Source organism: Caulobacter sp. FV2ps19, assembly GCF_058681035.1.
Map to the genome: position 1 here is coordinate 1,342,708 of NZ_CM178729.1, position 54,178 is coordinate 1,396,885.

General features: G+C 67.4%; 57 protein-coding genes (2 of these 57 running past the window's edge). 23 read left to right on the top strand and 34 right to left on the bottom strand.

The annotated features are described in order from the left end of the window. Positions 1-381: the 5' portion of a DUF3617 domain-containing protein gene (locus ACW18B_RS06515; RefSeq protein ID WP_492050534.1), read on the bottom strand. Its footprint begins 51 nt before the window's first position; 381 of the gene's 432 nt are visible here — the first part of the coding sequence; it begins with the start codon at positions 379-381; its stop codon lies off the left edge, out of view. Between the two features lie 228 nt (positions 382-609). Between ACW18B_RS06515 and rpmB the strand changes: the two genes are divergently transcribed. After that, positions 610-915 carry a 50S ribosomal protein L28 gene (gene rpmB / locus ACW18B_RS06520; protein ID WP_492050535.1) on the top strand — a complete coding sequence of 102 codons (306 nt, stop codon included), beginning with the start codon at positions 610-612 and terminating at the stop codon, positions 913-915. Positions 916-1,242: 327 nt separating this feature from the next. On the opposite strand, the gene ACW18B_RS06525 is transcribed toward rpmB, so the two are convergent. The 4 genes from ACW18B_RS06525 to cobT form a co-directional block, all read right to left on the bottom strand. Next, entirely contained in the window at positions 1,243-1,545 is a 303-nt protein-coding gene (locus tag ACW18B_RS06525) for a hypothetical protein (RefSeq protein ID WP_492050537.1), read from the bottom strand. Positions 1,546-1,786: 241 nt separating this feature from the next. Beyond that, positions 1,787-2,092 carry a hypothetical protein gene (locus tag ACW18B_RS06530; RefSeq protein ID WP_492050538.1) on the bottom strand — a complete coding sequence of 102 codons (306 nt, stop codon included), beginning with the start codon at positions 2,090-2,092 and terminating at the stop codon, positions 1,787-1,789. A 179-nt stretch (positions 2,093-2,271) separates the two neighbouring features. Beyond that, positions 2,272-3,339: an esterase-like activity of phytase family protein gene (locus ACW18B_RS06535; protein WP_492050540.1), complete on the bottom strand. Its 1,068-nt coding sequence runs from the start codon at positions 3,337-3,339 to the stop codon at positions 2,272-2,274. Further along, positions 3,336-5,264, bottom strand: a complete 1,929-nt coding sequence (gene cobT, locus ACW18B_RS06540; protein ID WP_492050542.1) for a cobaltochelatase subunit CobT — start codon at positions 5,262-5,264, stop codon at positions 3,336-3,338. The genes ACW18B_RS06535 and cobT overlap by 4 nt, the downstream gene beginning before the upstream one ends. Positions 5,265-5,371: 107 nt before the next feature. Here cobT and ACW18B_RS06545 point away from each other — a divergent pair, with 107 nt between their 5' ends. Next, entirely contained in the window at positions 5,372-5,548 is a 177-nt protein-coding gene (locus ACW18B_RS06545) for a DUF1328 domain-containing protein (RefSeq protein ID WP_492050543.1), read from the top strand. A gap of 42 nt (positions 5,549-5,590) precedes the next feature. Here the strand turns inward: ACW18B_RS06545 and ACW18B_RS06550 are convergent, their stop codons facing one another. The 6 genes from ACW18B_RS06550 to groES form a co-directional block, all read right to left on the bottom strand. Then, the gene (locus tag ACW18B_RS06550; protein ID WP_492050545.1) at positions 5,591-6,760 is read right to left on the bottom strand and encodes a DUF3089 domain-containing protein; all 1,170 of its coding nucleotides are present in this window, start codon (positions 6,758-6,760) and stop codon (positions 5,591-5,593) included. A 120-nt stretch (positions 6,761-6,880) separates the two neighbouring features. After that, a complete protein-coding gene (locus ACW18B_RS06555) occupies positions 6,881-7,210 on the bottom strand; it encodes a hypothetical protein (RefSeq protein WP_492050547.1) in 330 nt (109 codons plus the stop codon). 37 nt (positions 7,211-7,247) lie between these two features. Continuing rightward, entirely contained in the window at positions 7,248-7,754 is a 507-nt protein-coding gene (locus ACW18B_RS06560) for a GyrI-like domain-containing protein (protein ID WP_492050549.1), read from the bottom strand. A 64-nt stretch (positions 7,755-7,818) separates the two neighbouring features. Continuing rightward, on the bottom strand, positions 7,819-7,947 hold the full coding sequence (locus ACW18B_RS06565) for a hypothetical protein (RefSeq protein ID WP_492050550.1): 129 nt from the start codon (positions 7,945-7,947) through the stop codon (positions 7,819-7,821). A gap of 157 nt (positions 7,948-8,104) precedes the next feature. Beyond that, positions 8,105-9,751: a chaperonin GroEL gene (groL, locus tag ACW18B_RS06570; protein WP_492050551.1), complete on the bottom strand. Its 1,647-nt coding sequence runs from the start codon at positions 9,749-9,751 to the stop codon at positions 8,105-8,107. A gap of 59 nt (positions 9,752-9,810) precedes the next feature. Further along, on the bottom strand, positions 9,811-10,101 hold the full coding sequence (gene groES, locus ACW18B_RS06575) for a co-chaperone GroES (RefSeq protein ID WP_010918572.1): 291 nt from the start codon (positions 10,099-10,101) through the stop codon (positions 9,811-9,813). A 177-nt stretch (positions 10,102-10,278) separates the two neighbouring features. Between groES and ACW18B_RS06580 the strand changes: the two genes are divergently transcribed. Genes ACW18B_RS06580 through ACW18B_RS06590 form a run of 3 tightly spaced genes read left to right on the top strand, consistent with a single transcriptional unit; the run spans position 10,279 to position 11,514 of the window. Then, positions 10,279-10,674, top strand: a complete 396-nt coding sequence (locus ACW18B_RS06580; protein ID WP_492050553.1) for a protease inhibitor I42 family protein — start codon at positions 10,279-10,281, stop codon at positions 10,672-10,674. Next, positions 10,671-11,069, top strand: a complete 399-nt coding sequence (locus ACW18B_RS06585) for a VOC family protein (protein ID WP_492050554.1) — start codon at positions 10,671-10,673, stop codon at positions 11,067-11,069. The genes ACW18B_RS06580 and ACW18B_RS06585 overlap by 4 nt, the downstream gene beginning before the upstream one ends. 19 nt (positions 11,070-11,088) lie before the next feature. After that, positions 11,089-11,514 carry a DUF4345 family protein gene (locus ACW18B_RS06590; RefSeq protein WP_492050555.1) on the top strand — a complete coding sequence of 142 codons (426 nt, stop codon included), beginning with the start codon at positions 11,089-11,091 and terminating at the stop codon, positions 11,512-11,514. A 108-nt stretch (positions 11,515-11,622) separates the two neighbouring features. Here the strand turns inward: ACW18B_RS06590 and ACW18B_RS06595 are convergent, their stop codons facing one another. Beyond that, positions 11,623-12,135 (bottom strand): methylated-DNA--[protein]-cysteine S-methyltransferase, encoded by a 513-nt coding sequence (locus ACW18B_RS06595; RefSeq protein WP_492050556.1) that lies wholly within the window; start codon positions 12,133-12,135, stop codon positions 11,623-11,625. A gap of 131 nt (positions 12,136-12,266) precedes the next feature. On the opposite strand from ACW18B_RS06595, the gene ACW18B_RS06600 reads away from it, so the two are divergent. Next, complete coding sequence (locus tag ACW18B_RS06600) at positions 12,267-12,674, top strand: endonuclease domain-containing protein (protein WP_492050557.1); 408 nt, start codon at positions 12,267-12,269, stop codon at positions 12,672-12,674. Here the strand turns inward: ACW18B_RS06600 and ACW18B_RS06605 are convergent, their stop codons facing one another. After that, on the bottom strand, positions 12,675-13,982 hold the full coding sequence (locus ACW18B_RS06605; protein ID WP_492050558.1) for an acyl-CoA dehydrogenase family protein: 1,308 nt from the start codon (positions 13,980-13,982) through the stop codon (positions 12,675-12,677). 114 nt (positions 13,983-14,096) lie between these two features. On the opposite strand from ACW18B_RS06605, the gene ACW18B_RS06610 reads away from it, so the two are divergent. The 3 genes from ACW18B_RS06610 to ACW18B_RS06620 all read left to right on the top strand — a co-directional run bounded on the left by ACW18B_RS06610 (position 14,097) and on the right by ACW18B_RS06620 (position 17,313). Beyond that, positions 14,097-14,687 carry a GNAT family N-acetyltransferase gene (locus ACW18B_RS06610; protein WP_492050559.1) on the top strand — a complete coding sequence of 197 codons (591 nt, stop codon included), beginning with the start codon at positions 14,097-14,099 and terminating at the stop codon, positions 14,685-14,687. Positions 14,688-14,870: 183 nt separating this feature from the next. Next, on the top strand, positions 14,871-16,043 hold the full coding sequence (locus ACW18B_RS06615) for a hypothetical protein (RefSeq protein WP_492050560.1): 1,173 nt from the start codon (positions 14,871-14,873) through the stop codon (positions 16,041-16,043). A gap of 76 nt (positions 16,044-16,119) precedes the next feature. Then, positions 16,120-17,313 (top strand): hypothetical protein, encoded by a 1,194-nt coding sequence (locus ACW18B_RS06620; protein WP_492050561.1) that lies wholly within the window; start codon positions 16,120-16,122, stop codon positions 17,311-17,313. A 19-nt stretch (positions 17,314-17,332) separates the two neighbouring features. Here the strand turns inward: ACW18B_RS06620 and mutL are convergent, their stop codons facing one another. Further along, the gene (gene mutL, locus ACW18B_RS06625) at positions 17,333-19,243 is read right to left on the bottom strand and encodes a DNA mismatch repair endonuclease MutL (protein WP_492050562.1); all 1,911 of its coding nucleotides are present in this window, start codon (positions 19,241-19,243) and stop codon (positions 17,333-17,335) included. 130 nt (positions 19,244-19,373) lie between these two features. Between mutL and ACW18B_RS06630 the strand changes: the two genes are divergently transcribed. Both ACW18B_RS06630 and ACW18B_RS06635 read left to right on the top strand, forming a co-directional pair. Beyond that, entirely contained in the window at positions 19,374-20,381 is a 1,008-nt protein-coding gene (locus ACW18B_RS06630) for a TraB/GumN family protein (protein WP_492050563.1), read from the top strand. 59 nt (positions 20,382-20,440) lie between these two features. Next, on the top strand, positions 20,441-21,535 hold the full coding sequence (locus tag ACW18B_RS06635; RefSeq protein ID WP_492050564.1) for a TraB/GumN family protein: 1,095 nt from the start codon (positions 20,441-20,443) through the stop codon (positions 21,533-21,535). A 22-nt stretch (positions 21,536-21,557) separates the two neighbouring features. On the opposite strand, the gene ACW18B_RS06640 is transcribed toward ACW18B_RS06635, so the two are convergent. The 7 genes from ACW18B_RS06640 to ACW18B_RS06670 form a co-directional block, all read right to left on the bottom strand. Next, positions 21,558-22,127 (bottom strand): DUF3035 domain-containing protein, encoded by a 570-nt coding sequence (locus ACW18B_RS06640; RefSeq protein WP_492050565.1) that lies wholly within the window; start codon positions 22,125-22,127, stop codon positions 21,558-21,560. A gap of 96 nt (positions 22,128-22,223) precedes the next feature. Further along, positions 22,224-22,736 carry a signal peptidase II gene (lspA, locus tag ACW18B_RS06645; protein WP_492050567.1) on the bottom strand — a complete coding sequence of 171 codons (513 nt, stop codon included), beginning with the start codon at positions 22,734-22,736 and terminating at the stop codon, positions 22,224-22,226. Positions 22,737-22,937: 201 nt separating this feature from the next. Beyond that, on the bottom strand, positions 22,938-25,913 hold the full coding sequence (gene ileS / locus ACW18B_RS06650) for an isoleucine--tRNA ligase (protein WP_492050569.1): 2,976 nt from the start codon (positions 25,911-25,913) through the stop codon (positions 22,938-22,940). 300 nt (positions 25,914-26,213) lie between these two features. Next, on the bottom strand, positions 26,214-27,302 hold the full coding sequence (locus ACW18B_RS06655; protein WP_492050571.1) for a S1C family serine protease: 1,089 nt from the start codon (positions 27,300-27,302) through the stop codon (positions 26,214-26,216). A gap of 199 nt (positions 27,303-27,501) precedes the next feature. Further along, positions 27,502-28,443, bottom strand: coding sequence for a bifunctional riboflavin kinase/FAD synthetase (locus tag ACW18B_RS06660; RefSeq protein WP_492050572.1), 942 nt, complete (start codon positions 28,441-28,443; stop codon positions 27,502-27,504). Next, positions 28,443-28,865 (bottom strand): MaoC family dehydratase, encoded by a 423-nt coding sequence (locus tag ACW18B_RS06665; protein ID WP_492050574.1) that lies wholly within the window; start codon positions 28,863-28,865, stop codon positions 28,443-28,445. Before ACW18B_RS06665 ends, ACW18B_RS06660 begins: the two co-directional genes overlap by 1 nt. A 65-nt stretch (positions 28,866-28,930) precedes the next feature. Continuing rightward, positions 28,931-29,794, bottom strand: coding sequence for a TIGR01459 family HAD-type hydrolase (locus ACW18B_RS06670; protein ID WP_492050576.1), 864 nt, complete (start codon positions 29,792-29,794; stop codon positions 28,931-28,933). A 128-nt stretch (positions 29,795-29,922) separates the two neighbouring features. Between ACW18B_RS06670 and ACW18B_RS06675 the strand changes: the two genes are divergently transcribed. After that, positions 29,923-30,489 carry an NnrU family protein gene (locus ACW18B_RS06675; protein WP_492050578.1) on the top strand — a complete coding sequence of 189 codons (567 nt, stop codon included), beginning with the start codon at positions 29,923-29,925 and terminating at the stop codon, positions 30,487-30,489. A gap of 25 nt (positions 30,490-30,514) precedes the next feature. Here ACW18B_RS06675 and ACW18B_RS06680 read toward each other — a convergent pair whose 3' ends face one another. From ACW18B_RS06680 to tipF, 3 genes are all read right to left on the bottom strand, one after another. Then, positions 30,515-31,201 carry a 2OG-Fe(II) oxygenase gene (locus ACW18B_RS06680; RefSeq protein WP_492050579.1) on the bottom strand — a complete coding sequence of 229 codons (687 nt, stop codon included), beginning with the start codon at positions 31,199-31,201 and terminating at the stop codon, positions 30,515-30,517. Then, positions 31,198-31,431, bottom strand: coding sequence for an Ada metal-binding domain-containing protein (locus ACW18B_RS06685; protein WP_492050581.1), 234 nt, complete (start codon positions 31,429-31,431; stop codon positions 31,198-31,200). Before ACW18B_RS06685 ends, ACW18B_RS06680 begins: the two co-directional genes overlap by 4 nt. 156 nt (positions 31,432-31,587) lie before the next feature. Further along, the gene (gene tipF / locus ACW18B_RS06690) at positions 31,588-32,850 is read right to left on the bottom strand and encodes a flagella assembly cyclic-di-GMP phosphodiesterase TipF (protein ID WP_492050583.1); all 1,263 of its coding nucleotides are present in this window, start codon (positions 32,848-32,850) and stop codon (positions 31,588-31,590) included. A 282-nt stretch (positions 32,851-33,132) separates the two neighbouring features. Between tipF and ACW18B_RS06695 the strand changes: the two genes are divergently transcribed. The 4 genes from ACW18B_RS06695 to ACW18B_RS06710 all read left to right on the top strand — a co-directional run bounded on the left by ACW18B_RS06695 (position 33,133) and on the right by ACW18B_RS06710 (position 36,111). Next, positions 33,133-33,444 (top strand): FeoA family protein, encoded by a 312-nt coding sequence (locus ACW18B_RS06695; RefSeq protein ID WP_492051634.1) that lies wholly within the window; start codon positions 33,133-33,135, stop codon positions 33,442-33,444. Between the two features lie 2 nt (positions 33,445-33,446). Then, the gene (feoB, locus tag ACW18B_RS06700; protein WP_492051635.1) at positions 33,447-35,336 is read left to right on the top strand and encodes a ferrous iron transport protein B; all 1,890 of its coding nucleotides are present in this window, start codon (positions 33,447-33,449) and stop codon (positions 35,334-35,336) included. 44 nt (positions 35,337-35,380) lie between these two features. Then, positions 35,381-35,659 carry a type II toxin-antitoxin system Phd/YefM family antitoxin gene (locus tag ACW18B_RS06705; protein WP_492050585.1) on the top strand — a complete coding sequence of 93 codons (279 nt, stop codon included), beginning with the start codon at positions 35,381-35,383 and terminating at the stop codon, positions 35,657-35,659. Positions 35,660-35,730: 71 nt separating this feature from the next. Then, on the top strand, positions 35,731-36,111 hold the full coding sequence (locus ACW18B_RS06710; RefSeq protein WP_492050587.1) for a type II toxin-antitoxin system VapC family toxin: 381 nt from the start codon (positions 35,731-35,733) through the stop codon (positions 36,109-36,111). Between the two features lie 7 nt (positions 36,112-36,118). Here the strand turns inward: ACW18B_RS06710 and ACW18B_RS06715 are convergent, their stop codons facing one another. From ACW18B_RS06715 to epmA, 4 genes are all read right to left on the bottom strand, one after another. Further along, positions 36,119-36,997, bottom strand: coding sequence for a 3-hydroxybutyryl-CoA dehydrogenase (locus tag ACW18B_RS06715; protein ID WP_492050589.1), 879 nt, complete (start codon positions 36,995-36,997; stop codon positions 36,119-36,121). 128 nt (positions 36,998-37,125) lie between these two features. Beyond that, on the bottom strand, positions 37,126-38,163 hold the full coding sequence (locus tag ACW18B_RS06720) for a lysine-2,3-aminomutase-like protein (RefSeq protein WP_492050591.1): 1,038 nt from the start codon (positions 38,161-38,163) through the stop codon (positions 37,126-37,128). Between the two features lie 386 nt (positions 38,164-38,549). Continuing rightward, the gene (locus ACW18B_RS06725; RefSeq protein WP_492047290.1) at positions 38,550-39,626 is read right to left on the bottom strand and encodes an ISAs1 family transposase; all 1,077 of its coding nucleotides are present in this window, start codon (positions 39,624-39,626) and stop codon (positions 38,550-38,552) included. Between the two features lie 138 nt (positions 39,627-39,764). Next, positions 39,765-40,814, bottom strand: a complete 1,050-nt coding sequence (epmA, locus tag ACW18B_RS06730) for an EF-P lysine aminoacylase EpmA (protein WP_492050593.1) — start codon at positions 40,812-40,814, stop codon at positions 39,765-39,767. A gap of 125 nt (positions 40,815-40,939) precedes the next feature. Here epmA and efp point away from each other — a divergent pair, with 125 nt between their 5' ends. After that, positions 40,940-41,506 (top strand): elongation factor P, encoded by a 567-nt coding sequence (gene efp / locus ACW18B_RS06735; protein ID WP_492050595.1) that lies wholly within the window; start codon positions 40,940-40,942, stop codon positions 41,504-41,506. 660 nt (positions 41,507-42,166) lie between these two features. Here efp and ACW18B_RS06740 read toward each other — a convergent pair. The 3 genes from ACW18B_RS06740 to ACW18B_RS06750 form a co-directional block, all read right to left on the bottom strand. Then, a complete protein-coding gene (locus ACW18B_RS06740; protein WP_492050596.1) occupies positions 42,167-42,541 on the bottom strand; it encodes a hypothetical protein in 375 nt (124 codons plus the stop codon). Between the two features lie 927 nt (positions 42,542-43,468). Beyond that, on the bottom strand, positions 43,469-46,537 hold the full coding sequence (locus ACW18B_RS06745) for an efflux RND transporter permease subunit (protein WP_492050598.1): 3,069 nt from the start codon (positions 46,535-46,537) through the stop codon (positions 43,469-43,471). Beyond that, positions 46,534-47,574, bottom strand: coding sequence for an efflux RND transporter periplasmic adaptor subunit (locus tag ACW18B_RS06750; RefSeq protein ID WP_492050600.1), 1,041 nt, complete (start codon positions 47,572-47,574; stop codon positions 46,534-46,536). Before ACW18B_RS06750 ends, ACW18B_RS06745 begins: the two co-directional genes overlap by 4 nt. A gap of 148 nt (positions 47,575-47,722) precedes the next feature. Here ACW18B_RS06750 and ACW18B_RS06755 point away from each other — a divergent pair, with 148 nt between their 5' ends. Continuing rightward, the gene (locus ACW18B_RS06755; protein WP_492050602.1) at positions 47,723-48,358 is read left to right on the top strand and encodes a TetR/AcrR family transcriptional regulator; all 636 of its coding nucleotides are present in this window, start codon (positions 47,723-47,725) and stop codon (positions 48,356-48,358) included. Here the strand turns inward: ACW18B_RS06755 and ACW18B_RS06760 are convergent. Continuing rightward, a complete protein-coding gene (locus tag ACW18B_RS06760; protein ID WP_492050604.1) occupies positions 48,355-48,621 on the bottom strand; it encodes a hypothetical protein in 267 nt (88 codons plus the stop codon). The two genes, ACW18B_RS06755 and ACW18B_RS06760, sit on opposite strands and share 4 nt — an antisense overlap. 119 nt (positions 48,622-48,740) lie before the next feature. Between ACW18B_RS06760 and ACW18B_RS06765 the strand changes: the two genes are divergently transcribed. Then, the gene (locus ACW18B_RS06765) at positions 48,741-48,941 is read left to right on the top strand and encodes a hypothetical protein (protein ID WP_492050606.1); all 201 of its coding nucleotides are present in this window, start codon (positions 48,741-48,743) and stop codon (positions 48,939-48,941) included. 114 nt (positions 48,942-49,055) lie between these two features. Here the strand turns inward: ACW18B_RS06765 and ACW18B_RS06770 are convergent, their stop codons facing one another. Further along, positions 49,056-50,414 carry an aminotransferase-like domain-containing protein gene (locus ACW18B_RS06770; protein WP_492050608.1) on the bottom strand — a complete coding sequence of 453 codons (1,359 nt, stop codon included), beginning with the start codon at positions 50,412-50,414 and terminating at the stop codon, positions 49,056-49,058. 82 nt (positions 50,415-50,496) lie between these two features. Here ACW18B_RS06770 and ACW18B_RS06775 point away from each other — a divergent pair, with 82 nt between their 5' ends. Beyond that, entirely contained in the window at positions 50,497-50,904 is a 408-nt protein-coding gene (locus ACW18B_RS06775) for a DUF983 domain-containing protein (protein WP_492050610.1), read from the top strand. A gap of 18 nt (positions 50,905-50,922) precedes the next feature. Here ACW18B_RS06775 and ACW18B_RS06780 read toward each other — a convergent pair whose 3' ends face one another. Next, entirely contained in the window at positions 50,923-51,237 is a 315-nt protein-coding gene (locus ACW18B_RS06780) for a polyhydroxyalkanoic acid system family protein (RefSeq protein ID WP_492050612.1), read from the bottom strand. A 121-nt stretch (positions 51,238-51,358) separates the two neighbouring features. On the opposite strand from ACW18B_RS06780, the gene didA reads away from it, so the two are divergent. From didA to ACW18B_RS06795, 3 genes are all read left to right on the top strand, one after another. After that, on the top strand, positions 51,359-51,565 hold the full coding sequence (didA, locus tag ACW18B_RS06785) for a DNA damage-induced SOS-independent cell division inhibitor A (RefSeq protein ID WP_492050614.1): 207 nt from the start codon (positions 51,359-51,361) through the stop codon (positions 51,563-51,565). A 142-nt stretch (positions 51,566-51,707) separates the two neighbouring features. Then, entirely contained in the window at positions 51,708-52,721 is a 1,014-nt protein-coding gene (gene dgcA, locus ACW18B_RS06790) for an N-acetyl-D-Glu racemase DgcA (RefSeq protein ID WP_492050615.1), read from the top strand. A 153-nt stretch (positions 52,722-52,874) separates the two neighbouring features. After that, positions 52,875-54,178, top strand: partial view of a hypothetical protein gene (locus ACW18B_RS06795; RefSeq protein ID WP_492050617.1) — the 5' portion only. It continues 22 nt past the right edge of the window; 1,304 of the gene's 1,326 nt are visible here — the first part of the coding sequence; it begins with the start codon at positions 52,875-52,877; the stop codon falls past the right edge of the window.

Genomic DNA, 54,178 nt, shown 5'->3' on the forward strand with positions numbered 1-54,178 from the left:
GGCGGCCAGCGGTATGCCGTTGATGGTCTTCATCTTGACGTTCAGGGTGAAGCTCTCGGGCGTGTAGGAGCCCTTGGCGGTCACCGGGGCCACGCGGCCCTTCTTGTCGGTCCAGGTCCCCTGCAGCCGGATCGCGCCGTCCTTCACCACCCGGGTGTCGTAGTCGCAGGTATATTTGCGGGTGCAGATGCCCTTGGCGAACTGCTCGACATCGCTGGGCTTGAGGCAGCGCGACTCATCCCCGGCCGGGATGGGGCCTACGCGGTAGCTGTAGGCCCATTGACCGGGCAGGATGGTGGTCGAGGCCGGTTGGGCGGCCAGGGCCGCGCCGGCGGCGCAGGCGAGGCCGGCGGCGGCCAGGGCGATGGCGGTCAGACGCATGGATGCAGGCTCCTTCATGGGCCTCTCTATATAGGAGCGTCGATGAACCGTCGTTGAAGGCGGTCTTGGGGCGCCCTTCATCCACGGCGTGTGGTCGGCAAGCGGCCTGGCGTCTTGACTCGGCAGGCGCCCTTCGCCTATATCGCCCGCTCTCGCGCAGCGGCTTGTCCCTGACGCGCCGAAATTCATGTATGCGGAGCGCTTGCTTCGCCCAGCCAAGGTAACGTCATGTCGCGCCGCTGCGAACTCACCGGTATCGGTCCGATGGTCGGCCACAATGTGAGCCACTCGAACATCAAGACCAAGCGCCGCTTCCTGCCGGCCCTGTCGCCCGCAACCCTGGCGTCGGACTCGCTGGGCCAGACCTTCCGTCTGCGCATCAGCAACGCCGCCCTGCGCACCCTGGACTACAAGGGCGGCCTGGACGTGTTCCTGCTGGGCGCCAAGGACGAGAACCTCTCGCCGCGCGCTCTGAAGATCAAGGCGCAGGTCAAGGCGAAGGCCAAGGCCGCCGCTGTGGCCGTCGCCGCCTAAGGCGCGACGACCTAGCTTCGATCTGATCGACCTGTCGAAAGGCCCGCGAGGCGATCCTCGCGGGCCTTTCCGCGTCTGGAGCCCGGCGACTTGCCGCTGGTCGGGCGGCGGCGCGTGCGATCGCCGGGACGGCCTCGAGAGGGCGGGCGGGCCTGGAGGGCGGATCGGCCTTCGCGGGCGGCCTGGGAGGGCTCCCCGGGGCTCTGTGGCCCTGATCCCGCGACCGTTGGCCTTCTCGCCCACGACAGGCTCTCCGCCCCGGACAAAGCAAAGCCCGGCGCGGGGACCGCGCCGGGCTTGGTACGCTTACTGAAAGCTTGGGTCGGCTTAGCGGGCCGAAACCGAGGCCGAGGCCGGGTTGGCGGCGTTATAGGCGTTCAGGGCCGGGCTCTTGATCTTGGCGACGGCGTCGCTGACCGAGGCGCGGACGCAGGAGGGGTACATGTAGCCGGCCATGGCTTCGCCACGGACGTCCTGCCAGCAAACGGTGCTGGCGGCTTTGACGATGTCGGCATGGACTTGTTCGGCGGTCTTGCCGGCAACCTTGACGCGGAGTTCGGAAGCCGAGGCGGGCGCGGCGATGGCGGTCAGGGCGATGGCCGAAACGGCCAGGGCGATGGTGCGGATCATGATGTTAGTTCCGGAAAGGGGGTTGGGTTCAACCTCCTCCCGACGCGTTCCTCTGACGGTCCGTCTGGATCTAGCCTGTTTGGCCGTCGACCTGAGACATAGCGCCGCCTTTTTGACTGATCAACGATTATGTTGCGCCGCACCCAAAGAATTTTGCAGTTTGCATCAAAACGAAACAGCCCGCGAAGCGGGGGCTTCGCGGGCTGCGTCAAACGCTGGCAACAGGTCGCTGAAAGGCGGATCAGCGGTTGATTTTCACCAGATAGGTCGAGCGGCTATAGGCCTTGTCGTAGGCGGTCAGCTCTGGGCTGTTGACCTTGCTGATGGCGGTGCGGGTCACTTCACGCACGCAGAAGGGCATCAGTTCGGCGGCGTAGTTGGTGCGGCCAAAATCGGCGTCGCACACGGTCTTGGCGGCGTCCACCAGGTCGGCGTGGACCTGGGGCGTGGACTTGCCGGCGACCTTGACGGTCATTTCGGTGGCGCTGGCGGCGCCGGCGGAGAGAGCCATCATGGCGGAGATGGCCAGAACGAGAAGACGGATCATGGTTTTAGTCCCGGAAAGGGGGTTGGGTTCAACCTCCTCCCGACGCGTTCCTCTGACGGCCTCTGGGTCTCGCCTCGTAACCGTCGAGCCTGAAAATACATGACAACGTTGTCATTTCAAGCCGAATATCGCGCTGCAGCAAAAAAATGTTACCGGTACCTCTGGCGAATGCGGCGGCGTTACCGGGTGCGCTTGCGCACCGGCGTCTTGGCCTTGGGCGGAACGGGCGGCGGCGCGGGCGGCGGTGTCCAGTCGAACGCCAGCAGCAGGGTGCGCTGGGTGTCCGAAAAATTGTCGTCGGAAAGGATGTAGATTCGCGTGGTTCCGGACGGCGAGCGGCTGAGCGCCACGCCCTCGAAATTGTCCCGGGTGGTGGAGCCGTCGAGATGCAGGCTGGCCGTCTGGCGTTGTCTGGCGGCCGGGGCCATGGGATCGGCGATGAAGCGCAGGATGGCCCGTGCGCCGCGAACCGGATCATAGCCGCGATGCAGGGTGGCGATGGCCTGGCCGTTGAAGGCGGCCATGGCGGTCAGGCCCCAGGTGAAGTCCGGGCCCTGTTGCGGCGTGATCGACTGGCAGGCGGTCGACAGCCGGCAGAGCCACACCTCGCCCTCCTCGCCGCCGGCCAGATAGGCGTCGGGGCCGGCGACGGGATAGGCCGCCAGGGCCTCCATGCCTTCGTTGTCGGGAAAGATCGTGGCGGGTTTGGGTGCGACGCGGGGCGTTCCCCAGGTTCCCGGACCGGTGGTCGGATAGAGCCAGATGCGGTGATCCCGCTCGAAACTGACCAGACGATCGCCGTTGGGCAGGATGGCCTGGCCCTCGGCGTCGCCCTGTTGCTTGCCCTTCAGCGGCTGGCCGTCGAGCCCCAGCAGAGGCTCCAGCTTGCCGTCGGTCAGCCCGACCAGGCGGCCGGTCTCGTCCAGCTGAAGGCGGGCTTGAAACGAGTCGCCGTCGTCGCTGATCGCCACCAGCGTATCGTTCGCCCCGACGGCCAGATCGGACAGCCCGTGCAGACGGCTGGTCTGGCTGCTGGTGATGGCGACGCCGCCGGCATAGACGAAGCCGCCGTCCAGGGCGGTCTTGGCCGGGTTGGAGGCGTCCAGCGGCACGGGCGCGGTCTGCAGCGTGATCTCGGGCCCGGCCTTGACCGGCGCCGCGGGCAGGGGCGGGGCCGGCTTGGGGCCGCAATGGGCCAGGACGCCGGCCACCAGGGCCAGGGCCAGGCCGGTCCGCAGGCCGATCATGCGGGAACCTTGCGCGCCGCCTTGGGCGCGGCGGGCTGAACCGTCGGCAGCGGCGCCAGCAGGCCGCGAGCCCGCTTCACCGCTCTGGGTTCTTCGTCGAACAGGCTGGCCAGTTGCTCGACCAGCACGCCGCCCAGTTGCTCGACATCGACGATGGTGACAGCGCGGCGGTAATAGCGGGTGACGTCATGGCCGATGCCGATGGCGATCAGCTCGACGGGGCTCTTGCCCTCGATCTCGGCGATGACCTGACGCAAGTGGCGCTCCAGATAGTGGCCCGAATTGACGCTGAGGGTGGAATCGTCCACCGGCGCGCCGTCGGAGATCACCATCAGAATGCGGCGAGCTTCGGGCCGGCCGATCAGGCGCTGGTGGGCCCACATCAGGGCCTCGCCGTCGATGTTTTCCTTCAGCAGCCCCTCGCGCATCATCAAGCCCAGGTTCTTGCGGGCCCGGCGCCAGGGCGAGTCGGCGGCCTTGTAGATGATGTGGCGCAGGTCGTTCAGACGACCCGGGGCGGGGGGCTTGCCGGCCTTGACCCATTCGTCGCGACTGCTGCCGCCCTTCCAGGCCCGGGTGGTGAAGCCCAGCACCTCGGTCTTGACGCCGCAGCGCTCCAGGGTGCGGGCCAGGATGTCGGCGCAGACCGCCGCCACCATGATTGGCCGGCCGCGCATCGAGCCGGAATTGTCGATCAGCAGGGTCACGACCGTGTCGCGGAACTCCTGGTCCTCTTCCTGCTTGAACGACAGCGGCGCGGTGGGGTCGATGATCACCCGGGTCAGGCGGGAGACGTCCAGCATCCCCTCCTCGAGATCGAAGGTCCAGGCGCGGTTCTGCTGGGCCAGCAGGCGGCGCTGCAGCTTGTTGGCCAGGCGCGAGACCACGCTGGACAGGGCGCTGAGCTGCTGGTCCAGATAGGCCCGCAGCCGCGTCAGCTCCTCGGCGTCGCAGAGGTCTTCGGCCGGGACCACCTCGTCATAGGCGCTGGTGAAGATCTTGTAGGCCGGTTCGCCCGCCTGGGCGCCGCCGCTGTCGGGCCGGGCCGGCTTGGCGCCGTCGCCCATTTCCGGCGCTTCATCGCTGTCCTCGGCCTCGCCGTCCTGTTCGGACTGGACCATCTCCTCGTCGCCGGCCTCGGTCTCGCGATCGGAGGTGTCGGCGTCCTGAGGGGAAGAGCCTTCGGACTGTTCGCCCTCGCCTTCGCCCTGGTCCTCGTCGGGGGTGTCGGTCTGCTGGTCCTGCTCGCCGTCGTCCTCGTCGGAGCTTTCGGTGGCCTCGGACATCTCTTCGCCGAGGTCCAGATCGCGCAGGATCTCGCGCGACACCCGGGCGAAGGCGGCCTGATCGTCGATGGCGGCGGCCAGGCGATCCAGGTCCTTGCCGGCCCGGGCCTCGATATCGGCGCGCAGGATGTCGACCAGGGCCCTGGCGCCCTCGGGCGGGGCGTCGCCGGTCAGGCGCTCGCGGACCATCAGGCCCAGGATCTCGGCCATGGGCGCGGATTGACGGTCGAGGGCGACGTTGCGGGTCAGGCCCTGCTTTTCGAGCCGGGCTTCCAGGGCTGACGTCAGATTGGCGCGCACGCCGCTCAGGGCGTTGGCGCCGATGGCTTCCAGCCGCGCCTGCTCGATCGACTCGAACGCCGCCTGGCCGTCGGGCGAACTGGGCCGGGCGCGGGCATGAGCCATCGCGTCATGGTGGGCCAGGCGCAGGGCCATCTGGTCGGCCAGGCCGCGGATACGCGCCGCTTCCTTGGAATTGAGATCGCGCGGCGGATGCGGCAGCACGGCCCGCTTGCCCAGCAGTTGGGGTCCGTCGCCGGAGAACACGACCTCGAGGTCGGGCGTTTCGGCGAGCGACCGCGCGGCGTGCGCCAGGGCGCGCTTGAAGGGTTCGGTCGGGCTTTCGGGCTTGGACGCCATGACTATCGGTTACCGGCGGAAGACCGCGAAGACAAGGAACGCTGCGCGATCTTGCGAGTTGAAAAAGGCAGATGCGTCACAGACGCGCCACTCAAAGGAACTGCGTCATGTTGAAATGGGCCATCATTCTCGCCGTCGTCGCCCTCATCGCCGGCGCCCTGGGCTTCACCGGCATCGCCGGCGCCGCCGCGGGCATCGCCAAGATCCTGTTCTTCATCTTCCTGGTCGGCTTCGTGCTGATGCTGGTGCTGGGCGCGACCGTCTTCAAGACCGTCGCGAAATAGCTGCCCCCTCGATTCTCCCCGGCTTTCGCCGGGGAGAACGGCCTAATGGGCCGCCAGATAGGCCTTGGACTGCCGCCCCACCAGAGCCACCAGATCGCCCATCTGTTCGTTGACGTCGATCAGATGCAGGCCCCAGTCCTTCAAGGGCTGACCCAGAACCATGATGTCGCCGGTGATATCATCCGTACGCGGATCGCTAGGGTCGCCGTTGACGCTCACTGACATGTAGGTGAAGTCGCCCTCGCTGACGCAGCGGCCCGAGATCAGGCCCGGCGCCGAGACGAAGGGCGTGGTCACCGTCAGGCCGGTCGCCCAGGGCTTGGGCGCGGCCGACGAGGATCCCATCCCCCGATTGCTGAAATAGGCGTGCAGGGGCGCCGCCTCGGTCGAGGCCTTGCCGGCCAGCAGGGCGGCGGGATTGACGCAACCCGCGCGCAGGCCGTTGTCGTCGGTCTTGCCAAACCGGCTGCTGGGCGGCGGCGGCGCCGAGGCGCGGAACGACACATAGGTCACCACGCAGCCGGTCTGATCGGCGCTGGCGCACAGCGGCATCGTTCCATAGCGGCCCTGGGCGTCGACCGGGGTGTTCATGCCCAGGATCAGGGCCGAGATCACCTGGCCCTGCGCCGGCTTGCCGTCGATCTCTTCGGCGATCAGTTGCAGCAGGACGCGCGAGCCCTGGCTGTGGCCGATCAGGACCACGCCGCGACCGTGGTTGTCCTGGGCCAGATACGATTTCCAGGCGTCGCGCACGTCGCCATAGGCCAGGGCGGCGTCGCCGGGCGAGGCCTGACCCATCATCACCTTGCGCAGCGCCGCCAGGGTCACCTGACGGTACATCGGCGCAAAGACCCGGCACTGACTGGCGAAGCGGGCCAACTGCTGCTCGACCACCGAGCGCTCGGCGGCGTCGATGGTCATGTCGCTGTTGCCGCCGGGATCGGTGGAGACCGTGGGATAGACATAGAAGCAGTCGACGGCCGGATCGAGGGCTGGGGCGAAGGTCTCGATCGTCGCCTTGCCGTCGGCGCTCACCACCGTTGTGGTCTGATCGGCGGCGCAGGCGTCCTGGCGGCCGGGGCGGCACAGCCAGGCGTCGGCCTGGGCGTAGTCGTTGGGCGCCGCGGGCGGCGCGGGGGTCTGGGCGCAGGCGGCGCTTCCCAGCAGCAGGCCGGCGGTCAGGCCCATCAAGGCCAGCATGGATTTGGACATGGTTTCCCCACTCACGATCAAACAGTCGTTTGAGGTGAGCATGCGGGAAATGGCGACGTGCGCCAAGATGCTGCGTGTGACGTCCCGCTCGAAATCGGCCGCCAGGATCCTGGATCGCGATCAGCTGGAGGCGACATCCGCCGGCAACCAGCGGCGCGGGAACTTGTCGCCCAGGGCGCGGGTTTCGCCGGGCTTGAGGCCCAGTTCGCGCATGCGATAGGCGACGATCTCGCGCAGGGCCTCCACCGGCTCGACGCCTCGGAAAGGGCTTGAGGCGACGCCGCCCGCCTCCTGCGCCCGGTCGACGGCGGCCCATTCGGCCTGGGCGCGGTCGGCCTTGCCGACCCCGAAATAGTGCCGGACGGGATAGGGCTCGCCGGCGATCTCGACCATGACGCCGATGACCCAGCCTTGAACAATCAGATCGGCGTCGGGGCGTTGGCGGAACATGCTTGGCGTGTAGCCGTCGCAGCGGCCGGGCGGAAGGCTATTCCGCCAGCGGCAGCCAGACTTCGATGTCGCCCAGCCCGGTGGCGGGGTCGAAGCCGGGGCCGTAATATTCCAGGAAACTGGGCCGGCCCGGGACGGGACGGCGTCCGGCGCAGGCGGCCTCTACGGTCCTGTTCAGGGTCGAGACATGGCCGGTATGGGGAAAGACCAGATAGGAGCCGGCCGGAACCGCCACGACACTCAGACCGGGCGGCGGCGCGCTGTCGCGCGCGCCGGGAAACGCCGTCATGTAGCGGAAGCAGCCGGGGTCCTCGGTCGGGAGGGCGACGCCGAACGTGGTGGGCTCGCCGCCGGTCGCCGGACGCGGGATGTGCGGCTCGAAGGCGGCCCACTGCATCGGCAGGGCGCGCAGCATGTCGCCGTCGGCCATGGCGTAGTCGCAGATCGTTCCGATCAGGCGCAGGGCCGGATGCTGCAGGAGGCTGGGATCAAGGGTGATCAATGACGGCATGGCCAGGCCTTCGGCGATGGAGGGGCGTCCCAAGGACGCGCCAAACCAAGTCCAGCCGACAGCCTGTCGGAAACTTTTCTGCTGGCGGCCGAAGGCCTCAGCCGATCAGCTGGAACGCCGCCTGGCTGATCAGGCCCAGGGCCAGCCACAGGGCCAGGGCCAGCAGGATCACCGGCGCGCGCGATCCGCTGTGGTGGTGAATGTGGTGGATACGTCTCAGGGGCATCTGTCGCCTCCCTTTCGGCGGTTGGTCTTCTGGGAGGGAAACGATCTGGCGGCGATTTGGATGCGTTCGGACGGTGGGCCAGGGTTCGGCAAAGAAAAAGGGCGGGACCTTTCGGTCCCGCCCTTCGTCTTGTTCAGCAGAAGGCTGAGTGCGTGGACTAGAAGTCCATATCACCCATGCCGCCCATGCCGCCGCCCGGAGGGCCACCGGCGCCGCCACCCTTCTTGGGGGCTTCGACGATCGCGGCTTCCGTGGTGATCAGCAGGCCGGCCACCGAAGCGGCGTCTTGCAGAGCGGTGCGGACAACCTTGGCCGGGTCGATGACGCCGTCGGCGATCAGGTCGACATACTGCTCGGTCTGGGCGTTGAAGCCGAACGAGGCGCTGGTGCTTTCCAGAACCTTGCCGACCACGATCGAGCCTTCAACGCCGGCGTTTTCGGCGATCTGACGGATCGGAGCCTGCAGGGCGCGACGGATGATCGCGATGCCGGCGGTCTGGTCGGCGTTGTCGCCGGTCAGGCCTTCGAGGGCCTTGGAGGCCTTCAGCAGAGCCGTGCCGCCGCCCGGGACGATGCCTTCATCGGCGGCCGCGCGGGTCGCGTTGAGGGCGTCGTCGACGCGGTCCTTCTTTTCCTTCACTTCGACTTCGGTCGAGCCGCCGACGCGGATCACGGCGACGCCGCCGGCCAGCTTGGCCAGACGTTCTTGCAGCTTTTCCTTGTCGTAGTCCGACGTGGTGTCTTCGATCTGGCGCTTGATCTGGGCGATACGGGCTTCGATCGCGTCCTTCTCACCGATACCGTCGACGATGGTGGTGTCGTCCTTGGTGATCGAGACCTTCTTGGCCTTGCCGAGCATGTCGAGCGACACGTTTTCCAGCTTGATGCCCAGGTCTTCCGACACGACTTGAGCGCCGGTCAGGATGGCCAGGTCTTCCAGCATGGCCTTGCGGCGATCGCCGAAGCCCGGAGCCTTGACGGCGGCGACGCGCAGGCCGCCACGCAGCTTGTTGACGACCAGGGTCGCCAGGGCTTCGCCCTCGACGTCTTCGGCGATGATCAGCAGGGGACGGCCCGACTGAACGACGGCTTCCAGCACCGGCAGCAGCGGCTGCAGCGAGGAGAGCTTCTTTTCGAACAGCAGGATGAGCGGCTCTTCGAGCTGAACTTCCATCTTGTCGGGGTTGGTGATGAAGTAGGGCGACAGGTAGCCGCGGTCGAACTGCATGCCTTCGACGACGTCGAGTTCGGTCTCGGCGGTCTTGGCTTCTTCGACGGTGATGACGCCTTCGTTGCCGACCTTGTCCATGGCCTTGGCGATCATGTCGCCAACTTCCTTGTCGCCGTTGGCCGAGATGGTGCCGACCTGAGCGATTTCGGTGTTGGTGGTGACCTTCTTGGAGGACTTCTTGATTTCCTCGACGACCAGGATCACGGCCTTGTCGATGCCGCGCTTCAGGTCCATCGGGTTCATGCCGGCGGCGACCGACTTGAGGCCTTCCTGCACGATGGCCTGGGCCAGGACGGTGGCGGTGGTGGTGCCGTCGCCGGCCTTGTCGTTGGTCTTGCTGGCGACTTCGCGGATCATTTGCGCGCCGAGGTTCTCGAAGCGGTCAGCCAGTTCGATTTCCTTGGCGACCGAGACGCCGTCCTTGGTCGAGCGCGGGGCGCCGAAGGACTTTTCGATCACGACATTGCGGCCCTTGGGGCCGAGGGTCACCTTCACCGCATTGGCGAGGATGTTGACGCCGCGCAGCATCTTGTCGCGCGCGTCCGAGGAGAAATAAACGTCTTTAGCGGCCATGGTATGAGCCCTTCTAAAAGAGAAACTTGGGGTCGAAAGCGAAGAGGACGGAGGAGGGCTTAGGCCTCGACCACGCCCAGAACGTCGCTTTCCTTCATGATCAGCAGGTCTTGACCGTCGACCTTCACTTCGGTGCCCGACCACTTGCCGAACAGGATGCGGTCGCCAGCCTTGACGTCCAGAGCGACGACGTCGCCCTTGTCGTTACGCGCGCCGGGACCGACGGCGACGACTTCGCCTTCCTGCGGCTTTTCCTTGGCGGTGTCAGGGATGATGATCCCGCCCTTGGTCTTGGTTTCTTCTTCGACGCGCTTCACGAGGACGCGGTCGCCCAGGGGACGAAATTTCATAGGGTGTTCTCCGTCGGGACGGTTAGAATTATGGATCGCCGGCCGGGGGAAGCGTCGCTGTTAGCAGTCACCCCCGCCGAGTGCCAGCGCCGGGCAGGAGGTAGTGCTGGGCGAGGGCGGAGTCAAGGATCGCGCCCTCCGATTTCGGGGCGCGAAGGGGCCAGAAGGACCGACGATATGCGACGTTTCGCTTCCAGCGCCCTTGTGGCGGGTTTGATCCTGACGGCCGGTTGCGCCAGCGCGCCGCCGTCGCCGCCGCCGCCCCTGACGATCACCGACAGCCAAACGGGCGTCGTGACCCTGGCGCCGGGTCAGGATCTGCGGATCGAGCTGCCGCTGAACGCCGGCACGGGCTATGGCTGGCGCCTGGACCACGAGGCCGACGCCACCGTGCTGGGCGACGGCTCCAGCCGCACCACCGATGCGGCCCTGCCCGGCGGCGCGGTGATGACGGTCTTCAGCTATTACGGCGTGGCGCGCGGGGTCACAGAGCTGTCCTTCACCCTCAAGCGGCCCTGGATGCCGGATGCGGCCGATGATCCCAAGCGAGTCTTCAGGGTGCTGGTGCGATGATTGATCATATCACCCTGGGCGTGGCCGATTTCGACCGGTCCGTCGCCTTCTACGACAAGGCCCTGGCGCCGCTGGGCTTGTCGCGACTGTACACTGTGCCGCCAGAATTCACCGGCGGGGTCCCGTCGACCGGTTATGGCGATACGCGGCCCTTCTTCTGGATCGCCGGCCAGGATCCCGCCCAAGGCAAGGTGCATGTCGCCTTCCGGGCCCAGACCCAGGCCCAGGTTGACGCTTTCCATGCGGCGGCCCTGGCGGCGGGCGGACGAGACAACGGCGCGCCCGGACTTCGCCCACATTATCATCCAGACTATTACGGCGCCTTCGTGCTGGATCCGGACGGATTCAATATAGAAGCCGTCTGTCATGGGGCTGGTCCAGCGCGGCCGGCCTGATCCAAGGAGCGCTCAGCGCATGTCGAGTTACGTCCTGTCCTTGCTGCTGGCCGTGGTCGCCTGCGTGATCGGCGGCGCGCTGGGCGGGATCGTCCTGGCCCGGCCCAGCCGCGCGCTGGGTCTGACGGGCGCGGCGGACGGTGAAGCGGCGTCTGCGCCGCGACTCTTGGAGGGGCGGACGCTGGGTGGTCTGCTGATCGTCTCGCACGCCGGCGCCGCCCTCTATCTGGGCTATCAACCCGGCGTCGGGGCGGCCATGGCCTTCGTGTTGGCCCTGGCCTGGTTGGGCGCGGCCCTGGGCCAGATGGCCTCGGTGCTGATTGATCGCGCCGAGGTTCGGCCCAATCTGAGCAACCTGGCCTTCGCCCTGCTGATCGCCGCCACTCTGGCCCTGCCGTTCCTCAATCCCGCCCGGCTGGTGCTGCGCGGCGGGATGATGGTCTAGAGCCTTTTAGCCTCACATGGAATCATGTGAGGCGTCTAAAAGGGCTCTAAATCAAACATTTAGAGCGTGATAGCCGCCGAAACCGCGTACACTTTCGGCTATCACGCTCTAGCGCGCGCCTTCGTGCGCGAGCAGCCAGGCCTTGCGCGCCAGCCCGCCCGCATAGCCGGTGAGGGCGCCGTTCGCGCCGATCAGGCGGTGGCAGGGCACGAGGATGGCGATCGGATTGGCGCCATTGGCCGCGCCCACGGCCCGGCCGGCGGTGGGACGTCCGATCCGCGCGGCGAGGACGGCATAGGTTGAGGTCTCTCCGGCCGCAATGTCGCTCAGGGCGCGCCAGACCGACTGCTGGAACGCCGTGCCGCCGGTGGCCCAGGGCAGGGCGCCGAGGGCGTCAAGCGATCCGTCGAAATAGTCGCTGAAGGCCTGCCGGATGGCGGCCGGGGCGGCGCCGTCTTCCAGCGCCGGGTCGCCATAGTGCCGGCGCAGCAGCCGCGTCAGACGCGGCGCGTAGTCGTGGAAATCGATCGCCCGCACCACGCCGGCCTCGTCGGTGACCAGCAGGATCTCGCCGAGCGGCGAGGGGGCGCGGTCGAGGATCAGGCGGGCGGGCGGGGGCATAGGGCGGTTATCGCCGAAGGAGGACTCCGCGTCTTTCCGCTTCTTGCCAAATGTTCGCCCTTTGTTCAGACTCAACACTATTCTCCCTTCCCCCTTGATGGGGGAAGGGTCGGGGATGGGGGTGACGCGGCATGTCCGACAAGCCAAGGCCAAGCCACGCAATCGGGGCCATCGGCCGCGCACGTCGACTGCGACGCGAGATGACGGTCAGTGAGAAGAGATTGTGGCAAGCGCTGCGAGCGCTCGATTTGCATATCCGACGACAGGCGCCGATTGGTCGATATGTCGCCGACTTCGCGCATCACGCCGCCAAGATTGTGATTGAAGTGGATGGCGGACGGCACGATCTGCCTGAGGCGCAACTTCATGATGCGGAGCGAGACGCGTGGCTTTTCGCACAGGGCTATCGCGTCATGCGTATCCGTGATCGCGAGGCATTCGACTATCCGTACGACGTCGCCGAGCGTGTCGCGGTGGAGATTCAGCGGTCACCCCCATCCCAACCCTTCCCCCATCAAGGGGGAAGGGCTCAAGAATGACTACCGAATCCCCGGCACGTGCAGGGCGGCTTCCTTTTCGGCCTTCTGCTTGTAAACGAGGTCGCCGTACTTGCCGTATTCCATGCGGGCGATGGTGCGCTGGTGCACCTCGTCCGGGCCGTCGGCCAGGCGCAGGGTGCGGATGCCGGCATAGGCTTTCGCGAGCCCGAAGTCGGTGGTCACGCCGCCGCCGCCGTGGGCCTGGATGGCGTCGTCGATGATCTTCAGGGCCAGGCGCGGCGCCGCGACCTTGATCATGGCGATCTCCAGACGGGCCGACTTGTTGCCGGCCTTGTCCATCATGTCAGCGGCCTTCAGGCACAGAAGACGGCACATCTCGATGTCGATGCGGGCGTCGGCGACGCGTTCTTCCCACACCGAGTGGTCGGAGATGTACTTGCCGAACGCCTTGCGGCTCATCAGGCGCTTGCACATCTTTTCCAGCGCCACTTCAGCGGTGCCGATGGTGCGCATGCAGTGGTGGATACGGCCGGGGCCCAGACGGCCCTGGGCGATCTCGAAGCCGCGGCCCTCGCCCAGCAGCAGGGCGTCCTCGATCGGCACGCGCACGTTCTTGAGGATCACCTCGGCGTGGCCGTGCGGCGCGTCGTCATAGCCGAACACCGGCAGCATGCGGACGATCTCGATGCCCGGGGCGTCCAGCGGCACCAGGACCTGGCTCTGCTGGGCGTGGCGGCTGGCGTTGTCGGGATCGGTCTTGCCCATGACGATGGCGACCTTGCAGCGCGGATCGCCCACGCCCGAGGACCACCACTTGCGGCCGTTGATCACATAGTGGTCGCCGTCGCGCTCGATGCGGGTCTCGATATTGGTGGCGTCCGAGGAGGCGACGTCAGGCTCGGTCATCAGGAAGGCCGAACGGATTTCGCCGTTCATCAGCGGGCGCAGCCAGCGCTCCTTCTGGGCCAGGGTGCCGTACCGCATCAGCACTTCCATATTGCCGGTGTCGGGCGCCGAGCAGTTGAAGACCTCCGAGGCGAAACCGATCTTGCCCAGCTGTTCGGCGATCAGGCTGTATTCCAGATTGGTCAGCTGCACGCCCTCGAACTGGAACGTGTCGTCGACATGGGTCTGGCCGCTGTGCGGCGGCATGAAAAAGTTCCACAGGCCGGCGGCCTTGGCCTTGGCCTTCAGCTCCTCGACCACCTGGACGACTTTCCAGCGTTCCTGGCCGATGACGTTCATCTCGGCCTCGTATCGCGGAACGGCGGGAACGATGTGCTCGTCCATGAACGCGGTGACGCGATCGAGGAACTGTCGTTGTGTGGCGGAGATATCGAAATCCATGGCGCTTCCCAATCCCTGACTTCAAACGCTTGTTTGAAGCCTTTGTAGCATCGCGCTGACGCAGACGGCAAGCAGACTTGCGGTCGGCAGGGCGACGCCTGCAAACTGCCGCGCATGAACATCCAGATTCTCCCGCTCGAAGGCCGCTACGTCCGGCTGGAACCCATCACCCCCGCCTTGCGCGATGAACTGCGCGGCGCGATCGACTGCGATCCGGCCAGCTGGGAGATCATGTCGACCAATGGCTGCGGCGAGGGCTTTGAGGACTGGTGGGGCGCCCTGCAGGGCGAGACCCAGCGCGGCGAGCGCATCGGCTTCGCCATTCGCCGTCTGTCGGACGGCAAGGTGGTGGGCACCTCCAGCTATCTGAACATCCGCAAGCTGCACAAGGGCCTGGAGGTGGGGTCCACCTTCCTGCACCCCGATGCGCGCTCGGGGCCGGTGAACGCCGAGTCCAAGCGCCTGATGCTGGCCCATGCCTTCGACGCCGGGGCGATCCGGGTAGAGTTCATGATCGACGTACGCAACGGCCGCAGCCAGGCGGCCGTCACCAAGCTGGGCGCCGACAAGGACGGCGTGCTGCGCAATCACAAGATCACCTGGACGGGCCATGTGCGCGATACGGCGGTGTTCTCGATCACCGACGCCGACTGGCCGGGCGTCAAGCAGCGGCTGGACTTCAGACTGACAGAGAGTTTTGTGTAATTTTATAAAGTCCGAGCGGGTGTTGTTCCTGAAGTAGTTCTCGTAAGCCAGCCTATGGTTGGCATTATAGATTTTCCTAAATACTGTATGAGTTGAGTGTAGTGGGTGCGGTATATTGTCGCTCTGCCCAATTTGGGTATGGGGGCAAGGTCTTGGTAAGAGTTGTATGCCAATATCCGCCGCATGGGCGGCATGGCGTGTATGAGAATCTGCATCGAGCACGGCGCTCGCGAGACGTCTGTTGAAGGCGTGACGCCGATCAAGATCGACCGCACCGCAGCGCTGTATCTCGAGGCCCGCTGGCCGCCGCCGCGGCGTTTCGGCCAGGTGGCGCCCGGCGCCTATGTTCTGGTCGACCCCAATGCCGAGTTTCTGGACGGCGCGGAACTCAAGCAGATCGCCAGCGAGCTTCAGCTTCGTCTGTTCGGTACGCAGGGGCGCGATGATCTGTGCATGCTCACCTATGAGGGCGATGAGACGGACGTGCTGCGCTTTTCAAGCCTGTCCGAGGTCGAACTTCTGGCCATGCGCGGCGGAGAGCCGCCGCCGCCCGTCGGCCGAACCCGCGTGGTCACGCGGGATGGAGTGCATGAGCTGGCCCCCTGGGGCTCCACGCCCCGCCAGATGGCCCAGGACGCGACGGAAGCCGTCGGGGGGCCGCGTCTGGCCTGGCGCGGGGTCTATAATCCCGTCGCCGAGCGCTTCGAAGCCAGCCAGCCGCAATTCATGCTGCGCGCCCCCGAAAAGACCGTGCTGGAAGACAGCGATTATCTGCGGTCGGATCTGGCCATGCTGGATGCGAACGTCGCTGCCCTCGAGAAACAGCCGGATCTCCATGTGCAGACGGATTTTCGCATGTGGAGCATGGTCCGCAGCAGCCTGAGGGAAGTCTATCAGGCCAAGCTGGCCTCTTTGCCCCGGGCGACCGTGGGGCATCTGAGCGCGCAGGTGTATGACGTGCCTCGCGACCTGCCGTTCTCGGCCATCGCGCCGCTTCGGGATCTGCTGCGTCCGGTGTTCGACCGCATTGAGCTTAGGGTTCAGGACCCTGGTTTCAACGTCCGGGCCGTTCCCGCCAACCTCATCGACGGGGTGGTGCTGCAGTTGACGGGAAGCGAAGAGCTCCAACGCCTGTTGAGCCTTCGGCGGTTTCTGTCGGCGCGCCGGCAATATCTTGACCTCAAGCTGCGGCAAGGCGTCACAGGCCTTCGCTCGAAGCGCGAGTTTGAGTTGTGTCGAGAGCTGAGATTGTCGTCGGTAAGCGGTGTCGTCGTCAGCGCGCCGTTCGAAGAACCCTTGCAGGAACAAGGTTTTCCGCATGCAGACCTGCCTTTCAAGGCCGGTCTGGCACGGTAAAAACTGCAGGTTGAGTTAACGCTCGGCTACCAGTGTCCCTAACCAATTGGCTATAAATCGGGACTAGCTTGTCGTCATGACCGCAATTGCCTGCTTGCGCCTGCTGATCGATGACGCCGCCTTCCCTGCAGCGCGGGCCCAGGCGACGGCGGACACCTATCTGAAGGCGCGCTGGACAGCGCCCCGCCGGTACGGCGCGGTCGCGCCGCTGGCCTTCGTTCTGGCTGACAATCGCATCGAACAGCTGGACGCGGCTGAAATGCAGGCCCTGGCGGCCGAACTGGAAGCCAGCCTTTTTCCCGGTCGCAAGAGCGGCCAGGTCTGTCTGATGACGTTCGAGGGCGACGAGAACTCGGTGCTGAAGTTCGCCAGTCTGACCCAGGCCGAACTGGCCGGACTGGTCGCCGGCCAGGGCTATGGCGGCGCCGCGGGCCGCGTCCAGGTCATCACCGCCGAGGCCATTCGCGCCGTGCCCAGCACGCATGAGGAAGCCCGTCAGGCCGCCGAAGCCGCCGCCGCCGACCCGTCCACGGGCTCCGCGGCCCGCAAAGCCGCCCCGGTCAAGGCGCCGCCGCCGCCGTCCAAGACGGGCTGGTGGGGCCTCTATGATCTGCCCACCGGGCTGTTCACGGGGTCGCTGGTCGGGCTGCGCGTCGACCTGACCACGCCGCCGCCTGAGCAGGACTCGGCCCTGCTGACCCGCGACCTGGCGTGCCTCAACGAGGCCCAGGCCGACTTCAAGGCCGCGCCGTTCGGCGACTTCTACCTGCCGTTCGGCTTCTGGAACCTGACCACGCCATCCTCGCAGGAAGCCTATAAGGGTCGCCTGTCACGCTATCCGCTGGATCTGCAGCCGCGCCTGGGGGCCAGCGTCTACGGCACGCCGCGCGAGGCTTCGCTGGGTCTGGTCAGCCAGATCCGCGCCTTCCTGAAGGGCAGCTTCGCCTTCCTTGACCTGAACGTGCTCGATCCGACCTTCCCGGTTCACAACCTGCCGCCCGAGCTGATCGACAGCGTCACCCTGACCCTGCCCGACACCATCGAGCGCGAGCGCCTCGACGCCATCGCAAAGTTCATCGAACGCCAGGGCACCTATCGCGGCAAGGGCGTGGCCCAATGCGTGGCCGGCGTCAGCACCGTCAGCGAACTGGAAGCCTGTCGCCAGGGCGGCATCGCCCGCGTCCAGGGTCCGGCGATCACCGACTTCCTCAACAAGCCCGTGGCCCAGGCCGAAGGGGCGCCGCTGATCACCGCCCGCGACGCGGCCTGACGGTTCAGTCCAGGGCGCCCTAGCGCCGCCCGAACAGCCGCTCGATATCGGCCAGTTTCAGCTCCACATAGGTGGGGCGGCCGTGGTTGCACTGGCCCGAATGGGGCGTGGCTTCCATCTCGCGCAGCAGGGCGTTCATCTCGGCGCCGTTCAGGCGACGGCCGGCGCGGACGCTGCCATGGCAGGCCATGGTGGAGCACACCTCTTCCAGCCGCTCCTTCAGGGCCAGGGCCTGACCGTTCTCGGCCAGGTCGTCGGCGATGTCGCGCACCAGGCCCGCCGCGTCGGTCTTGCCCAGCAGGGCCGGGGTCTCGCGCACCAGCACCGCGCCGGGGCCAAAGCTCTCGATCACCAGACCCAGGGCGGCCAGCTCCTCGGCGCGGGCCACGACGCGTTCGGCCTCGGCGGGATCAAGATCCACCACCTCGGGCAGCAGCAGGGTCTGGCGAGCGACGCCGCCGGCCGCCATCTCGTGCTTCATCCGCTCATAGACCAGACGCTCATGGGCGGCGTGCTGGTCGACAATGACCATGCCGTCGCGGGTCTGGGCGACGATATAGGTCTCGTGGACCTGGGCCCGGGCCGCGCCCAGCGGGAAATCGACGGGGTCGAAGGGCGCTGAGCCCTGATATCCATCCGTAGTCTGAGCATGTTTGAAGTCGCCCGTCTGCCAGGCCTCGCGCACGACCTCGCCAAGGCCCGGGGCCATGGCCGGCTCGACCCGCGCCGAGACGTCCGACAGGCCCGGCAGGATCTGCGGCCTCTGTGGCGCCCAGCCGCCCTCGCGCCAGGCCGAGAAGCCGGCGGGGGAGGGCCCCCCTTGGAAGGCGTGGGGTTGATAGCCGGAATAGCCGCCGCCCTGGGCGCGGATGCTGTCCAGCGCCGCCGTCGCCACCGTGGTCGAGGCCCGGTGTCCGGCCCCGGCCAGGGCGTGGCGCAGGGCGCCGACGATCAGGCCGCGCACCAGGGCCGGATCGCGGAACCGCACCTCGGCCTTGGCGGGGTGAACATTGACGTCGACCTCGGCGGTGTCGAGCGACACATACAGCGCCGCCGTCGGGTGGCGGTCCCGCGCCAGAAAGTCGGCATAGGCGGCGCGCAGGGCGCCCTGCAGCAGCCGGTCGCGCACAGGTCGTCCGTTCACGAACAGATACTGGTGCGCCGCATTGCCCCGGTTATAGGTCGGCAGCCCCGCAAAGCCGGTCAGGCGTACGCCGTCGCGGGTCTGGTCGATCTCGATGGCGTTGTCCTGGAAGTCGCGACCCAGCACGGCGGCCAGGCGGGCCAGGCGGCCCTGCGGACCCGGATGCTCGGGCGGCAGACGCAGCACCCGGCGCCCGTCGATGTCCAGCGAGAACCCGACCGCCTCATGGGCCATGGCCTGGCGCTTGATCTCCTCGGTGATCGCCAGGGCCTCGGAGCGTTCCGACTTCATGAACTTCAGCCGGGCGGGGGTGGCGTAGAACAGGTCGCGCACCTCGATGCGCGCGCCGTGCGGGCCGGGGAAGGCGGCCGGCGCCACCTCGCCGACCTGGCCGCCCTCGACCAGGATCGAATGGGCGTCCTTGGCCCCCTTGGCGCGCGAGCTGATCGACAGCCGCGCCACCGAGCCGATCGACGGCAAGGCCTCGCCGCGAAAGCCCATGGTGTGGATGCGCAGCAGGTCCCACAGGCCGTCGGCGTCGGGGGCCAGCTTGGAGGTGGCGTGGCGCTCGATGGCGACGGGCAGTTCCTCGGCGCTGAGACCCACGCCGTCGTCGGCGACGAGGATGCGGGTCAGGCCGCCGCCATGGGCCTCGACCTCGATGCGGGTCGCGCCGGCGTCCACGGCGTTGTCGACCAGCTCCTTGATGGCGCTGGCGGGGCGTTCCACCACCTCGCCGGCGGCGATGCGGTTGACGGTCTCGGGCGGCAGGCGGCGGATCGGCATCTTGGGGAACTCTCGGAACGGACCCGGGCCCGCATTGCGTCATCGTAATTTGACCGGTCGCGCTTGGCCCGGTCCAACTGGCGAAGACCGATCATCCTAGATCGATTCCGCCGGCCTTCGAGGAAGAGACATGGTGACGATCGGACGTTTCGCCGCCTTTGCCGGTGCTCTGGCCCTGCTGGCCGCGCCCGCCGCCTTCGCCCAGCAGGCCGTCGACGACTCCGGCCCCATCGCCCTCAAGCGCGTCGACCCCGAGGCCAACCTCGTGGAGGAGCTGGTCGTCAACGCCCGCTTGCCGGGTCCGGCCTGGTGGAAGGTCAGCGACGCCGACACCACTGTCTATGTGCTGGGCGTGCCCGCCATGGCGCCCAGCAAGCTGGACGTCGACGACTCGGTGCTGCGTCGCCGGTTGGACGGGGCCAATGTGCTGATCATGGGCCAGGAGGCCGATATCAGCGTGGTGCGGATCATCGCCCTGGCGATCGGTGGGCGAAAGCTGTTCATCATGGACCACCCCATGCGCGACACCCTGCCGCCGGATCTGCGTGCGCGGCTGGAGGCGCGGCTGTCGGTGATGAAGGAAAAGCCCGACAGCATGGACGAGATCAAGCCGGCCTTCGCCGGCTTCCTGGTCGCCAACGGCCAGGACGGCGGCAATGTGTCGATCAGCCTGGGCGGCGTCACCGACAGGATCCGCGACATCGCCAAGGACAAGACACTGGAGAAGCGGCCGCGCATTCAGACCCTCGACGGCTACAGCCTGGTGAGCGCCATCAAGACCCTGGCCCAGGCCCCCGAGCCGCTACAGCAGCTGTGCCTGGACGCCGGCCTGCGCCAGGCCGAGAATGGCGAGGGCGGGATCCAGCGTCTCGCCGAGGCCTGGGCCCGGGGCGAGGTGCGGGCGGTTGTGTCGGCCGATCGCGGTTTCCAGCGCTGCCTGGCCTCTACGCCGTCCATCGCCCGCGAGCTACGTGACGGCCGCGACGACGCCGTGCGGGCCATAGCCTCTGCCCTGAAGACTCCGGGCAAGGCCGTGGCGGTGATTGAACTGCGCTCGCTGTTGGCGCAGGACGGCGTGCTGGATCAGCTGCGGGCCAAGGGCTTCACGGTCACCACGCCAGGCGATCCCGCACCGTGAGGCCAAGCTTTGGCCGCGATGGACCGCCAGGGTGTCATCCGCAACGTCGGGGAGACTTCATGAAGATCGCTTGTCTGGTCGCCGCCCTGGCCCTGGCGCCGCTCGCCGTCCAGGCCCAGGCCGTCCCGGACCCCGAGGCCAATCTGGTCGAAGAGTTGGTCGTCAACGCCCGTCTGCCCGGTCCGGCCTGGTGGCGAGTGTCCGACGCCGACACTACGATCTATATCCTCGGGACCCTGAACGCCCTGCCCAAGGGCGCAAGTTGGGACACCTCGGTGCTGGACCGCCGGCTGGACGGCGCTTTCGCCGTGATCCTGCCGCCCGCCGGGCGGGCCGGGATCACCGACATTCCCGCCATGCTGGCCCTGCGCAAGCGCCTGAAGTCGGATCAACCGCTGGACCAGGCCGCGCCGGATCTCGCGCCGCGGCTGGCGAAGGTCCGGGCCCAGTTGGGCAAGGCGCCTGACAGCTACAGCGGCTGGAGTCCGTTGGGGGCCGGGATGATGATCGGTATCGACTACCAGAAACAAACCCGCCTGGACGGCGACGAACCCGACCGCACCGTGTTGCGCCTGGCGAAGAAGCATAGGGTCAGGACGCGGTCGGCCGGGGTCTACAAGGCCATGCCCCTGATCAAGACTGCGGTGCGCGGCCATTCGGAAGAGGCGGGCCGGCTCTGCCTGGAGGGCGTGCTCAGCGAGGTCGAGGCCGGCGCGGGCGCGGTCCAGGCCGCCGCCCGGGCCTGGACCCGGGGCGATGTGCGCGCCGCGATCGGCGGCCCGCGCAACTTTCAGCGCTGTCTGCGCAGCCTGCCGGGCATGACCGACATGGAGCAGCGCGCCACCGCCGACGAGATCTTGGCCCTGACCGAGGCGCTCAAGACCCCGGGCCATGCGGTGGCGCTGTTTTCGATGCGCGGCCTGGTGGCCGAGAATGGCGTGCTGGACCAACTGCGGGCCCGGGGCTTCACGGTGAAGACGCCGGGGGATTGCGCGCCACTGGCCCCCTACGGGCTGCTTCGCAGCCGTCTTCCCCCGGAGGGGGAAGATGAAACGCGACCCGAAGGGCGGCGAAGCCAACCGATCCGTAGGGGGGCAGTGCGCTGGACGCCAAAACGAAACCGGCCCGGGCGCTTTCGCGTCCGGGCCGGCTGAATCTCGAAGCGGCTGAAAAGGCCTACAGGCCCGGCAGCTTGATCCGGGTCTGCTTTTCGCGGCTGATCACCACCTTGCCAGGACCCATCAGGGCCTTGAGGCGGGCTTCTTCAGCGGCGGCGTCGACGATCACCGGGGCGGTGGCGCCGGTTTCGGATTCGGTCGTGGCGACCTCGGCCGCCTTGTCCTTCTTCCAGAACATCACCTTGCTGGCGAAGCTCTCGTCCTTGTGGGCCAGGTCACCGGTCTCGTCATCGACGACGAAGCGGATCAGCGGGTCAGCCTTGTCGACGCCGGCCTTGGAGACCAGCAGCTTTTCGCCGTCCGAGCGGCCGGCGGCCATGCTCTGGCCGATCAGGGCCATGCGGGCGGCGCTTTCGGGCTGCAGTTCCTGCGGACGGGGCTCGCCGGGGGCCGGCGGGCGCAGGGCGTAGTCGGGCGGCACCACCAGCGGGGCCTTGGTGACGATCCGGAATTCGTCCGGGACCACCTTGCTCATGCCCAGCGCCTTGGACGCCGATTGGCAACCGGCGAGGCCCGTGGCGGCCACGACGGCCAGAACGCTCAGGGTCGCGACCCGATTGAAACTCATGAACAGATGCTCCGCCGGGCCCTGTCGGGCCAAAATTTCGTGCGCCCTCGATACGACATCAGGACGCGGGCGCCAATGTCTCTCGCGATTGCGGCCTTATTCGGTCGGATGGACCAGTTTCTGTTCGCCCGAAAGAAAGCTGTCGAGCAGCAGAAAGCCCACCCCCACCGAGATGGCGGCGTCGGCGACGTTGAAAATCCACGGGAAATAGAGATCGCGCACATCGATGAAATCGGCGACGGCCCCGTAGAGGATTCGGTCGATCAGATTGTTGCCGATCGCCCCGCCGATGATCAGGCCCAGACCGACGGCCAGGAAAGGCTTGGTCGCCTTGCGCGTCCACAGCGCCAGGGCCACGACCACGACCGCCGAGAAGCCGGTCAGCAGCCAGCGGCCCCACTCGGCATGGCCGCTGAGCAGGCCAAAGCTCATGCCGCGATTCCACACCATGGTCAGGTCCATCGGGCCCGGCAGGGGCACGGTTCCGCGGTTGGGCAGGTCCAGGCCGTGCAGGATCCACAGCTTGCTCAGCTGGTCCAGCACGACGGCCCCGGCGGCGATAGCGTAGGCGATCCAGCCTTGGCGGGTGATGTTCGGGAGTGTCGTCACTTTGGCGGCCGCTCTCTCGTGAAGCTTGGACGTTTATCCGAAATCCTCTCCCAGAGGGAGAGGAGGGGCCCGCCGCGTAGCGGTGGGAGGTGAGGGGTTACGCCGCTGACCGGCGCGCCGGCACGCCGTCTGGCTCAGTAACCCCTCACCCTCCCACGCTTTCAGCGCGGGCCCCTCCCTCTCCCTCTGGGAGAGGGAATCCTAGTCGCGGTTCGCGTCCCACCACGCCACCGCGTCGGCGTCGCGCAGGCTAAGCTCGGGATAGCGCGGATCGGTTCCCACCTCGGGCAGGATACGCCACGAGCGGGCGCATTTGTGGCCTTCGGCCAGTTTCGGATCCACCGACACGCCCTTGACCTCGTCGGTCGTGAACGCGCCGCCCTCGCCGGCGACCAGGGTGGCGGCGCTGGTGCGGAACACCTCGGCGGCGTCCAGATCCTCGAAGGCGCCCAGCAGATCCGCGTCGGCGACGTGAACCACCGGCGCAGCCTCCAGGGCCGAGCCGATTCGCTTTTCGCGGCGTTCGACTTCCAGGGCGCCGGTCACCACCGACATCACGGTCTCGACCTTGGCCCAGCGAAGCGCCTCGGCGTCATTGCGCCACGCCGCCGGCGTCTCCGGCATCACCCGCAGGCTGTTGGAGCCCGCCTCGGGGAAGCGCGTCATCCACGCCTCTTCCATGGTGAAGCTGGTCAGGGGCGACAGCCAGATCGTCAGGCGCTCGAACACATAGTCCAGCACCGTGCGATAGGCCCGGCGGCGCAGTTCCGTCGGCTTGTCGCAATACAGGCTGTCCTTGCGGATATCGAAGAAAAGGGTCGACAGGTCGCCCTGGCAGAACTCGATCAGCGGCCGCGTCACGTCGGCGAAGCGATAGGCCTCGTAGGCGGCGCGAACCTGGCCATCCAGCTCCCACAGGCGGTGCAGGATGAACTTTTCCAGCGGCGGGAAGTCGGCATAGTCGGTCACCCGCTCGGCCTCGTCGAAGCCGGCCAGGGCGCCCAGCAGGTAGCGGGTGGTGTTGCGCAGCTTGCGATAGGCGTCGGTGGTGGTGGCCAGGATGGTCTTGCCGATCCGCTGGTCTTCCGAATAGTCGACCATCGCCGCCCACAGGCGCAGGATCTCGGCGCCGCTTTCCTTGGTGACGGTCTGCGGCTCGACGGTGTTGCCCTTGGACTTGGACATCTTCTCGCCGTTCTCATCCTGGGTGAACCCGTGGGTGAGGACCGCCTTGTAGGGCGCGCGGCCGCGGGTGCCGCAGCCTTCCAGCAAGGACGACTGGAACCAGCCGCGATGCTGGTCGGAGCCTTCCAGATACAGGTCGGCCGGCCAGTGGCTGTCGGCCCGGCCCTCGATCGTGAAGGCGTGGGTGCAGCCGCTGTCGAACCAGACGTCGAGGATGTCGACGACCTTTTCGTACTGGTCCGGGTCGTGGGCCTCACCCAGGAATTCGGCGTCGGGACGGGTGAACCAGGCGTCGGCCCCGCCCTCGCGGATGGCGGCCAGGATGCGGGCGTTGACCGACGGGTCCAGCAGCGGCTGGCCGCTGTCCTTGTCGACGAACATGGCCAGGGGCGTGCCCCAGGCGCGCTGGCGGCTGACCAGCCAGTCGGGGCGGGTCTCGACCATCGAGCCGATACGGTTGCGGCCGGCGTCGGGGTGGAAGGCGGTGTCCTTGATCGCCTGGATCGCGGTCTCGCGCAGGGTCTGACCACTTTCGAGCGGCTGATCCATGCGGATGAACCACTGCGGGGTGTTGCGGAAGATGATCGGGGCCTTCGAGCGCCAGCTGTGCGGATAGCTGTGCTCGACCCGGCCGCGGGCCAGCAGGTTTCCGGCCTCGATCAGCTTGTCCATGACCGCCGCGTTCGCCGGACCGAACTTGCCGGCCTTCTTGCCCTCGGTCTCGATGACCTTCAGGCCCGCGAACAGCGGCACGTGCGGGTAGTAGGCGCCGTCGGGGTCGACGGTGTCGGGGATGGAGTCCAGCGCGTAGCCGCTCTTGAGCCACACCAGATAGTCGTCGGCGCCATGGCCGGGCGCGGTGTGGACAAAGCCGGTGCCGGCGTCGTCGGTGACGTGGTCGCCGGCCAGCAGCGGCACGTCGAAGCCGAAGCCCCCAACAGGATCAGAGTCGAACTGGGCCAGAGGATGGGAGCAGATCAGGCCGGTCGGATCGACGGGCTCGACCCGGCGCCAGGTCGCGACCTTGGCGGCCTTGCGGACGTCCTCGGCCAGCTTGTCGGCGACGATCAGCCGGTCGCCGACCTTCGACCACGGGGCGAACTCGAGGTTCTCCTCCATGGCTTCCACCTCATAGAGGCCGTACTCGACCTTGGGGTTGAAGCTGATCGCCCGGTTGGCGGGGATGGTCCACGGCGTGGTGGTCCAGATCACCACGCTGGCGTCGTTGGGCGCCAGGCGGAAGACGTTGTCGCCGGCCGGATTGCCCGACAGGGCGTAGTGCTCTTCGTCATAGACCTTGACCGGGAACTTCACCCAGACGGTCGGGCTGACATGGTTGTGGTATTCGATCTCCGCATCCGCCAGGGCGGTGCGTTCCACCGGGCTCCACATCACCGGCTTGGACCCGCGATAGAGCTGGCCGCTGGTGGCGAACTTGTGGAACTCGGCGACGATGGTGGCTTCCGACGAGAAGTCCATGGTGGCGTAGCGGTTCCACCAGTCGCCCAGGATGCCCAGACGCTGGAACTCGGTCTTCTGGGCCTCGATCCAGCCGCCGGCGTAGTCGCGGCAGCGGGTGCGGAATTCCTCGGCCGGGACCTCGTCCTTGCGGCGGCCCTTGGCGCGGAATTCTTCCTCGATCTTCCACTCGATGGGCAGGCCGTGGCAGTCCCAGCCGGGCACATAGTCGACGTCATAGCCCAGGGCGAAGCGCGAGCGGACCACGAAGTCCTTCAGCGTCTTGTTCAGGGCGTGGCCGATATGGATGGCCCCGTTGGCGTAGGGCGGGCCGTCGTGCAGCACGAACAGCGGCGCGCCGTCGGCCTGGCGTTTGGCGCGGATCGCGCCGTACAGACCCTTGTCAGAGAGGGCGGCCCAGCCCTCGAGGATCTCGGGTTCCTTCTTGGGCAGACCGCCCCGCATCGGGAACGGGGTGTCGGGAAGGAAGACGGTGTCGCGATAGTCGCGGGCGGTCGTGGCGTCGTCGGCCATGGGAGAGCGATCCAGCTTCTGGAGGTTCGGAAAATCGGGGTGCGAGGGGTTCGTCCCGGCGCGCGCTGGAAACTCGTCCGGCAACGTCACGCCGGGCGGATAATTCGCGGGTTTTTCCGAACGAAAGTCATGGGCGGGGGATAGCAGAGGGTTGCGGGCAAGGCCAGTGCCAGGAACTTGGGGCACTTGCCCCCTCCTGACCGCTTCGCGGTCGTCCTCCCCCGGAGGGGGAAGACGCTTTTTCATCTTCCCCCTCCGGGGGAGGAGCGCGAAGCGCGGAGGGGGCGAGTACAGCTCGACCTACCCCCGCTTGCGCACCTTCGGCGTGATCGTCACCGTCATCAGCCTGCCCTCGCGGATCAGGGTGAACAGGGTCGGCTTGTTGATACTGTGGTTGTCGAGCGCTCGCAGCAGGTCGTCCAGGCCGGTCAGGCGCTGGTCGCCGGCCTGGATCAGCAGGTCGCCTTCCTTGACGCCGGACCTGGCGGCCGGGCCGCCGGCGTCGACATGGGCCACGAACACCGCATAGGGCTGGGTGACGCCGGTGGCGCGGGCGAGGCCGGGCGGGATCGGGGCCTGCTGGGCGATCATGCCGATCGAGCCGCGTCGCACGAAGCCGTGGTCCAGCAGTTCCTTGATCACGAAGGTGGCGGTGTTGACGGCCACGGCGAAGCACAGGCCCTGATAGCCGGCGATCACGGCGGTGGCGATGCCGACCACCTCGCCGCTGGAATTGACCAGGGGGCCGCCGCTGTTGCCCGGATTGAGCGCCGCGTCGGTCTGGATCAGGTCCTCGATCAGCCGGCCGCGTTCGCCGCGCAGGGTGCGGCCCAGGGCCGAGACCACGCCCGTGGTCACCGTGGCCTCGAAGCCCAGCGGCGCGCCGATGGCGATGACCAGTTGGCCGCGTCGCAGCTTCTTGGAATCGCCCAGCCGGGCGGTCGGGATGTGAACGTTCTGGTCGACCTTCAGGATGGCCAGGTCGGTGTCGGGATCGTCCCCCACGCAGCGGGCCGTCAGGCTGCGGCCCTCGGCGGTGATGACCACGAAGCGCGTCGCGCCCTGCACCACGTGGCTGTTGGTCAGGATCAGCCCGCCGTCGGCGAAGGCGAAGCCCGAGCCGATCCCCTGCATGCGCGGATCTTCCAACATCGGGTGCACCCGCACCACGCAGGGCCCGACCACCTCGACGGCGCGGACCACGGCGTTGGAATAGGCGTCCAGCAGGTCGCCATTGGGCAGGGCGCAATAGCCGCCCTCGATCTCGATCGCCCTGCCGGTGTCGAACACGAACTGGGCGTCTTCGGGATAGGCCAGGATCTCGTGCTGACGCCGCGGCGCCGGTCGCCGCGCCCTGGCGAAATGCTCGTACTTGCGCGCTTTCAACATCCCGCCCCCGCAGTGGTTAATGGAGGTTAACAGCAGGCGTACGGTGAGGGCTAGGGGGATCGCCGGTTTGGGGAATGGCGGGCGCCTGAGGCCCCCTCCGGCACGTCGCCTATCGGCGCCGCGCCACCTCCCCCGTGAAACGGGGGAGGTGGCGCGATGCGAATACGCATCGTGACGGAGGGGGCGTCCTGAGCGTCGACTAGAACCCCGGCGCGACGATCGCCCGGGCCTGGGCTTCATCCAGGCGGATCTGGTCGATCATCAGCTCGATGCCGTCGAACTTCAGTTCGGGACGCAGGAAGGCGATCAGCTGGGTCTCGATGACCTCGCCGTAGAGGTCCTCGTCGAAGTCGAACAGCCAGGTTTCCAGCCGGGTCTCGACCATGCCGGTGGTGGGGTTGTTGCCCAGATTGGCCACGCCGGGCACCACGCGGCCGTCGGGCAGGCGGGTGCGGGTGGCGTAGACGCCCAGCTTGGGCACCACATAGTCGACGATCTCGACATTGGCGGTGGGGAAGCCCAGCTGGCGGCCCAGCTGCTGGCCGCGACGCACCACGCCCTCGATGGCGAAGGGCCGGCCCAGGATCCGCGCGGCGGTCTCGGGCTGGCCGTCGCGCAGGGCGTCGCGCACGGCGGTGGACGAGAACTTGGCGCCCGCCTGGCTGGCCACGGGCTCGGCGATCGAGACGCCAAAGCCGTTCTGCTCGCCATAGGCGTTCAGGGCCTCGGGGCTGCCGGTGCGACCCTTGCCGAACGAGATATCGAAACCTGCCGCCACGTGCTTCACGCCCAGACCTTCGACCAGAACCTGCTCGACAAACTCCTTGTCCGAGAAGCTGGCCATCTGGAAGTCGAACGGCAGCAGATAGAGGAGATCCACCCCCATTCCGCCTAAAACGCGGGCTTGCTGCTCGATCGTCATCAGCCGGAAGGCCGGTTCGGTGGGGCGAAACAGCCGCCGCGGGTGCGGATCGAAGGTGATCACCCCCAGCGGCGCCTTCAGGGCCAGGGCGGCCTTGGCGGCCTCGGCGATCACCTGCTGGTGGCCGCGATGCACGCCGTCGAAATTGCCCAGCGCCGCGGCGGCGCCCCGGGCTTCCGGCGGCAGGCTCTTCCAGCCGTGAACGATCTTCAGGGTCATCAGGCGGCCTTGCGCGGGACCATGATCAGGGCTTCGCCCTCGACCACCGGCTTGCCGTTGACCAGGCAGACCGTGGCCAGGGTGACGCGGGCCTTGGCGGCGTCGATCTCGGTGATGGTGGCGCGGGCGGTGACCTGATCGCCGATCTTCACCGGCCGCTTGAACCGCAAGGCCTGCGACAGATAGATCGCGCCGGGCCCGGGCAACTGCGTGCCGATCACCGCCGAGATATAGCCGGCCGACAGCATGCCGTGGGCGATGCGCTCGCCAAAGCTGGTGGTCGCCGCATAGTCAGCGTCCAGGTGAACCGGGTTGTTGTCGCCGGTCACGGCGGCGAAGGCGACGATGTCGGCCTCGCCGACGGTGCGAACCAGGTCGGCGCTCTGGCCGATGCTGAGATCTTCGAGAAACAAACCCTGCATGTGACGCGTCCCCTGCGGTACTTTTTATTGTGCGTTGCAACGCAATCTAGTGTCTCGCGTCGCGATCACCAGACCAGATCGCCGATGGCGTGGGTGGCGCTGACCTTTTCGGCGGCCAGCAGGGCCTGAACGGCCTCGGGGATCAGCCGCCCGTCAGGGCCGACCGCCGCGTCGCCATGGATGCCCTTGGCGATGAACAGACAGGCGAGCTTCTGGTCCTGGGCGCCCAGAACGTCGGTGATGACGCCGTCGCCGATGCACAGCACGCGCGAACGATCGACGGGCTTGCCGGTCAGTTGCTCGGCCTTGGCGATGGCCAGGTCGTAGATCGGTCCGAACGGCTTGCCGGCCATGATCACCTGCCCGCCCAGGCTCTCATAGAGGTCGGCCAGGGCCCCGGCGCAGAAGATCAGCTTGTCGCCGCGCTGCACCACCCGGTCGGGATTGGCGCAGATGAAGGTCAGGCCGCGTTCGGCGGCGACCGCCAGGCGCTCGCGATAGTCCTCAGGAACCTCGGTCTCGTCATCGAACAGGCCGGTGCAGCCGATAAAGTCGGCGTCCTCGCACGAGCCGCTGAGGTCGAGGTCGATACCGGCATAGAGCGGCGCGTCGCGGTCGGGGCCGATCCGCCAGACCTTGCCCGGGGCGCGGGCTTCCAGCAGGGACCGGGTGGCGTCGCCGGAGGTGACAAAGCCGCTCCAGGCGGCCCGCGGTACGCCCAGGCCGTCCAGCTGCGAGACCACGTCATAGGACGGGCGCGGCGCGTTGGAGATCAGCACCGCCGGCCCGACGGTCTCGCCCCAGCGGACCAGGGCGTCGCAGGCCTGGGGGAAGCTCTCGACGCCGTTGTGGATCACGCCCCACACGTCGCACAGCACGATGTCATAGCGATCAGACAGGGCGGAAAGGCTGGCCGGGAAATCCATCATGGCAGGGCCGGTACCGGGCGCGAGCGCGGGCGTCAACGCCGCGCCGCACGGAAACGCCGGTTTCCCGGTATCCGGCTTTCGGAGAATGATGGTCTGTGACTAATCTCAAGCCACACGGGGAGACGCCTATGACGATACTGATCCTGGGGCTGGTGCTGTTTTTCGGCGTCCATTCGGCGCGCATGGTCGCCGGGCCGTTCCGCGACGCCCAGGTGGCGACCCATCCGGCCCGCTGGAAGGCGATTTACGCCCTGGTATCAGCGGTCGGTCTGGGTCTGATCATCTGGGGCTGGACGCTCTATCGCCCTGTCGCGCCGCAGCTCTACGATCCGCCCGCCTGGGGCCGTCACGCGGCCATGGCCCTGGTGCTGCCGGCCTTCATCCTGCTGGCCGGGTCCAACGGTCCGGTCGGACGGATCAAGGCGGCGGTGCGCAACCCGATGCTGATCGGCGTCATCCTGTGGTCGGTCGCGCACCTGCTGGCCAATGGCGACCAGGCCTCGGTGCTGCTGTTCGGGGCCTTCCTGGCCTATGCGACCCTCGACCTGATCGCGGTGCTGGGCCGCCGCGAACCGGCCCCGGTGGTGACCAAGCCGGTCGCCGACCTGATCATGGTGGTGGCGGGCACGGCGCTCTATGTCGTGTTCGTGCTGTATCTGCACCGCATCTTCTTCGGGGTCTCGCCCATGGGGTGAGGGCTCCGCCGTAGCGCCCCCTTCCTCATGTCGCGTCGTGGAAGATCACCCCCAGGGTTCGCCGCCGGCCCGCCCGGATCTCGCTGACGCCGTGCCGCAGGATCCGACGATGCACGCCGCGCGTCCCGTCGGCCGGCCGTTCGCGCACGGCGAAGATCACCGCCTCGCCCTGGCCCAGCGGCACGACCTGGGGCGCGGACTGCTGGCGCGGCCGCTGCTCGACCAGCACGAACTCGCCACCCTCGAAATCGCGACCCGGCGCGTCCAGCAGGACGGCGGCCTGCAGCGGAAAGACGTGCTCGCCATATAGGTCCTGGTGCAGGCAGTTATAGTCGCCCGGCCCATAGGTGAGCATCAGCGGCGTCGGTCGGGTCTGACCGCCCGCATGGCAGCGGGCCAGCATCGCGTCCAGCGTCGCGGGGAACCGCCGATCCTCGCCCAGGCGCTGGGCCCAGTGATTGGCGACGTCGGCCAGAGGCGGATAGAGGCTCTGACGCAGCGCCTGGACCGGCGCGGGCAGGGGGTAGGCGAAATACTGATATTCGCCGCGCCCGTAGCCGTAACGGGCCATGACGACGCGGCTGCGGAACAGGTCCAGCTGGTCATACAGCGCGGCAAGATCCGCGCAGGCCTGGGGGCTCAGCAGCGGGCCGGTCAGGGCCCAGCCGCGCGCGTCCAGGTCGGCGGCGATGCGCGTCCAGTCCAGGGTCAAGCGGCGGCCTCGGGCTTGCAGCGCTTGCAGGCGCGAAAGCCGGCGGCGCGGGCGCTGGCGGCGGTGGGGTGGAACACGATGTTCTTGCGCAGCGGCCGGGCCGGGCAGACCGGACGGCAATAGATCCCGGTGGTGCGAACGGCGATGAAGAAGGCGCCGTCGGCGGCTGGGTCTCGGCCCTGACAGGCGGCCCAGCGGGCCTCGTCGTCTGGATAGGCGGGCAGGGGCATCGGAACATCTCCTCTGGTGAAGAGACGATGCGCCGAGCTGATCAGAAGGTCATTCCGAAGCTTGCTGCGGGACGCCCAAAACTGTCAGCAATCAACACGGGCCTTCCTGGGCCCTGTGCCCACGACCCATGTTCGAGGCAGGTCAGGCGCTAGGAATCACCAACCCGACGCCCGGCGACGCAGGGCGCCGCGCATGAAGTCCTGCGGCGGTTCGGCCTCGGCCAGCACGGCGTCGCGGATGGCGCGCGGCTCGCCGAACAGGTGGCCCTGGCCGTAGCCGATGTCGAGATCCAGGATGTCGACGATCTGCTTTTCAGCCTCGACCTTCTCGACGATCACCTCGATGCCGTAGCGGCGGGTGAGGGCGGCGAAGTCGGTGGCGTTCAGGTCGGGGAGCGAGGCGATGACCAGCTTGCCGTCTTCCTCGCGCAGCTGGTCCAGCATCATCTGGGCGCCGACCTTGAGGAACTTCACATCGGCGCGGGCCAGGTCCTGGAAGTCCAGATCCAGGTCGCTGACCTTGTCGAGGCTGAACTGGAAGCCCAGGCTGGCCAGGCGCGACATGTGGCGGGCTTCCACCGGACCGCGGCGCTCGAAAGCCGCCTGGCCCAGTTCGAAGAACACCGAGCCGGCCAGGTCCTTGTTGGCCTGCATGAATTCCAGGAACTGCGGGAAGAAGCTCTCGTCGGCCAGGCTGGCCAGCGAGATGTTGCAGAAGATCCCGACCTTGCGGTCCTGCTTGGCCAGACGGCGCACGATCTGCACGCAGCGGAACAGCAGCAGGTTGTCGATGGCGGTCATCAGGCCTTCGGGCTCGGCGACGGCCAGATATTCGGCCGGCATCATCACCCGGCCGCTCTCGTCGCGCAGGCGCGAGAAGCTTTCGTAGAACACCGTCCGGCGCTGGGGCAGGCTGACGATCGGCTGCAGGTACAGATCGACCCGGTTCTCGGCCAGGGCGTCCTGCACGACCTGCAGCATGACGTTGGACTGCGGCGTGCGGCCGCGAACCTCGGTGCGCGCGGCGGCCACCTGATGGGTCAGCTGGTGCTCCAGCCGTTCATTCATGCCAGCGATCAGGTCTTCCAGCTGATGGACTTCGGTCGACAGCTCTTCGGAGCGGCGCTGGGCGTCGAGCGCCACGCTCTCGACCAGTTCGGTCATGCGCGCGTCGATCTTCTCGATCTGGTCCAGCAGGATGGCGTGGGCCTCGCGCACGGTGTCGAGGTCCATGCGGCCGCGCGCGGCGTCAAAGGTGCTGGAGATCAGGCCGTGGAAGGCGAAGCACAGGGCCAGCGTACCAATGAAGGCCGAAAGACCGACAGCCGGCGCCGCCCCCGTGCGCCACAGCACGAGGGAGATGATCAGAGCCAGACAAAGATAGGCGCCCGTGAGGAGCCCCAACATCAGCCGTCGCATCATTCCGTCCAGACGAATCGTTACACGCAATCAGACCGGTCCGCGTCGCAAGAGTCGAACAGATTAACGCCGCTGCGCCATTCCGTCTCGTTCCTGGGGTTGCGGCAGATCATAACCCGAGCCGGGGAGAGCCTATAGTGCTGCGCCCAGGCCAGCGACCCGGATCTGTTTTTCGGAGCCGCACTTTCGGACGCCGCGCGCGCTCGCCGCATCGACAGGGCTGGTTTTGACTGATAATCACTCGCAAGTTATCCCGGAGCCCGAATGCCCGACCGTTCTGCCATGACCTCCACACTGCGCGCCGTTCTCGACGAAGCCAGCGCAGAACGCCCTCTGGGCGGCGCCCTGCGCGGCGAGCGCGGGGTGATCGTGCGCGTCAGCGGGCTGACCGGCGCAGACGAGGCTTTCAGCGCTGAAGAGCTGGAGCGACGGCTTCTGGAGATGGGTTTCGTGGAGGGGGCTTTGATCGAGGTCCTGCACGAAGGTCTGTTCGGCCGCGATCCGATCGCGGTTCGCGTCGACGAAACCCGGGTCGCCCTGCGCCGCCGCGAGGCCAACGCCGTGCTTGTAAAGTTTGATGGAACCGCGCCTTGACCGTGCATGTCGTCGCCGCCCCTGAAGCTTCGTCGTCTGTGGCGCTGTCTTCTGTCGCCCTGGTGGGCAATCCCAATTCCGGCAAGACCGCCCTGTTCAACGCCCTGACCGGCAGTCGCCAGAAGGTGGCCAACTATGCCGGCGTCACCGTCGAGCGAAAGGAAGGCGTATTACGGACGCCGGCCGGCCAGAGCCTGCGCGTGCTCGACCTGCCCGGCACCTACAGCCTGCGGGCCCGTAGCCCCGACGAGGCGGTGACCCGCGACGCCATCCTGGGCCGACTGGCCGGGGATATTGCGCCGGACGTGCTGATCTGCGTCGCCGACGCCACCAATCTGCGGCTGGTTCTGCGACTGGCCCTGGAACTGAAGCAGGTCGGTCGTCCGTTCGTGCTGGCCCTGAACATGTACGATATCGCCCAGCGCCAGGGGTTGCGCATCGATATCGAGCGTCTGGCGGCCGAGTTGGGCGCGCCGGTCGTCACCACGGTGGCGACCCGCAAGCGCGGCCTGGAAGACCTGATCACCCAGGTCGAAGTCCTGACCCTGACCGCCGAGCACGCCAATACCTGGCGCGAGCCCGACGCCGGCGAGATCCGCGCCGCCCATGCGCAGGCCCAGCGCATCTTCCGCGCCTGCGTGAAGCCGCCCGAGCGGCCCGACACCATCACCGGCAAGATCGACAACGTGCTGCTCAATCCGGCGGCCGGTCTGGTGATCCTGGCCACCCTGCTGTTCGTGATGTTCCAGGCGGTGTTCACCTGGGCCACCCCGGCCATGGACGTGATCGACGGCGGCTTTTCGGCCCTGGCGGCCCTGACCGCCGCGCACCTGCCTCCTGGTCTGCTCAGCAGCCTGATCTCCGACGGCCTGATCGCCGGGGTCGGCAGCGTGCTGGTGTTCCTGCCGCAGATCCTGATCCTGTTCTTCTTCATCCTGCTGCTGGAAGACAGCGGCTACATGGCCCGGGCGGCCTTTCTGATGGACAAGATCATGGGCGGAGCTGGCCTGCACGGCCGGGCCTTCATCCCGCTGCTCTCCAGCTTCGCCTGCGCCATTCCCGGGATCATGTCGACGCGGGTGATCGACAACAAGCATGACCGCCTGACCACCATCCTGGTGGCCCCGCTGATGACCTGCTCGGCCCGCATCCCGGTCTACACCCTGATCATCGCCGCCTTCATTCCGCAAAAGACCGTCTGGGGCGTGCTGTCGCTGCAGGGGCTGGTGATGTTCGGCCTCTATGCCGGCGGCATTCTCAGCGCGCTGACGGTGTCGTTCGTGATCCGCCGGGTGTTCTGGCGCGGCACGGTCGAGCCGTTCATGATGGAGCTGCCGACCTATCGCTGGCCCGAGCCGCGCAACGTGCTGATGAACCTGTGGACCCGGGCGCGGATCTTCATCACCCGCGCCGGCCGCATCATCCTGCCGCTGATGGTGCTGGTCTGGGTGCTGTCGACCTTCCCCTATCCGCCGGAAGGCGCGACCGGGCCGGCCATCGACTACAGCTTCGCCGGCCGCATCGGGCATTTCATCGCGCCCCTGATGGCCCCCATCGGCTTCAACTGGCAGATGACCGTGGCCCTGATCCCGGGCTTCGCCGCTCGCGAGGTCGCGGTGGCGGCCCTGGGCACCGTCTATGCCGTCGGCGACGCGGATTCCTCGCCCGCCGCCCTGGGCTCGGTTCTGGCCCAGCAGTGGTCGCTGGCCAGCGCCCTGTCGTTCCTGGCCTGGTACATCTTCGCCCCGCAGTGCGCGGCGACCCTGGGCGTGGTCAAGCGCGAGACCAACAGCTGGACCTGGCCGACGGTGATGTTCGTCTACATGACCGGCCTGGCCTATATCGCCTCGTTCGCGACCTATCACATCGCCGTGGCGATGGGGGCGGGGTAGGGGGCTGGATTGGTCGGCCAGCTCGCTTGTGCTAAGCTCTGGTCATGACGATCCGGTTCGACATCGGAAACCAGTCGGCCCTGGCCGAACTCGTCGCCCGCATGGAAGCCGGCGAGGACGTGCTGTTGACGCGAGATGGCGAGACCGTGGCCCGAGTAACGCCTCCCCCACCCGCCGCGCCGAAGGGGCGACGGAAACTGGGCGTCTGGGAGCATCTTAATCTCAAACTTTCAGACGACCTGTTTATCGGGCCCGATCCCGAAATTGAGGCGGAGATGGATAATCCCATTTTCCCGGATGAAGCGCGGGCTCCCAAAAACTGATCCTTTCAGTTTTTAGCGGCGACAGGTCGAGGGCCACGATTTCAAGTGAGTGACCCTTTGAGGCTCCCATCATGCGCCTGCTGCTAGATACGCACGCTTTCATTTGGAGCCTCGTGAATCGCTCCAAACTGTCGGCGCGAGCGCTTGACGCCATTTCGGACGCGGAAAACGAAGTTCTGGCCAGCGCCGTGGCGGCCTACGAAATCGAATATGAGCGGCCGCGTGACTCCGAGCTTCAGCGGATGCCGACGGACCTCGATCAGGCCGTCAAAGTCCAAGGCTTCAGTTGGGTCGGTTTCTCGTGGGAGGACGCGCGCGACGCAGCGCGACTACCCTTGATCCATCGCGACCCCTGGGATCGCCTACGGGTGGCTCAGGCCGAACGACGTGGCAAGAGACTAGTGACTCGCGACCCCTGGATCGCGAGCTACAATGTCCCAACGCTCTGGTAGCCGCTGCCTACCGCGTCGGGACCGGGGTCTCGCCGCGATAGTCGTAGAAGCCGCGCCCGGCCTTCTTGCCCAGCCAGCCGGCCTCGACATATTTCACCAGCAGCGGGCAGGGACGGTACTTGCTGTCGGCCAGGCCTTCGTACAGCACGTTCATGATCGACAGTACGGTGTCCAGGCCGATGAAGTCGCCCAGTTCCAGCGGGCCCATCGGATGGTTGGCGCCCAGCTTCATGGCGGTGTCGATGGCGTCCACCGTGCCCACGCCCTCGTACAGGGTGTAGATCGCCTCGTTGATCATCGGCACCAGCACGCGGTTGACGATGAAGGCAGGGAAGTCCTCGGCGTTGCTGGTGATCTTGCCCAGCGACTTGGCGAAGGTGACGGCCCGCTCATAGGTCGGGACGTCGGTGGCGATGCCGCGAATGATCTCGACCAGCTTCATCAGCGGCACGGGATTCATGAAGTGCAGGCCGATGAACCGCTCGGGGCGATCGGTGGCCGAGGCCAGGCGGGTGATCGAGATCGACGAGGTGTTCGAGGCCAGCAGGGTGTCAGGCTTCAGATAGGGCTGCAGGCTGCGGAAGATGGCCTTCTTGGTCTCTTCGTTCTCGGTGGCCGCCTCGATGGCGAGGTCGGTCTGGCCGATCAGCTCCAGGCTCTCGGCGGGCTTGATGCGGGCCAGGCCGGCGGCCATGGCGGCCTCGTCGATAATGCCGCGACCCACCTGGCGGGCCATGTTCTTTTCGATCAGGGCCAGGCCCGCATCGATGCGCTCGCGCGTGATGTCGTGCAGCAGAACGTCGTAGCCCGCCAGCGCGCAAACATGCGCGATGCCACAGCCCATCTGACCGGCGCCGATTACGCCGACCGATTTGATTTCACTCATGAACGCCAAGCCTTCGCTTGATACGGCGCCGGACCTGAAGTCCGCGCCCTCGATTGTGGCGATGTTTCTAGCACGACAAACCACGGCCTCGTCCAGACTTTGCTGCGACGCAGCGCGGAAGTGCCGCGTCAGTCGACTGGCGGATAAGGGTGGCTGTGGCCCTGAGGGTCTTCCACCGCGCCGTCGTCCAGATAGGCCGGCCCCACCGGGACCTTTCCATGGCCGCCGGGGATGTCGAGGATATAGGTCGGCTGGCACAATCCCGAGACGGTTCCGCGCAGGGCCTTCATCAGTCCCTGGCCGGTTTCGAGGCTGGTGCGCAGATGGCCGGTGCCGGGCGCATGGTCGTGATGGTGCAGATAGTAGGGCTTGATCCGCGTCTCGACGAAGGCCCGCATCAGGGCTTCCAGGGCCTCGGCGTCGTCATTGATCCCGGCCAGCAGCACGGTCTGGCTGATCATCGGCACGCCGGCGTCAACGATGCGCGCGCAGGCGGCGCGGGCGGCGGGGGTCAGCTCGCGGGCGTGGTTGGCGTGCAGGGCCACATAGACCGCCTTGCCCGAGGCCTTCAGGGCCGAGACCATCGCGTCGGTGATCGCCGCCGGATCGACGGCCGGCACGCGGGTGTGGAAGCGCACCACCTTCACATGGTCGATCTTCGCCAGCCGTTCGCCCAGATCGCGGATCCGGCGCGGCGACAGCACCAGCGGATCGCCGCCGGTGATGATCACCTCCCAGATCTCGGGCCGCCCGGCGATATAGGCGAAGGCGGCGTCCAGTTCGTCCGGCGACAGGGTTTTCAGCCCCTCGGGCCCGACCATCTCGCGACGGAAGCAGAACCGGCAATAGACCGCGCAGGTGTGGGTGGGTTTGAGCAACACCCGGTCGGGATAGCGGTGGACGATCCCCTCGACCGGGCTGTGGGCCAGGTCGCCGATCGGGTCGGGATCCTCGCCGGGTGAGGCGATCAGCTCGGCGGTCTGGGGCACGAACTGGCGGGCGATCGGGTCGGCCTCATTGGCCGGCTCGATCAGGGCGGCCATGTCGGCGGTGATCGCCACCGCATACTGCGCCGCCACGCGCTCCAGCGCCGGCAGGCGCTCGGGAGCGATCAGGCCGGCGTCGGCCAGCATCTGGGCGCTGCGGAGGGTGTGGGCGGGGGGCATTGGAGGCGCGGATATGGCGCAAAAGGGCCCAGGATACAATCTCGGCGCCCTTGCCCCCTACGGACTGCTGCGCAGTCGTCTTCCCCCGGAGGGGGGAAGATGAAGCGCGCCGACCTTGTCTTCCCCCTCCGGGGGAGGGCTATCGCATATGGGTTGCTGACGGACCCAAGCCTTTGACAAACTCAAAAATCTTGCCTTCCTGGGCCTTGTGCCCAGGACCCATGTTTGAGGCAGGCTTTGATTTGGGCGCTATTCGCGGCTGAACGGCCCGTAACACCGACCCAAGTCCGCATCGGCGGCGCCATGGGTCCTGGGCACAAGGCCCAGGAAGGCTGGATCTTTTAGCGCCAGATCCATATGCGATAGCCCTGCCCTCCGGGGCAGGGCTATCGCATATGGCCGAGTAGGGAGAAGAGGAAGGTGTCGTCCCAGCCGGCGCGCTTGATCTTTCCCTTTATGGAGCCCTTGTCGGGGTGCTGCCTGAGGGTGTTGAGGGCGAGTTTTCGCAGGAGGGCGAGGTTCTGGGGGGCATGGTCCTTTCGGCTTCGGGAGGCGTCTTCATCGAGGGCGACATCGAGGACCCAGTGGAGTTGGTTCTCGATGGTCCAGTGGGCTCGGGCGACCTGCAGCACCCTTTGGGGGGACAGTGGAGTCGAGAGCAGGAACCAGCGCACGATGGTATCCTGAGGCTGATCAGTTGGCTTTCGGCGGGTCTCGACGCGAGCGACGGCGGCCAGGCCAGGAAAGTCCATATCTGTCGCCGCAACGACGATGGCGGTGCGGCCCTCAAGCCGGTCGTGGGCGCGTTCAGGCCCATCGACGGCGCCGCAAGCGGCGTCGGCGGCCTGGGTCAGGACTTGAGCCTGGGCCAGCAGCTTGGGCTGGTTGGCCTTCAGCGCCAGGGCATAGTCGGCGCCAGCGTCGAGGATGGCCTGAGCGGTGTCCCTGCGGCAATGCAGGGCGTCGGCGGTGACGATGCAGCCCTGAAGATCCAACAGGGCCAGGGCCTGCTGGGCTCCCAGCACCTCGTTACGGCCCGGCGCCAGGCGCTGGCCGATGACCAGTCGAGCTTCGACGGCCCAGACATTGACCAGATGCAGTGGCGTGGCCTTGCGCCCGCGCTCATAGGCCCCGCGCAGCGCCTTGCCGTCGATGGCCACCACGCCCTTCAGAGCCCCGGCGAAGGCGGCCGTGAACTTGGCGAAGGCCGCCTCGAAGGGTTCGGGCTCAAGGTGGCGGAACACCCGACTGAAGGTGTCGTGGCTGGGCGGACCATGCTCCAGCTTCAGAACCTGACGCAGGCAATCAAGCTTGGCGCGCGCGAACAAGGCCATGTCGGTGCAGTCCTCGGCTCCGCACAGCAGCGCCGCCAGCGACACGAACATCAGCTCCAGCAGATCGTGCCGGGCATTGCCCGCCCGAGGATCTTCAACTTCCGAAAAAAAGCTCGAAAACGTCTCCACCGCGCCGTCTCCACACAACAGAAGACGCCCTTCAGAATCCGCTTCGACCTAAAAAATCGACTCCAAATCCATATGCGATAGCCCTGCCCTCCGGGGGAGGAGCGTCGCAGGCGCGGAGGGGGCCAGTGTCAGGCGCCCTCAGGCCACCGGAACCCACATCACCTGATCCACCCGCGTGGCGCCGGTCGCCAGCATCACCAGCCGGTCAAAGCCCAGGGCGCAGCCCGAGGCGTCGGGCATGATCTCCAGCGCCGCCAGGAAGTCCTCGTCGATCGGATAGCGCTCGCCATAGATCCGGGCCTTCTCGTCCATCTCCAGAGCAAAGCGGCGACGCTGTTCGGCCGGGTCGGTCAGTTCGCCGAAGGCGTTGGCCAGCTCCACCCCGCAAGCATAGAGCTCGAAGCGTTCGGCCACGCGCGGATCGCCCGGCTTGGGCCGCGCCAGGGCGGCCTCGGCGACCGGATATTCGCACAGGATCGTGGCGCGGCCGACGCCCAGCCGGGGCTCGACCTTCTCGACGATCACCCGGCTGAAGACGTCGGCCCAGCTGTCGTCGTCGGCCACCCGGATCCCCGCCGCTTTCGCCGAAGCCGCCAGGGCGTCGCGGTCGGTCTCGCCGGTCGCCGAAAGGCCGGCCAGCAGGTCCACCCCGGCGTAGCGGTCGAAGGCCTGCGCCACGCTCAGCCGTTCGGGCGCGGCGAAGGGGTCGCAATCCAGGCCCCGGAAGGAAAACCGCCGCGTCCCCGCCGTCTCGGCGGCCAGGCGCAGCAGGGCGGCGCAGTCGTCCATCAGGGTTTCGTAGGGCGCGCCGGCCCTATACCATTCCAGCATCACGAATTCCGGGTGATGCAGCGGCCCGCGCTCGCGATTGCGCCACACCCGGGCGAAGTCGAAGATCCTGTCTTCCCCGGCCGCCAGCAGCTTCTTGCAGGCGAATTCCGGCGAGGTGTGCAGATAAAAGGTCTGGTCCGGCTCGCCTGTCAGGCTCAGCATCGTGGTCTCGAACGCGTGCAGGTGGGCCTCGTTGCCCGGCGACACCTGCAGGGCCGCGGCCTCCACCTCCAGGAAGCCGTCGCCCTCGAACCAGCCGCGGACGGCGCGGGTGATGGCGTTGCGGGCCAGCAGGAACGGGCGGCGGTCGGCGTGGACCGAAGGCGTCCACCAGGGGGAGGGAGCGTCAGCAGCCACGGGGGCTCCGCGTAGTAGAGACTGGCGATCTTGCCGCGTTCGCTATAGGAGGGCGATCATCAGATCTCTACCCCATTCGCGCGGCCGCCTCCGGGCAGGGCCCGGAAAGCCTAAGGACTAAAGAAGTGAAGGTAGCCGCCAGCTCGCTCCGCAAGGGCGCCGTCGTCGATATGGACGGCCGTCTCTATGTCGTTCTGACCGTCGACAACATCCACCCCGGCAAGGGCACCCCGGTGACCCAGCTGAACATGCGCCGCATCAGCGACGGCGTGAAGGTGTCGGAACGCTACCGCACGACCGAGCAGGTCGAGCGCGCCTTCGTCGACCAGCGCGACCACACCTTCCTGTACCAGGACGGCGAGGGCTTCCACTTCATGAACCCGGAAAGCTTCGACCAGGTCGTGGCCACAGAGGACGTGATCGGCGACGCCGCGCCCTATCTGCAAGAAAACATGACGGTGCAGCTGTCGACCCACAACGACATCCCCATCGCCATCGAACTGCCGCGCACGATGATCCTGGAAGTCGTCGACACCGAACCCTCGGTGAAGGGCCAGACCGCCAGCTCCTCCTACAAGCCGGCCCTGCTCAGCAACGGCATCAAGACCACCGTCCCGCCCTATATCGCCGTCGGCGTGCGGGTGGTGATCCTGACCGAGGACAATTCCTACCAGGAACGCGCCAAGGACTAAGGACGCTGTTTCCTTCTCCTCTTGCGGGAGACGGGCGAGATCAGAAGGCCCGGCGCGCCAGCGCCGGGCCTTTTTTGTTGAGGTGTGGGAAGGTCTGGTTTGCGGCGGGACGCTGTGGGCTGGTTTCGACCCAAGTCGGACGTCGATCAGTGAGCTTTTAGTGGAGATGAACCCGCCGGGCAGTCGATCCTGACGGGCAGCCCGTCTTTGTAGGCGTAGTACTCGATGCAGCCTTTTGGAGCTGAAATTGCTTCTCGCTTCCCAATGTCGGCTGCGGCCAGGAACTCTGACGGGGTGGTCTTTCCGTCGCTATCCCAGTCCATTTCAGACCACCTGTACCCATGCTGAAGCGCGCCGAGCGCTACGAACCCGACGTAGGCGATGGGTATCGCCAGGATGAGACAGACGAGCGCGATTAGAGTCTTCCGCATTCTGCAACCTTGGCAGCACGAGGGTCGCCTTTCCACCGAGGCTGTGTAAAAACGCCCGCGCCGAAAATCTTGCAGGCATTTTCTTTTGCCTATGGGTGGATTTTTATCCGATCTCGAACGGTTCATCCGGTCTGGATTTAAACGGCAGAATATTATTCTACGAAAAAATGTCGGTCCGACGTTTTCACACAGCCTCCACCCATAGCGGTCATTGCGAGTGGCCGCCTTATTAGCTGGACATGAAACATTCCACGGCATCGCCGCGAATGGGCGACACACCAAACCCAGAGGCGGACTTGAAGATCAGCGCGAAATCGCCATCCGGGTCCTGATCGTAGGCTAGGAAGATTTCGTCATCCTCGGCCACGATGACGACGCGCCTCGGCAAGGCTTTGGGGGCACTTCCAGGAAAACGTCCGTCGCAATCGATCTCGACAAAATAGGGCTCGACCAGCGCCGCTTTCATTTCGCCTAAGCGTTGGAGAAACCATTCGGCGGGAAGTGGCACTCCAAGTTGATCGGGATGTGGGTCGGGTACAACGAACGTCTCGATCGCGCTCCGAACTCGCTGGTCAATATCGGCTAGGGAAATGTGCTCTTCCATGATCGCGGAATGTCCACCGAACTTCCCAGTATGGCAACGACCGCTACCCCCCCCAAACCGCCCTTCGGAATGTCTGCTGTCCGCCGCAACGGAGGCAATCCGCGTCCTGAAGCCCTTGGCGGAATGGGAGCTCTGAGGTCAGGCCCAACCTTTCAATCGTCATTCCCGCCCTTGTGGCGGGAACCCCTGGTTCAGCTGACGCGTGAGACGCCAGCGAAGGGCGCGCGCCCTTCGCCCCTCCCGCCCCTGCGGCCGATAGAGGGGTTCCCGCCACAAGGGCGGGAATGACGGCGGAGAAGGGGGATAAGCCGCGCTCAATCCCCGTCGTTTCCGCGACAAAATACAACCTTTTCAACGCTCTACAAAATAATCGAGCGCACCAATCCCCGGCGTTCAAACCTGCCGTATTCTAAACCCACCTCGTCGTTGGGAAGGGCGCGCGGCCAGCGACCGAAGCGGCGGCGAGGGGTGGTCGAGCGGGAAGCTCAATCGATGGCGGGAAGAGCGCCTTGCGCTCTGGGCCGCCAACCTCGTGGTCTCTGGCGGCGGTCGGCCGTGGAACACTAAAACGACGTGGCCACGAGGGTCGGGCGAGCAGCAGGCGGACTGAAAGGTCCGCGGTCCGGGTAGGAGTCGCGCACCTGTCCGCCCGTCGCAGGCGTCGAGGGTCAAGCGCTAACACCGCCGAGCCGGAAGCGCTTGCGGATAACGGCGACGCGGAGCGCACGGCTTCGTCGAAACGGTAATCGCTATATGTCTCATCCGGGCGGAACCCGGACGCTCCGCGACCCTTCCCATCCCTTCAGCGGAGTTCCGCGTGAGGTCGCCAAGTCGCGCCGTCTCCCTTCCCCCGTTTGAGGTGTCCGCTTTCAGGCGCCCCGTCGTCTGGCGTGCGCTGACCCGGCGCGGGGCGCTGGCGGGAGACCCTTAAGTCCGCTCCGCCTTGCCCCGCGCCGTCAGCCAGTACATCACCGGCGTCGCCACCCGCGACAGCAGGGTGCTGGTGATCAGCCCGCCGATGATGGCGATGGCCAGGGGCGAGTAGAGGCCCGAGCGTTCCAGGGCCAGGGGCAGCAGTCCGCCGATCGCGGTCACCGAGGTCAGCAGCACCGGCAGGAAGCGCACCTCGCCGGCCTTTTCGATGGCGTCGTGCAGGCCCATGCCGCCCTTGCGCAGCTGTTCGGTGAAGTCGACCAGCAGGATCGAGTTCTTGATCTCGATGCCGATCAGGGCGATCAGGCCGATGGTTGCGGTGAAGCTCAGCGAATTGCCGGTGAGAGCCAGGGCCCCAACGGCGCCGAAGATCCCGAACGGGATGATGCCGGCCACGACCAGGGCGGTCTTGAACTTCTGGAATTCCAGAACCAGCACCGCCAGGATGCCGAACACCGCCACCAGCACCGCCGCCCCCAGGCCCGCGAAGCTTTCCGACTGCGCCTCGGCCTGACCACCCAGGCTCAGGCGATAGCCGGGCGGCATCGGCAGGTCGCGGGCCAGTTGGGCTGTGACGTCCTGGGTGACCTTGGCGGCCAGGAAGCCGGTCGAGACATAGGATGTCACCGTCACCGTCCGTTCACGGTCGAAGCGGTCGATGCGGGCGGGGCTGGACCTCAGGCTCGGGGTGGCGATGGCGTCCAGCCGGGCGGCCAGGCCGTCGGCGGTGGGCACATAGACGCCTTTCAGGGCTGACAGCGGATTGCGCGCCGCGCCGTCGGCGGTCTCCATCGGCAGGCGCACCTTGACCGCATAGTCGTCGCCGTCCGGATCGCGGAAGCGACCGGTCTCCTCGCCCGACAGCGCCAGCCGGGCCGTGCGCCGGGCCGCGCCGGCCGGCACGCCCAGGGCCGAGGCCTTGGCCTCGTCGACGCCCAGGTCCAGGTCGGTACGGTCCAGACGGACGGGATTGCTGACGTCGCGCGTCCCCGGCGTGGCCTTGAGGATCGCCTCGGTGCGGGCGGCCAGGGCCTTCAATGCGCCAAGGTTCTGACCGGTCAGGCGGATGGCGATCGGCGCGTCGATCGGCGGGCCGTTCTCGAAGGTGACCACGCTGATCCGCGCGCCGGGGAAGCCGGCGAAATCGCGGCGCAGGGCGTCCAGCACCTTGTCGCTCTGGCCCGGCTCCCAGCGCTTGAGGCTGACAAATACCTCGGCATAGGTCGTGGCGCTCTCGCGCTGCTGCTGGTTGTAGAAGATCTGCGGATTGCCGCGCCCCAGATTGGCGGCGCGCCAGACGACGTCCGGTTCGGCCTTCAGGCGCTGCTCCACAAACCGCAGGGCGCGGTCGGTGCGGGCCAGGGACGAGCCGTCCGGCGTCTCGATCCGCACCAGGAACTGCGGGGTCTCGGCGGCGGGAAACAGGCTGGAGCCGATCAGCTTGACCAGCGGAAAGGTCGTCAGGCACAGGGCCAGCATCAGGACCAGGGCCAGCCACGGCCGCGCCAGGGCGCGGTGCAGGACCGGTCGGTAGAAGCGATGAATGCCGCCATTGACCGCCTGCAGGATCGCATTGCCTTCGGGATCGGAGTGCTTGTCCAGCACCCGGCTGGCCAGGAAGGGAATGATGGTCATCGAGACCAGCAGCGAGGCGGCGATCGTGCACAGCACCGTCACGGGCAGGGACTTGATATAGGCGCCGGAGCCGGCCGGCAGGGCCATCAGCGGCAGGAAGGCCAGCATCAGGGTGGCCGTACAGCCCACCACCGCCAGGCCGATCTGGCGCGTGCCGTTGACGGCCGCCTCGGTGCGCTCCTCGCCCTCGCGGATGCGGCGGGCGATGTTCTCGGTGATGACGATGCTGTCGTCGACCAGCAGGCCCAGGGCCAGAACGAAGCCGGCGATCGACAGCTGGTTCAGCGTGAAGCCCAGGGCCTGCAGCATCGACAGGCCGATCAGCAGGCTGAGCGGGATCGAGACCATCACCACCAGCCCGGCGCGCGGGCCCAGCGGCAGCAGGGTGATCAGCACCAGGGCCAGGGCGATGCCGAAATCGCGGAACAGGTTGTTGAGCCGGTGTTTGACGTTCTCGGCCTGCACAAAGCCGCGCTGCAGTTTCACGCCGGCCGGCAGGGTTTTTTCATAGTCGTCCAGAACCTGCTCGACGGCCTTGGTGATCCTGGCGACATCCTGGCCGTCCTTCTGGGTCACGGTCAGGAACACGGCGCGCTGGCCGTTGAAGCGGGTCAGGTGGGTCGGTTCCTGCTGGGCCCAGGCCACCTGGGCCACGTCGCGCACACGGGTCACCTGGCCGCCGATGGCGCGCACCGGCGTATCGGCCACGGCCTCCAGCGAGCGGAAGGCTCCGCCCGACTTGACGTTGAAGCGCCGCTCGCCGGCCTGGACCGCGCCGATGGGGGCCTCGGCGCCGGCCGATTTCAGGGCGTCGGCCACGGCGGTGGCCGGCAGTTTGAGGGCTGAAAGACGGGCCAGGTCCAGGGTCACCTGAACCTCCGAGGCCGGCGCGCCCCAATATTTGGCCTCGCGTACGCCGGGCACGCGATCGAGCCGTTCACGCAGACGGTCGGCGGTTTTTTCCAGACGGCGCATGGGCAGGATGTCGCTGGTCAGGGCGACCTGGACGATCGCCACCTCCGTGGTGCGGGCCCGCTGGATATCCAGCCGCACCAGACCGCTGGGCAGGGTCCCGCGGATGGCGTTCACCTCGCGGACCACCTGGTCGTATTTGCGCTCGGGATCGACATCCCAGGTGAAGTGGACGCGCACGGCGGCCGCGCCGTCGGAACTGGTCGACTCGATCTTGTCGATATTGTCCAGGCCGTCGACCGCGTCCTCGATCGGGTCGACGACCAGTTGCTCCATCTCCGAGGGCTCGGCCCCCGGCAGCACGGCGCGGATGATCACGATCGGGATCGGGAAATGCGGATCCTCCGAGCGCGGAATGCTGGTGAAGGCGTTGATCCCCAGCATCACCAGCAGGCCGAAAGCGACCAGGGTGAACTGCCAGCGATGGACCGCCAGGCCTGCGATGTCGAACTTCACGGCTTTTTGCCCGCCTGAAGGTGCGCCGGATCAACGACGCTGACCTTTTCGCCGTCGCTGACGAAGCCGGCGCCGGCGGTGATCACCCGGGCGCCGTCGGCCAGGCCCGAGACCAGGGCGTCATCGCCGTCGAAGCCGCCAAAGCCCACGGCGGTGCGACGGGCGACGCCGCCGTCCAGCCGCAGCACGAAGGCCTGCGCGCCTTCGGCCTCCAGAATGGCTTCCGCCGGAATGCGGGCGAAGGCGCCGATCAGGCCGGGTGCGGCGCGGGCCGACAGCGTGGCGCTGGCGATCTGGCCGCTGCGCAGGTCCGGGCGACCGGCCAGCTCGATCTCGACCGTCACCGCGCCGGTGCGGGTGTCGGCCGCCTCGCCGATCCGGGTTAGGGTTCCGGTCAGGATCTGGGGCCCCAGATCCTCGACCTTCAGCTGGGCGGGGTCGCCGACCCGCACCCGGGCGGCGTCGCGGCTGGACAGCGGCAGGCGCAGCACCAGCGGGCTGTTGAGGTCGGCGATCCGCGCCACCGTCTGGCCGGCCTGCACGACCTCGCCCGTCTGGACGGCGCGGCTCAGGACCACGCCCGAGGCCGGCGAGACCAGTTGCGCCCAGCGTCGGTCAAAGGTGGTGGAGTTGTAGGCCGCCTGGGCCGATTTCAGCGCGCTCTGGCGATCATCCAGCCTCTGGCGGCTGACGAAGCCCTTGTCGAACAGGGCGGTGTCGCGCGCCACATCCCGGCGGGCGCGTTCCAGATCGGCGGTGGTCTGCTGCTGGCGGGCGTCGAGGCTGGCCGGATCGATCGCCGCCAGCACCTGGCCCGCCTGGACCCGGTCGCCGGCCTCGACGCTCATCCGGGTCAGCACGCCGCCGATGCGGAACGACAGGGCCATTTCCCGGCGCCGCTCCAGCGTGCCGGTTCCTGAGACCGCGCCGGCGGCGTTGGGCGCGGCGATGCGGACCGCTTCGACCGGGGTGGGGAGAGGTGCGGGCGCCGCCTCGTTGGCCTTGCCGCCACAGGCCGCCAGACCAGGCAGCGCCACGGCGAAGACAAGCGGTCTCCAGACGACGTGGAGAGGGGGCGGGGAGGCGCGCCACATCATCTTTGTTCCAGATCAATCAGTGATAAGTTATCAGTGATAGATTGATGGTGCTTGTCAAGCCCGCCCGGGGATGATGGAAGGTCCGCTGATGAAGTCTCCCACCCCGCGTTCTCCCCGAAAACCCAAGGGGCAGGGGGCCGAACGGCGCGAGGAAATCCTCGACGCGGCCCTGGCCCTGTTCAGTCAAAAAGGCGTGCACGCGGTCTCGACCCGGCAGATCGCCGAGCGGGCCGGCATCTCCCAGCCGGCGCTTTATGCCTATTTCGCCACCAAGGACGACATGACCGCCGAACTCTGCGTTCGGGCCTTCGCCACCCTGATCGAGCGGATGGGCGCGGCCCGGGTGCGCGGCGCGCCGACCGTTGAGAATTTCGAGCGGATGTTGCGGGTCTATGTCGATTTCGGCGTCGAGCGACCCAATGCCTATCGTGTGGCCTTCATGATCGAGAAAGGCGACCATGGCGCGTTCATGGAGAAGACCGGCAGCCGGCCGATGATCGCCGGACTGGAAGCCTTCGAGATGTTCCGTGATATCGCGGTGGAGTATCAGGCCGCCGGCCTGACCGTGCTCGACGACGCCCTGTTGACCACCCAGACCCTGTGGGCCGGCCTGCATGGTCTGGTCTCGCTGCTGATCGCGCGGCCGCACTTCCCCTGGATCGAGCGCGAAGCGCTGATCGCCGCCCATATCGCCATGCTGCGCAGAGGCGCGCTGAAAGCCTAGATCGAGCGATCGGCCCTGGCGCCGGGCTCGGGCACGCGCAGGCGAGGATCGCGCGTGGGCTCGATCACGCCGTTCAGCGCCGCCAGGGCGCCGCCGAATTCGACGGGCGAGGCCGGGCCCTTTCGGGCCTTTTCAATCGGATCCTCGACCTTGTTGACGCCATAGGGGCCATCCTTGGGGTGGGCCGGATCGATATGCTTCTTGGCGTAGTCGACGTCGGTGCAGTCCTTGCACTTGAAGCCGTTGATGATCTCGATGGCCATGGCTTGCTCCCCCTGTGGCGCGTCGCTGCAAGCGAGTTCGCGCGGGGGCGCCAAAAGGTTACATGGAAAAGTCGGCGGCTCGCGCCTATATCCGCGCCTTGATTTTATCGGAGCCTTCCATGGCCAATCTGCAGCCCCTCCAGTCGTTCAGCCTGCAAGAGACCGACGACGGTTATCGCCTGCTGGTTTCGGCCATCGGCGGCGACACCCTGTATGTCTCGATCACCGTCGAACAGATGGATGACATCATCGACTCGCTGGAGCTGGCCGTCGGCCGCGGCGACGAGGAAGAGGCCGCCGAGGACGAAGAAGGGTTCTAGGCCAAATCACGATGTCATCCCGGGCGAAGCGCAGCGAAGACCCGGGACCGCTACAGGCTCTGAGCTCCCGGCGGTCCAGGCTCTGCGCGCTGCGCGCTTGGCCGGGGACAGCCTTTATTGCGGCCCCGCCGCCAGCAATCCCGCCACGTCCTTAAGCGCCCGCGCCAGGGTCGCGGCCTTGCCCGGCGCGCCCAGCGACAGCCGCACGCCGTCCCGGGTGACGTCCGGCGCCCGGAAAGCCTCGGCGTCCACCAGCGACAGGCCGCGCGCCCGGGCCGCGTCCAGTAGCCTGCCCCGGCTCCACCCGACCGGCAGGTCCAGCCAGACATGCAGGCTCTCCGCGCCGCCGATCGCGGCGGGCAGGATCTCGGCGGCCAGTTTGCGGCGTGCGCCAGACTCGCGCCGCACCCCTTCCAGCACGCGCGCGGCGTTCCCCTCGCGGATCCAGGCGGTGACCACGGCGGCCATCAGCGGCGCGGGCATCTGGGCGATGGCGTGCAGGGCTTCGGCCGTCTCGGTGACCCGATCTTCCGGCGCGACGATGAAGGCGATCCGCAGGCCGGGCGACAGGGTCTTGGCCGTGGTGGCGATGTGGAACACGCTCTGCGGCCACAAGCGGGCCAGGGCGGGCAAAGGCGCCGCCGGAAGCAGACCATAGGCGTCGTCCTCGATGATCGCCACGTCAGCGGCCTTGGCCACGGCGATGATCGCCTCGCGTCGCGCCAGGCTCATCGTCGCGGTGGTGGGGTTCTGGAAGGTGGGGGTGCAGCAGATCGCGCGAGGGCGGTGCAGGGCGCAGAGCCGCGCCAGGGCCATCGGCTCCAGACCTTCCTCGTCCATCGCGCAGCCGACGACGTTCAGGCCGCGTTGCGCCGCGGCGGTGAGGAGGCCCGGATAGGTCAGGTCCTCGACGATGATCGTCTCTCCGGGGCCGGCGAGCAGGTTCAGCAGCGCGCTCAGCGCCGTCTGGGCGCCGCTCCCGATCAGGATCCGATCCGGTGCAACCTCGCCCAGGGAAGGCTTCAGCCAACTGGCCGCGGCCGTGCGTTGGGCCAGCGATCCCGCCCCGGGATGATAGGCCATCAGGATCGCCGGGTCGGTTCGCGCCAGCACCGCGCCCGTTGTCTCGCGCAACAGGGCGCCAAGGTTGAGGCCCTGGGGTTGGGGCGGCAGGTTCATGGAGAGATCGACAAGGCCCGCCTCGTCATCGCTCGTCCGGCCACGCACGAAGGTGCCGCGCCCGGCCGCGCCCTCGATCAGGCCGCGCTCCTGGGCCAGGGCGTAGGCTCGGGTGACGGTGGTGAAGTCCAGCCCCACCAGACGGGCGACTTCGCGCTGGGCCGGCAGTTGGTCGCCCGCCTGCAGTTCGCCCTCCGCAATCGCCGCCTCCAGCGCCTGGGCCAGGCGCCGGTAGGCCGGGCCGGTAAGGGTCTCGGCGCGATTGAGCCAGGCAGCGGAGGGGTGCGACGGCATGGCGGTTGTCTTTCAAGCCCTCAATGCATACATTATATATGAATTGTATGTATCAAATCCGCGATTGTAGGAAGGGCTTTTGATGGCCGATCCGCACTACACCCCACCCGAACCGATCGTTTCGGGATTGCGCTGCCGGTGTCCCCGTTGCGGCGAGGGCAAGTTGTTTCAGGGCTTTCTGAAGCTGGCGCCGGCCTGTGATCGTTGCGGGCTGAGCTATGCCTTCGCCGACCCGGCCGACGGTCCAGCCTTTTTTGTCATGACCGGCGTGGGCGTGGTCATCATCGCCATCTTCGCCTGGGTGGAGATCGCCTATCGCCCGCCGATCTGGGTGCCCTTCGTCACCGTTTTCCCGGCGCTGATTGTCGGGTGTCTGGGCGCCTTGCGGCCGGTTAAGGCCTGGCTGGTGGCGTCGCAGTATTTCCACAAGGCCGAGGAGGGCCGGTTCGAAAGCCTGGGCCGCCACGACTTCGACAGCCGCCGGCTGTGATCGCCGAACAGGGCCGGACTATTTCTTCTCCAGCATCAGGGTTCCGCGCTGCTGGAGCTCGGTTTTGATCTTGCCGGCGATCATGCCCAGCATGCCGGGCAGGACCACGTCGAGGCGGACATGGTCGTCCATCACTGTCACGGCGCCGCTGATCGCCTGACCCATGGCCAGCGCCGAGAAGTTCAGGACGTCCCCGGCCCAGGACTGGGTGAAGCGCGCGGCGTCGCCGCCGGGGATCTGGCTGGCCAGTTGCTCCAGGCCCGTCGCCAGCCGGCGGCGCGCCTCGGCCACGCCGAGCTGGTGGGGGATGGTGACGGTAATCGGCTTGGCCATGAGGGTCTCCGCAGAAGGGACTGAAAGAACGCCCGGGTGGAAGGATCGTTCGAACGACCCCGGTGCGCGACCGTTTCTGACGTAGGAGCGAGTCAGGTTCAAGGCAACTCCGGAGGACGCCATGACCGATCTCGCCATGCCCCACGCTTTTCTGCCCACCCGTCGTCCCGCGCGCCCTGGCCGCCCGACGGGCCTGCTCGGCGCCCTCAACTATGGCGGCGTCCTGCTGGTGTGGGTGGCGCTGTTTCTGGTCGACCGGCCGCTGGCCCTGAAGGTGTTTCGCGAGCGCCGCGCCGACTCGCCGATCCCCCGCGACTGGCGCGGCTAGAGCATCGTGCGGAAAAGTGGACGCCGGCTTTCCGCCAGAACGATGCGACAACGAAAACCCGGAGCAAGGCGCGTGAATCCGGGTTGGCGCGCCTTGCTCCAGAGGCCTCGCCAAGGCTGGCGAACAATGACAAGCCTTGGCCATGTCGCTGTCCGCCACCGCCCGCGCCGTCAACTATCCGCTCAAGGCCCCGTTCCGCATCTCGCGCGGGGTCAAGACCGCCGCTGAGGTCGTGGTGGTCGAGGTTCGCCTCGACGGTCATGTCGGACGCGGCGAGAGCGTGCCCTATGGCCGCTATGACGAGACCGTGGTCGGGGTCCTGGCCGAGCTTCAGCCCGCGCTCGAGACACTCGAGCGCGAAGGCGACGAAAGCGCCGCCCTGGCCCTGCTGGCGCCCGGCGCGGCGCGCAACGCCCTCGACTGCGCCCTCTGGGACCTGAGGGCCCGGCAGACCGGGGTCAGCGCCGCCGAGGCCACGGGCCTGGCGGTCCCTTCCGCCCTGGTCACCGCCGTCACGGTTAGCCTGGATGAGCCCGACGCCATGGCCGCGGCGGCTCGCGCCGTGGCCGATGCGCCGCTGATCAAGATCAAGCTGGGGCCCGAGGACCCCGCCGCCCGCCTGCGGGCCGTGGTCGCCGCCGCGCCGCGTTCGCGCTTCATCGTCGATCCCAATGAGGGCTGGACCTTCGAGATCCTGCATGGCCTGCGATCCTTGCTGGCCGACCTGCCGATCGCCCTGGTCGAGCAACCCTTGCCGGCCGGCGCCGATCAGGCGCTGGAGGGCTATGATCCGCCCTATCTCATCTGCGCCGACGAGTCCGTGCATGTCGGCGGCGACCTGGCCGCCCTGCGCGGGCGCTATCAGGCGGTGAACCTCAAGCTCGACAAGACCGGCGGCCTGTCAGAGGCGGTGCGGATGCTGGAGCAGGCCCAGGAGCTGGGCTTTCAGCTGATGACGGGCTGCATGGTCGCCTCGTCCCTGGCCATCGCCCCGGCCCTGCACCTGGCCGGCGGCTGCCAGTTCGCCGACCTCGACGGTCCCTGGTGGCTGTCGATCGACCATCCCGGCGGCCTGCGGGTGGAGGGCGGGGTGATCACGCCGCCCAAGCCGGGGTTCTGGGGCGACGGAATCGCGGCCGAAGGGCTGTGGCTTTAGGCCTGCTGGAGCCGAGCCAGGGCCCGCATGTACGCCCGGCGGGCAGGGCGCCCGGATTGACCACGACGGAAAGTGACGCGTCTGGACCTGTGATCCTGTTGTCGCTATTCGCCGCTAGAGCATGTCAGACATCTTGAGCTCGGGGGGGCGGCAATGTCGAACATACCGGTTGAATTCTATGTCTTTGGTCTGACGCTGGCGGGCGTCGCCCTGCTGCATCACCGCACGCTGCTGGTGGCCGTGACGGGGCTTCTGGCCACCCTGGCCTACAAGCTGAGCTATTCGGGGTTTTCCCACGGCGTGGGCTGGGCGGGGCTGGGCCTGCATCTGGGCCATGAATGGGTTCTGCTGAGCAATCTGCTGCTGCTGCTGCTGGGGTTCGCCATTCTGGCCAACCAGTTCGAGCTGAGCCGGGTTCCGGACTTCATGCCGCGCCTGCTGCCCGACAACTGGACGGGGGGCGTTGTTCTGCTGCTCATCGTCTTCCTGATGTCGACCATTCTGGACAATATCGCCGCCGCTGTGATCGGGGCGGTGATCGCCCGCAAGGTCTATGACGGCCGGGTGGGACTGGGCTTTCTGGCTGCGGTGGTGGCGGCGTCCAATGCGGGCGGCGCCGGCAGCGTCATCGGCGACACCACCACCACCATGATCTGGATCGCCGGGGTCTCGCCCCTGGTGGTGCTGAAGGCCTTCATCGCGGCCGGCGTCGCCTTTGTCGTGTTCGCCGGCTTCGCCGCCGCCGCCCAGCAGCGCCATGCGCCGATCCGCGCCCACGTCGCGCCGGACGCCGAACCCGTCGATGGTCTGCGCGTGTTGGTGGTCGTTCTGATGCTGGCGGCCCTGCTGAGCACCAACTTCGTCGGCAACGCCTATTTCGCGGCGTCTCAGGGCGATGCGCCGTGGCTGGGTCTTGGTCTGTGGGCGGCCATCCTGGTCACCCAGTTGATCCGCCGGCCCGACTGGTCGGTGTTGCCCGGCGCCGGGCGCGGCGCAGCCTTCCTGGTTTGCCTGGTCGGTCTGGCCTCGCTGATGCCGGTTGAGACCCTGCCAACAGCCTCATGGCCCACGGCCCTGGGACTGGGCTTCCTGTCGTCGGTGTTCGACAATATTCCGCTGACGGCCCTGGCGTTGAACCAGGGCGGCTATGACTGGGGCGTGCTGGCGTTCTCGGTCGGGTTCGGTGGCTCGATGATGTGGTTTGGGTCGTCGGCCGGCGTGGCGGTGACCACCCTGTTCCCGGAGGCGCGCTCGGTCGGCGGCTGGCTGCGCCATGGCTGGTTCGTGCCGATCGGCTATGTGGCCGGGTTCATGGCGCTGCTGGCGCTCAATGGCTGGCACCCGACCCCGACCCGCGCGGAACAGCGAGGCGACAAGGCCGCTGCGGCGGCGGCCGATCACTTCGACACCGGCGCGGCCGCTCGGTTCTGGCGCGATGCGCGGGCCCTGACCGACGG

Bases quoted from the DNA above. Each gene is read 5' to 3' on its own strand.
- ileS (WP_492050569.1), bottom strand. From the start codon at position 25,913: ATGGCCGACGACGCCACGACCGCCCGCGACTATCGCGACACCGTCTTC.
- ACW18B_RS06720 (WP_492050591.1), bottom strand. From the start codon at position 38,163: ATGCCCCCCGCCCACACCCTCCGCAGCGCCCAGATGCTGGCCGACGCC.
- ACW18B_RS06665 (WP_492050574.1), bottom strand. From the start codon at position 28,865: ATGCAGGGTTTGTTTCTCGAAGATCTCAGCATCGGCCAGAGCGCCGAC.
- ACW18B_RS06705 (WP_492050585.1), top strand. From the start codon at position 35,381: ATGACGATCCGGTTCGACATCGGAAACCAGTCGGCCCTGGCCGAACTC.
- ACW18B_RS06580 (WP_492050553.1), top strand. From the start codon at position 10,279: ATGCGACGTTTCGCTTCCAGCGCCCTTGTGGCGGGTTTGATCCTGACG.
- ACW18B_RS06770 (WP_492050608.1), bottom strand. From the start codon at position 50,414: ATGCCGTCGCACCCCTCCGCTGCCTGGCTCAATCGCGCCGAGACCCTT.
- ACW18B_RS06535 (WP_492050540.1), bottom strand. From the start codon at position 3,339: ATGATCGGCCTGCGGACCGGCCTGGCCCTGGCCCTGGTGGCCGGCGTC.
- ACW18B_RS06525 (WP_492050537.1), bottom strand. From the start codon at position 1,545: ATGATCCGCACCATCGCCCTGGCCGTTTCGGCCATCGCCCTGACCGCC.
- ACW18B_RS06550 (WP_492050545.1), bottom strand. From the start codon at position 6,760: ATGTCCAAATCCATGCTGGCCTTGATGGGCCTGACCGCCGGCCTGCTG.
- ACW18B_RS06760 (WP_492050604.1), bottom strand. From the start codon at position 48,621: ATGGCCATCGAGATCATCAACGGCTTCAAGTGCAAGGACTGCACCGAC.
- ACW18B_RS06615 (WP_492050560.1), top strand. From the start codon at position 14,871: ATGGGCGGCATGGCGTGTATGAGAATCTGCATCGAGCACGGCGCTCGC.
- ACW18B_RS06775 (WP_492050610.1), top strand. From the start codon at position 50,497: ATGGCCGATCCGCACTACACCCCACCCGAACCGATCGTTTCGGGATTG.
- ACW18B_RS06595 (WP_492050556.1), bottom strand. From the start codon at position 12,135: ATGCCCCCGCCCGCCCGCCTGATCCTCGACCGCGCCCCCTCGCCGCTC.
- dgcA (WP_492050615.1), top strand. From the start codon at position 51,708: ATGTCGCTGTCCGCCACCGCCCGCGCCGTCAACTATCCGCTCAAGGCC.
- ACW18B_RS06640 (WP_492050565.1), bottom strand. From the start codon at position 22,127: ATGAGTTTCAATCGGGTCGCGACCCTGAGCGTTCTGGCCGTCGTGGCC.
- ACW18B_RS06620 (WP_492050561.1), top strand. From the start codon at position 16,120: ATGACCGCAATTGCCTGCTTGCGCCTGCTGATCGATGACGCCGCCTTC.
- didA (WP_492050614.1), top strand. From the start codon at position 51,359: ATGACCGATCTCGCCATGCCCCACGCTTTTCTGCCCACCCGTCGTCCC.
- ACW18B_RS06780 (WP_492050612.1), bottom strand. From the start codon at position 51,237: ATGGCCAAGCCGATTACCGTCACCATCCCCCACCAGCTCGGCGTGGCC.
- ACW18B_RS06670 (WP_492050576.1), bottom strand. From the start codon at position 29,794: ATGATGGATTTCCCGGCCAGCCTTTCCGCCCTGTCTGATCGCTATGAC.
- ACW18B_RS06755 (WP_492050602.1), top strand. From the start codon at position 47,723: ATGAAGTCTCCCACCCCGCGTTCTCCCCGAAAACCCAAGGGGCAGGGG.
- ACW18B_RS06635 (WP_492050564.1), top strand. From the start codon at position 20,441: ATGAAGATCGCTTGTCTGGTCGCCGCCCTGGCCCTGGCGCCGCTCGCC.
- ACW18B_RS06565 (WP_492050550.1), bottom strand. From the start codon at position 7,947: ATGCCCCTGAGACGTATCCACCACATTCACCACCACAGCGGATCGCGC.
- ACW18B_RS06555 (WP_492050547.1), bottom strand. From the start codon at position 7,210: ATGTTCCGCCAACGCCCCGACGCCGATCTGATTGTTCAAGGCTGGGTC.
- ACW18B_RS06610 (WP_492050559.1), top strand. From the start codon at position 14,097: ATGAACATCCAGATTCTCCCGCTCGAAGGCCGCTACGTCCGGCTGGAA.
- rpmB (WP_492050535.1), top strand. From the start codon at position 610: ATGTCGCGCCGCTGCGAACTCACCGGTATCGGTCCGATGGTCGGCCAC.
- ACW18B_RS06545 (WP_492050543.1), top strand. From the start codon at position 5,372: ATGTTGAAATGGGCCATCATTCTCGCCGTCGTCGCCCTCATCGCCGGC.
- ACW18B_RS06530 (WP_492050538.1), bottom strand. From the start codon at position 2,092: ATGATCCGTCTTCTCGTTCTGGCCATCTCCGCCATGATGGCTCTCTCC.
- ACW18B_RS06660 (WP_492050572.1), bottom strand. From the start codon at position 28,443: ATGACCCTGAAGATCGTTCACGGCTGGAAGAGCCTGCCGCCGGAAGCC.
- ACW18B_RS06675 (WP_492050578.1), top strand. From the start codon at position 29,923: ATGACGATACTGATCCTGGGGCTGGTGCTGTTTTTCGGCGTCCATTCG.
- ACW18B_RS06585 (WP_492050554.1), top strand. From the start codon at position 10,671: ATGATTGATCATATCACCCTGGGCGTGGCCGATTTCGACCGGTCCGTC.
- ACW18B_RS06715 (WP_492050589.1), bottom strand. From the start codon at position 36,997: ATGAGTGAAATCAAATCGGTCGGCGTAATCGGCGCCGGTCAGATGGGC.
- ACW18B_RS06710 (WP_492050587.1), top strand. From the start codon at position 35,731: ATGCGCCTGCTGCTAGATACGCACGCTTTCATTTGGAGCCTCGTGAAT.
- ACW18B_RS06605 (WP_492050558.1), bottom strand. From the start codon at position 13,982: ATGGATTTCGATATCTCCGCCACACAACGACAGTTCCTCGATCGCGTC.
- ACW18B_RS06695 (WP_492051634.1), top strand. From the start codon at position 33,133: ATGACCTCCACACTGCGCGCCGTTCTCGACGAAGCCAGCGCAGAACGC.
- ACW18B_RS06655 (WP_492050571.1), bottom strand. From the start codon at position 27,302: ATGTTGAAAGCGCGCAAGTACGAGCATTTCGCCAGGGCGCGGCGACCG.
- tipF (WP_492050583.1), bottom strand. From the start codon at position 32,850: ATGCGACGGCTGATGTTGGGGCTCCTCACGGGCGCCTATCTTTGTCTG.
- ACW18B_RS06685 (WP_492050581.1), bottom strand. From the start codon at position 31,431: ATGCCCCTGCCCGCCTATCCAGACGACGAGGCCCGCTGGGCCGCCTGT.
- ACW18B_RS06590 (WP_492050555.1), top strand. From the start codon at position 11,089: ATGTCGAGTTACGTCCTGTCCTTGCTGCTGGCCGTGGTCGCCTGCGTG.
- ACW18B_RS06740 (WP_492050596.1), bottom strand. From the start codon at position 42,541: ATGGAAGAGCACATTTCCCTAGCCGATATTGACCAGCGAGTTCGGAGC.
- ACW18B_RS06630 (WP_492050563.1), top strand. From the start codon at position 19,374: ATGGTGACGATCGGACGTTTCGCCGCCTTTGCCGGTGCTCTGGCCCTG.
- ACW18B_RS06600 (WP_492050557.1), top strand. From the start codon at position 12,267: ATGTCCGACAAGCCAAGGCCAAGCCACGCAATCGGGGCCATCGGCCGC.
- cobT (WP_492050542.1), bottom strand. From the start codon at position 5,264: ATGGCGTCCAAGCCCGAAAGCCCGACCGAACCCTTCAAGCGCGCCCTG.
- groES (WP_010918572.1), bottom strand. From the start codon at position 10,101: ATGAAATTTCGTCCCCTGGGCGACCGCGTCCTCGTGAAGCGCGTCGAA.
- ACW18B_RS06765 (WP_492050606.1), top strand. From the start codon at position 48,741: ATGGCCAATCTGCAGCCCCTCCAGTCGTTCAGCCTGCAAGAGACCGAC.
- groL (WP_492050551.1), bottom strand. From the start codon at position 9,751: ATGGCCGCTAAAGACGTTTATTTCTCCTCGGACGCGCGCGACAAGATG.
- mutL (WP_492050562.1), bottom strand. From the start codon at position 19,243: ATGCCGATCCGCCGCCTGCCGCCCGAGACCGTCAACCGCATCGCCGCC.